A 52,240-nucleotide genomic window follows, 5' to 3' on the forward strand; every position below is an offset into this window, starting at 1 on the left:
AGATGTGTATAAGAGACAGGGTCAGCTGGATCAGCGCGGCGGCGACGAACGGCCCGATGAAGACGCCGAAGCGGAAGCTGCCGCCCAGCAGCGACAGCGCCCTGGCGCGGAACCGCGGTGGCACCCGGGTCGTCATGAAGGCGTGCCTGGCCAGACCGAAGGCGGCGGCGCAGAAGCCCAGCACGAACACCGATGCGGCGAACAGTGCGAGGTGCTCGGCGAGCAGCATCCCGACGCCCGCGGCGATCGACAGCACACCTGCGACGACCATCGTGACCCGCTCGCCGACCTTCGCGACCAGCGCGCCGGCGGGCAGGTTGCCGCACAGCTGGCCGATCACGAGCGCAGCGGCCACGAGCGCCGCCAGCGACACGTCGGCGCCGAGTCGCGTCGCGATCACGGGGATCAGGGGGATGACCGCGCCCTCGCCCAGCGAGAAGAGCACCGTCGGCGCGTAGACCATAGGCCCGAACCGTCTCAGGACACCCGCCGCACTCTCGCTCACACCGCTCACGCTAGCCCGGCCCGCTGCCGCCGAACGGCAGGACATACCGCGGTCAGGGAAGCGCGTCCGCGGCGCGATAAGGTGGACTGCCATGTTCGAACTCGATCTCTCCGCCGACATACAGGCCCTGCGACACACCTTCGGCGACATCCGCGAGGTCGTCGACGTCACCTCCCTGCGCGAGGACATCGCGCGACTCAGCGAGGAAGCGGGCGCCCCCGACCTCTGGGACGATCCCGAGAAGGCGCAGAAGGTGACCAGCGCGCTCAGCCACAAGCAGGCCGACCTCAAGCGCATCACCGAGGTCGAGCGCCGACTCGACGACCTCGACGTCCTCATCGAACTCGCCAACGAGATGCAGGATGACGACTCCGCCGCCGAGGCGCGCGCCGAGCTCGACTCGCTCACGCAGACCATCAACCAGCTCGAGGTGCAGACGCTTCTGGACGGCGAGTACGACGATCGCAACGCGATCATCACCATCCGCTCGGGTGCCGGCGGCGACGACGCCACCGACTTCGCCGAGATGCTCATGCGCATGTACCTGCGCTGGGCCGAGCAGCACGGCTACCCGGTGAAGGTGATGGACACCTCGTACGCCGAGGGCGCCGGCATCAAGTCGGCGACGTTCGAGATCACCGCCCCCTACGCGTTCGGCACGCTGTCGGTCGAGGCCGGCACGCACCGACTGGCGCGGATCAGCCCGTTCGGTTCGGCCGACAAGCGGCAGACCTCGTTCGCCGCGGTCGAGGTCATCCCCCTCATGGAGGAGGCCACCGAGGTCGAGATCCCCGAGAACGACCTGCGCGTCGACGTGTTCCGGTCCTCCGGTCCGGGCGGGCAGTCGGTGAACACGACCGACTCGGCCGTGCGCCTGACCCACCTTCCCACCGGCATCGTCATCTCGATGCAGAACGAGAAGTCGCAGATCCAGAACCGTGCGGCCGCCATGCGTCTGCTGCAGACCCGCCTGCTGCTGCTGCAGCGGGAGCAGGAGGCGGCGAAGAAGAAGGAGCTCGCGGGCAACATCACCGCCAGCTGGGGCGATCAGATGCGCTCGTACTTCCTCTACGGCCAGCAGCTGGTCAAGGACCTGCGCACCGGCCACGAGTCCGGCAACCCGGCCAGCGTCTTCGACGGAGACCTCGACGACTTCATCTCGGCGGGCATCCGCTGGCGCAAGCGCAAGGAAGAGGACTGATCCTCGCCTGACATGAAGACGGGCCCGGGAGCGCTGCTCCCGGGCCCGTCTTCGTCACTGCGGCGTCATTGGCTGCACGTGCCCGCCGCCTCGGCGAACGTCGACGCGAAGTCCAGTCCGTCCGCCGGATCGGTGAAGTCCGTGCTGCCGGCGGCGACCATCTGCAGGGCCTCATCGCTCATCTCCGACGCGTAGAACGCGTCACCCAGGCAGAGCAGGAGATCATCGGGGAAGCCGCCCGCACCGGACTCGTCGACGATCGTCTCCAGTCCCGTCGCCAGCTCCTGCGCCGACGGGCGCTCGCCGCCGGCATCGGGCGCGGTCGTCTCCTCGTCGTAGGGCTCGTCCGATGCGTACGGCTCGTCGGTGGCGTACGGGTCGTCGGAAGACTCCCATGAGTTATCGGCGAGGGTCGTGAAGAGGGTGACGCTGAGCACGATCGTGGCGACGATGCCCATCACGATCGACAGGACCAGACCGGCGATGCCCGGCCACTTCGCGGTGTTCTTGATGAACAGCGCGATGATCGACACGACGAACGCGCCGAAGAGCAGGAACGATCCGATGCCGAAGGTGATGAGACCAGGGACGCAGGCGATGATGCCGCCGATGACCGCGAGCCCGAGGCCGACGTATCCGAGCACGGGGGTCTTGCGCGGTCCGGCATCGGGTGCCGGGTAGGCGCCGCCGTACCCTGCCGCGCCGCCGTAGGGTGCGGGTGCGGCGTAGGCGTTCTGCGCATCGCCGCCGCCGGCGCCGGGATAGCCCTGCTGACCGTAGCCGCCCTGGCCGTACGCATTCTGGCCGTACGCGTCCTGGCCGTACGCCGGCGCGTCGCCGAACCCGCTCTGCGGATAGCCGTCCGGCGTGACCGCGGGGTAGGCCTCGGTCGGCTGGGTGGCCTCGGTCGCGCCCGGCGCGACCGGCGGGATGTATTCGCTGTGCGGCTCGCCGGATGCACCGGCATCCGGCGTCACGTCGTCACCCGCAGTCGACTCCGACGGCGCGGCTGCCGGGCTGCTCTCCGGGGCGTAGTGCTCGGTCCACTGCTCGCCGTCCCACCAGCGCTGGCGCCCCGATCCGTCGTCATACCATCCTGCGGGAACGCTCATGGCCTTCTCCTCGTCTTCGTCTGCGCCGTCGGCCGGAGCCGCGCGACCTGCTCTCGTGACGCATGCGCGCCCTTACGTGTATATCAGTCGCGGTCGACGGGAACGGCCCGGGGGAGTGTCGCTGGCAGCGCTGGCCCGGCCCGCGCCTAGGCTCGTATGGCCATGATCCGGTTCGAGAACGTCACAAAGCGCTATCGCGGCACGAAGCGCCCCGCACTGTCAGAAGTCGACTTCAACGTCGACGCGGGGGAGTTCGTCTTCCTCGTCGGAGCCTCCGGCTCCGGCAAGTCGACGTGCCTGCGGCTGATCCTCCGAGAGGACGTCCCCTCCGCCGGCCGCGTGGCCGTGCTCGGCCGCGACCTCCGCTCACTCGCCAACCGCAAGGTGCCGTATTTCCGGCGCCACATCGGATCGGTGTTCCAGGACTTCCGTCTGCTGCCGTCGAAGACGGTCGCGCAGAACGTGGCGTTCTCGCTTCAGGTGATCGGCTCGTCGCGCGGTTTCATCCAGCAGGCGGTGCCCGAGGCGCTCGCGCTGGTGGGTCTCGACGGCAAGGCGAAGCGGATGCCGCACGAGCTCTCCGGCGGCGAGCAGCAGCGCGTCGCGATCGCGCGGGCCATCGTCAACCGGCCGAAGGTTCTGCTCGCCGACGAGCCCACCGGAAACCTCGACCCGGCGACGTCGGTGGGCATCATGCAGCTGCTGACCCGCATCAACGCCGGCGGCACGACGGTGGTCATGGCGACGCACGAGGCGGCGTTCGTCGACCAGATGCAGCGACGTGTCATCGAGCTCAAGGGCGGGGAGATGGTCCGCGACGAGGTGGGCGGCGGCTACGGCGACACCTCCAGCATCCCGCGCCTCACGCCGGAGGCCGTGCCAGGGGCTGCGGCCGCCGCGGCGCTCACCGCGGTGCAGGAGATCCAGCGCGAGACGATCACCGGCGTCGTGCCGACGCCCCCGGTCGAGCAGCCGGCGACCGCCCGTCCGGCAGCCGCTCAGGATGCCGTGGAGCCGAGCGCGCAGGGTGCCCCGTGGCCGCCCGCCGTGGCCACCCCGCCCGAGGAGCGGGCGACGGCCGCGGTTCCGCGAACCACCCCGATAGTGATCCCGGAGGTGGAGGTCGCCGAACTCGGCATGGCCGACCGGCTCGGCCTCTCGCGTGACGACGACGAGGAAGTGGGCCCGACCTCATGAACTTCGGACTCATCGTCGGCGAGGCCCTGATCGGCCTCCGCCGCAACATCTCCATGGTCATCTCGGTGGTCCTGGTGACCTTCGTCTCGCTGACGTTCGTCGGCGCGGCCATCCTCATGCAGACGCAGATCCAGACGATGCGCGGCTACTGGGGTGAGAAGGCGGAGGTCACCATCTACATGTGCTCGCCGCTGTCGACGTCGCAGAACTGCACGTCGGATCAGGCGACCGAGGAGCAGATCGCCACGGTCAAGGACGATCTCGCGGGGCCCGCGCTGAAACCGCTGATCAGAGAGGTCGCCTTCGACGACAAGGAGACGACGTACCAGAACTGGGTCGAGCGCTTCGGCGAGGAGCAGGCGAACGCGTTCGGCGTCGAGAACATGGGCGTGGCGTTCCGCGTGACCATGAAGGATCCGCAGCAGTCGCGCGTGCTCACCGAGGCGTTCTCGGGAGTCGCCGGCGTCGACGAGGTGCAGGATCAGCGTCGACTGCTCGATCCGCTGTTCTCCGCGCTCACCGTCGCGACGTACATCGCGGTCGGTGTCGCGGCCCTCATGCTGATCGCCGCCGTGCTGCTCATCGCCACGACCATCCGGCTCTCGGCGTACGCGCGCCGGAAGGAGATCGGCATCATGCGCCTGGTCGGCGCGTCGAATCGATCGATCCAGACGCCGTTCGTGCTCGAGGGCGTCTTCGCCGCGTTCCTCGGATCGGTGTTCGCCAGCGCGGCTGTGCTGGCGGGAGTGAAGTTCGGCGTCGAGGGATACCTCGCCGAGCGGGTGCCGTTCATGCGCCCGCTGGTCGACATGCAGGACGCCGTCTTCGTCGTGCCCGTGCTCATCGGCATCGGCGTCGTGCTGGCGGCCCTGTCGGCCGGCTTCGCGATCCGGCGGTGGCTGCGCACCTGACCCGTCGAGGGGTGCGGTAACCGATAGGGTTGAGGGCTGTCTGTCGTCAGGAGAAGAACATGCCCAGGGAACGCGGGGAGAAGGTCGTCGCGACCAACCGACGCGCGCGTCACGATTACAACCTCGAGAAGTCATACGAGGCGGGTCTGGTGCTCACCGGCACCGAGGTCAAGTCCCTGCGCCAGGGGCGCGCGAACCTCAGCGACGGCTACGCGTACGTGAAGGGCGGTGAAGCTTTCCTCGACGCGGTGCACATCCCGGAGTACTCCCAGGGGCACTGGACGAACCACTCCGCCAAGCGCATCCGCAAGCTGCTGCTGCACAAGGACGAGATCCGCAAGCTCGAGCACGCCGTCTCCGCGGGCGGCTACACCCTCATCCCGCTGAAGCTGTACTTCTCGGACGGCCGCGCGAAGGTCGAGATCGCACTCGCGAAGGGCAAGAAGGAGTACGACAAGCGGCAGACCCTGCGCGAGCGCCAGGACACGCGCGAGGCCGAGCGCGCCATGCGCCTGCGCAACCGCGTGGGGGAGTAGCGGCTACCGCGCGGCGTCGAACCCGAACGTCCGACCCAGGAAGCCCAGTTCGGCCTCGAGCGACGCGATGATGGTCTCCGCCGCGCGGAAGCCGTGGCCCTCGCCCTCGAACAGCAGGTACTCGTGCGGCACGCCCCTGGCGGCGAGGGCGTCGCGGATCGCCTCCGACTGCGAGGGCGGCACCACCCGGTCGTCCGAACCCTGCTGCAGCAGCACCGGCACGTCGATCCGGTCGGCGTGCGAGAGCGGCGACCGCTCGATGTACACGCTCTCCGCCTCGGGCAGCGGCCCGACCAGACCGTCGATGTAGTGCGCCTCGAAATCGTGGGTCTCGGCTGCCAGCATCCGCAGATCCGCCACGCCGTATCTCGAGATGCCCGCGGTGAAGGTGCCGCCGCGCACCAGCGCGCAGAGCACCGTCCACCCTCCGGCGGAGCCGCCGCGGATGGCGATGCGGGCGGGGTCGGCCAGACCCGATTCGGCCATGCCGCGTGCTGCGGCGATGACGTCGTCGACGTCGACGATGCCCCACTGCCCGTCGAGGCGCTCGCGGTAGGCGCGGCCGTAGCCCGTCGAGCCGCCGTAGTTCACGTCGAGCACGCCGATGCCGCGGCTGGTCCAGTACGCGTACGCCGTGGATGCCGCGCCCGAGACGTGCGCGGTGGGGCCGCCGTGCACCATGACGATGTACGGCGGCAGATCGCCCTCGGGCGCTGAGACGTCGGGGTTCGTCGGCGGATAGTCGAAGGCGTGCACCGGGCCGTGCGGACCGCGGAAGGTCACCGGGCGCGCGCGGGGGATCCACCGGGCATCCGCCGCGTCGCCCCCCGTGACGGTGGTGATGGTGCCGTCGTCCAGGTCGACGCACCACAGCCCCGCCCCGACCGCCCGCCCCGCGCCCGAGATGAGCACGCGAGCGCCGCGCGCGTCGTCGATGCTCGCGCCGGCCGTGATCGGCAGCGTGAGCAGCTCGATGGCGTCGCCGTCAGGGGAGATCAGCACGATCTCGTCGGCCCCGTTCGTGCGCACCGCCACGACACGGCCGTCGTCGAGAGGCTGGTACCAGCGGTTGCCGAGCACCCAGAGGCCGCCGCCCGTGTCGGCGTCGGCGGGTGCCACCGGCTTTGCGGTGTCGCCGACGCGCAGCCGCTGCAGGTTCCACCGGCCTGATGGATCATCGAGGTAGAGCAGCTCGTCGTCGCTCACCCACTCCGGCTGCAGGGCGGCACGGGTCGGCGTCGACGCGAGCGCGTCGCCGTCGACCGACGCCACGTGCAGCAGCGCCTGCTCCCAGGGCATCCGGACGGTGCTCCACTGCACCCAGGCGAGACGCTGTCCATCGGGTGAGAGGGCGGGATGCGCGACGAAGCCACTCGTCGAGACGAGGGTGCGCACAGCCGACTCGTCATCGGCCGCGGCGCCGTCGAGGGGGACCTCCACGATCGCGCGCACGTGCTGCTCGGGGCGAAGATCCTCCTGCACCGCGAGCAGCCGTCCTCGCTGCAGCCGCAGTCCGCCGTATGAAGGTCCGGCCGCGGTCAGCGGCTCGGGAGCGCCGCCGGGCGACATCCGGTGGATCCGCTGGTCTGCGCCGTGCACGAAGTACAGGGTGCCCTCGGCATCGGCGGTCCACGACCCGCCGCCGTACTCGTGCACGCGGGAACGCGCGTTCCACGGCGCGGGGAGGATCTGGTCGCCGCTCGAGCTGCGCACCGTCACCCGGCCGCCCTCGGCGGGAACGGATTCGCCCCACCACACCTCGTCGCCGACGAAGCGTGCTCCGTCGATGCGGGGGGATGCCTGCGCGATCATCTGAGCGGTGAACGGGGAGGGCCACGAGCCGTGCGGTGCGGTCATGCATCGAGCCTAGCCAGACCCGCAGGTGACACACGGCGTCACAGAGTGTGCGCCGCGGCGAGGGGCTGTCCTACCGTCTGAGAACACCCCGCAGACCGAGCCTCGAAGGAGAACCGCCGTGAGCAGCATCCCGTTCTCCTTCGAGCTGTATCCGCCGCGCACCGCCGAGAGCACCAGGGCGCTGCATGACACGATCGACCGGCTCGCCGAGGCGGGACCTGACTTCATCTCGGTCACCTACGGCGCGGGCGGCGCGACCGGCGGTCGCTCGCTCGAGGTGCTGCGATACATCCGCGCGCACACCGACACCGAGCCGCTCGCGCACCTCACGTGTGTGGGCAACACCTATGCGGGTGCCGCCCGTCTGATCCGCGAGTTCCTGGATGCCGGCGTGCTCAGCTTCCTCGCGCTGCGCGGCGACCCGCCCGCGGGTCAGAGCGAGGACGACGTGTTCCTCGGCGACCTCGAGAGCTCGGCTCAACTCGTGCAGCTGATCGACCGCGTGCAGGCGGAGCGGGCCCCGTACGAGGAGTCCCCGGTGCGCGGCAACCCCGGCGCCGTGCGCGTCGCGCCGCGCCGTCGGGTGAACATCGCCGTCGCCGCCTTCCCCAACGGCCACCCGCGCTCGGCGTACAGCAGCCAGCACGTCGACGCGCTGCTCGCGAAGCAGGCGGCCGGGGCGACGGTCGCGATCACGCAGCTGTTCTTCCACCCCGATCACTATCTCGCGTTCGTCGAACGCGCCCGCCGCGCCGGGGTGGCGATCCCGATCCTCCCCGGCATCATGCCGATCACCTCGCCCGCGCGTCTGGCGCGGGTGCTCGAGCTGACCGGCGAGGAGCTTCCGAGCGAGCTCGCCATCGAGCTCGAGGTCGAGCCGACCACCGAGGGGCGCCGCCGGATCGGCATCCGCTGGGCCGCCGACCTGATCCGCGCCGTCGTCGACGGCGGCGCGCCCGGTGTGCACCTGTACGCGTTCAACCAGCACGAGACCGTGCTCGACGTCCTCCGCCTCGCCGGGATCATCCCGCAGCGCCAGCTCTCCGCAGCATCGAAAGGAACACCATGACCGCTTTCCCCGCAGGGACGATCCTCGGCTACCCGCGCATCGGCCGGCGCCGCGAGCTGAAGAAGGCCGTCGAGTCCTTCTGGGCGGGCCGCTCCGACCAGACGGCTCTCGAGCGCACGGCCGCCGAGCTGCGCGCCACGACGCGTGCGCGTCTCGCCGAACTCGGTCTCGGCCGTGATGACTCGTCGATCCCCGAGTCGTTCTCGTTCTACGACCAGGTGCTCGACGCCGCCGTCACCGTGGGTGCGATCCCGACGCGCTTCGACGACCTCCGTGACGCCGACGGCAGCATCGGACTCGGCGCCTACTTCACCGTCGCCCGAGGCGAGGGCGATCGCGCACCGCTCGAGATGACCAAGTGGTTCGACTCGAACTACCACTACCTCGTCCCCGAGATCGGCCCCGAGACGGTCTTCTCCCTCGCCAGCGAGCACCTCGTGCAGCAGGTCGCGGAGGCCGCGGCCGCCGGATACGTCACCCGCCCGGTGGTCGTCGGACCGGTCACCCTGCTCGCCCTGGCGAAGGCGTCGGATGACGCGCCCGAGGGCTTCGATCCGCTCAGCCGCCTCGAGGACGTGCTGCCGGTCTACGCCGAGCTGCTCGCCAAGCTGAAGGCAGCCGGCGCCGCGTGGGTGCAGCTCGACGAGCCGGCGCTGGTGAGCGAGTCGCTGCCGGTCGGCACCGCCGCGCTCGCCGACGCCGCCGCCCGCGCCCTCGCCGTGCTCGGCGGCGCCGGCGAGCGACCGCAGATCTTCGTGGCCGCGCCCTACGCCGCTCTCGGCACGACGCTCGACGTGCTGGCGACCGCACCCGTCGAGGCCATCGGCATCGACCTGGTCCGCGGCGAGGTGCCCGCAGCGCTCCCCGCGCTCGAGGGCAAGACCCTCGTCGGCGGCGTCATCGACGGACACAACATCTGGCGCGGCGACCTCGACGCGGCGTTCGCGAAGCTCGAGGCGCTGCGCGACCTCGGGGCGTCCCACATCTCGGCGTCCACCTCGACCTCGCTGCTGCACGTGCCGCACGACGTCGACGACGAGACGGCGCTGGACCCGCGTCTCGTCTCCTGGCTCGCCTTCGCCGACCAGAAGGTCGGCCAGGTCGTCACCCTCGCCGAAGGACTGGCCCAGGGGCGGGATGCCATCACCGACGCGCTGGATGCCGCGTCCGCGGCCCTCGCCGACCGGCATGACGCACCCGGCGTGCGCGACGGAGCCGTGCGCGGCCATGAGGTCTCCGAGACGGAGTTCTCGCGCGTCTCGTATGCCGAGCGCGAGAGCGCGCAGCAGGCGCTGAACCTGCCGGCGCTGCCGCTGACGACGATCGGCTCGTTCCCGCAGACCGGCGACATCCGCAGGGCTCGTGCGCAGTTCCTGCGCGGCGAGCTGCCCGCCGACGACTACGACGACTTCCTGCGCCGGGAGATCGACCAGGTCGTCGCCCTGCAGGAGGAGCTGGGCCTCGACGTGCTCGTGCACGGCGAGCCGGAGCGCAACGACATGGTGCAGTACTTCGCCGAGCACCTCGACGGGTTCGCCGTCACCCAGCACGGCTGGGTGCAGTCGTACGGCTCGCGCGCCACCCGGCCCTCGATCCTCTGGGGAGACGTGTCGCGCCCTGCGCCGATCACCGTCTCGTGGGCGTCGTACGCGCAGTCGCTGAGCGCGAAGCCGGTCAAGGGCATGCTCACCGGCCCCGTGACGATCCTGGCCTGGTCGTTCGTGCGCGACGACCAGCCGCTCGGCGAGACGGCCAACCAGGTCGCGCTCGCCCTGCGCGACGAGATCACCGACCTCGAGGCCGCCGGAATCGCGATCATCCAGGTCGACGAGCCGGCGCTGCGCGAGCTGCTGCCGCTGAAGGCGGCCGATCAGGCGGACTACCTCGACTGGTCGGTGCGCTCGTTCCGGCTCGCGACCGGCGGCGCCGCCGCCGGAACGCAGATCCACACGCACCTCTGCTACTCGGAGTTCGGTGTCGTGATCGACGCGATCCGCGCCCTCGACGCCGACGTCACCTCGATCGAGGCCGCGCGCAGCCGCATGGAGGTCGTCGCCGACATCGCGCGATTCGGCTTCGACCACGGTGTCGGCCCCGGCGTCTACGACATCCACTCGCCGCGTGTGCCCAGCGTCGAGGAGATCGAGGCGCTGCTGTGTCGCGCCGTCGACGAGCTGCCGCTGCGCCAGCTGTGGGTGAACCCCGACTGCGGCCTGAAGACCCGTGCGTACGAGGAGACGGTGGAGTCGCTGCGCAACATCGTCGAGGCGACCAGGCGCGTCCGCGAGGACGTCGCGGTCACCGTCTGAGCACCGCCCACGACGAAGAGGCGCCCCTTCCCGACCGGGAAGGGGCGCCTCTTCGTTCGCGAGGGCTCGCTCAGACCGAGCGCAGCACCGCCACGACCTTTCCGAGCACGACCGCCTCGTCGCCGAGGATGGGCTCGAAAGCCGAGTTGCGCGGCAGCAGCCAGGTGTGCCCGTCTCGGCGGCGGAAGGTCTTCACCGTCGCCTCCCCGTCGATCATGGCGGCGACGATCTCGCCGTTCTCGGCGTTGTTCTGCGTGCGCACGACCACCCAGTCGCCGTCGCAGATCGCCGCATCGATCATCGACTCTCCGTTGACCTTCAGCATGAACAGGTCGCCCTTGCCGACGAGCTGCCTCGGCAGCGGGAAGATCTCCTCCACCTGCTGGTCTGCCGTGATCGGCACGCCGGCGGCGATCTGACCGACGAGCGGCACCAGCGCGGCATCGCCGACCGACGGGGCGGTGTCTGCGGGGTTCTCGGCTCCGCTGCCGGGCAGATCGATCAGCACCTCCATGGCGCGGGTCTTGCCCGGGTCGCGGCGGAGGTAGCCGCTCAGCTCGAGCTGCCCGAGCTGGTGGGTGACGCTCGAGAGTGACTTCAGCCCCACCGCGTCGCCGATCTCGCGCATGCTCGGCGGGTAGCCGTGACGCGCGATCGAGCTCTGGATCACCTCGAGGATCGCCATCTGCTTGGGGCTCAGGCTCTTGCGGCGCCGCGTGCGGGGAGCCTCGGCTGCGGTCTCGGGGTTGTCGCTCATGGGTGCTCCTTCATGCCCTCACACGGTGCAGATCCGCGTCTTCGCGGGGATGCGGTTCGAATGTCGGTGGCCCATGGTGGGCTGACTTCATCGAAACCGTATCCGAGTTCGCTCGGAAAACGGAAGATCTGTTCGAGCGTGTCGCAGAACCGCGGGCGCTGTATTCGAAGAATTCTTGACAGATGTTCGATATCGAAGATAGATTCGGAACGTAGCTTCGCATCCGGCATCCCCGGCCGGATGCCGGATGCGAAAGCTGCACCACTTCCGCCCGATGGGCGGAGGAGAGCGAAGAGGAGCATCGCATGAGCACCATCAGCATCCAGGCCCCCCTGACCGCGTCGGTCACGGCCGCTGCCCGGCGTTCTGTCCCGACCCGGCTGCGCCTCACCGTGCGCGGTCGTCGTCTGCTCGCCACCCTCGCCGCCGCGCCGGTCATCGCCGGCATCGCGGTCTCTCTGCTGGCCGGCGGCTCCGCCATCGCGTCCGGCCAGAGCGCACCCGTCGCGTTCGAGACGGTGACGGTGCTGCCCGGTGACACCCTCTGGTCGATCGCCGCTGAGGCCGCTCCCGGCTCCGACCCGCGCGAGGTCATCGATGACATCAGGCGTCTCAACAACCTCCCCTCCGGCATGATCCAGGCGGGTGCGTCGATCGCGATCCCGACCGCCTACTCCGAGACCGCGCCCGCCGAGTGAGAGTGCGCCGTCATCCGAGGCGGTGGGTGCGATGCGCGGCCTACGATGGAGCATGTGACATCCCTCGATGAGCTGCCCCTCCGCGACGATCTGCGCGGGCTCACGCCGTACGGCGCCCCGCAGGCGCCGCTTCCCGTCGCTCTGAACGTCAACGAGAACACGCATCCGGTTCCCGACGAGGTCGCCAGCGACATCCTCGACGACGTCGCCCTCGCCCTGCGCGATGTCAACCGCTACCCGGACCGCGAGTTCACCGCGCTGCGGGAAGGGTTCGCCGAGTACCTCGGTCACGGTCTCACGGCCGAGCAGATCTGGGCTGGCAACGGCTCGAACGAGGTGCTGCAGCACATCATGCAGGCCTTCGCCGGCCCCGGCCGCACGGCGTTCGGGTTCGCACCCACCTACTCGATGTACCCGCTGATCACGCAGGGCACCGGCGCACGGTGGGTCGCCGGCACGCGCCACGACGACTTCACCATCGACCCCGACGATGCCGCCAGACAGGTCGCCGAGGCCGACCCGGACGTCATCCTGCTGTGCACCCCGAACAACCCGACCGGCACGCCGCTGGGACTCGACGTCATCGAGGCCGTCTATGAGGCGGCCCGCGGTGTCGTGGTCGTCGACGAGGCGTATCAGGAGTTCGCCCCGCATGACGCGCCCTCCGCGCTGAGCCTGCTGCACGGTCGCCCGCGTCTCGCGGTGTCGCGCACGATGAGCAAGGCCTTCGCCTTCGCCGGAGCTCGGGTCGGGTACCTGGCCGCCGATCCGGCGTTCATCGACGCGCTGCGGCTCGTGCGCCTGCCGTACCACCTCAGCGCCCTCACGCAGGCCGCCGCCGTCGCGGCGCTGCGCAACTCCGCCACCATGCTGCGCATGGTCGATGAGATCGTCGAGCAGCGCGAGCGCATCTCGGCCACGCTCGAGGCCCTCGGGTACCGGCCGCACGCTTCGTGGTCGAACTTCGTCCTGTTCGGCGGAGTGGACGACCCCCAGGCCCTGTGGCGCGCACTGTACGACCGCGGAGTGCTCATCCGCGATGTCGGCATCCCGCATCACCTCCGGGTCTCCGCAGGCACCGAGGCCGAGACCACCGCATTCCTGGAAGCCCTCGCGTCGATTGGACCGTCAGCATGACCGAACGCACCGCCCGCCGCACCCGCAGCACCTCCGAGTCGACCGTCGAGGTCGTCGTCGACCTCGACGGCACCGGTCGCAGCGACATCGACACGAGCGTGCCGTTCTTCGACCACATGCTGACGGCCTTCGCCAAGCACTCGCTCACCGACCTCACCGTGCGCGCCACGGGAGACACGCACATCGACGCGCATCACACCGTCGAGGACATCTCGATCGTGCTCGGCCAGGCGATCCGCGAGGCACTGGGCGACAAGGCGGGCATCTCGCGCTACGGCGACGCCATGGTGCCTCTCGATGAGGCTCTCGCCCAAGCCGTGGTCGACATCTCCGGCCGCCCGTTCCTCGTGCACGACGGAGAGCCGGCCGGCTTCGAGTTCCACCTCATCGGCGGGCACTTCACCGGATCGCTCGTGCGCCACGTGTTCGAGGCGATCACCTTCAACGCCGGGCTCACCGTGCACGTGCGCGTGATCGGCGGACGCGACCCGCACCACATCGCCGAGGCCGAGTTCAAGGCATTCGCCCGTGCGTTCCGTCAGGCCAAGGCGCTCGACCCGCTCGTCGAGGGCATCCCCTCGACCAAGGGTGCGCTGTGACCACGCGCCGCGTCGTCGTCTTCGACTACGAGTCGGGCAACGTGCACTCGGCCGTCAAGGCGCTGGCCGCCGCGGGCGCCGAGGTGGAGCTCACTCGCGATCGCGACAGAGCGCTGGAGGCAGACGGCCTGCTCGTGCCCGGCGTCGGGGCCTTCGCCGCCGTGCGCGAGGCGCTGGTCGCACACGGCGGTGACGAGATCATCGACCGTCGCCTGGCCGGTGGGCGCCCGGTGCTCGGCATCTGCGTCGGCATGCAGGTGATGTTCGAACGCGGTGTCGAGCGCGGGCACCCCGCCGAGGGCCTGGGGGAGTGGCCGGGCACGGTCGCCGAGCTGCACGCCCCGGTGCTGCCGCACATGGGCTGGAACACCGTGGAGCCGGGGGAGGGCAGTGTGCTCTTCCGCGGCATCGAGCACGAGCGCTTCTACTTCCTGCACTCGTACGCCGCCACGTCGTGGGAGCTCGACGTCATCCCGCCGTTCCCGCAGCCCGCCGTGACGTGGGCGACCCACGGGGAGCGCTTCATCGCCGCGGTCGAGAACGGCCCGCTCTCCGCAACGCAGTTCCACCCCGAGAAGTCGGGACAGGCCGGCATCCGGCTGCTGCGCAACTGGGTCGAGTCGCTCTAGCGTCCGACGCGACCCGGAGCCCCGCACGGAGACCCGTGCGGGTGGTCCCGGTACGGGTGGTCAGAGGCCCCGCGCGACGGCTGCTCCCGCCGCCAGCCATGCGGTCTGGGAGGCCGGGGCGAGGGCGCCGAGGCGCAGGTGGCCGTCGACCATCTCATGATCGAACGGAATCGCGACCACCTCCCGTGCCAGGTCGCGGTAGCCGGTGACGACCTGGTCGACATCGGCCGGGGTCGCCTTGGGGTCCGCCTGAGTGACGACGACCACCGACTGACGGGCGAGCCGGGCGGATCGCTCGTCGCGGTCCTCGAGAGCCTCGAGCAGCAGCGCACCCGCCTCGGCGTGGTCGTCGCGCGTCGTGGTCGCCACGACGATCTGGTCGGCGTGGTCGATCATGCGCAGCCACATCGGGTCGGATTCGTCGTTCCCGGAGTCGATGATGATCAGCCGGTAGTACTTCGCCGCCACGGCGTGGATCGCGTCGATGTCTGCGGAGCGCAGCCGGTTCTCCTGAGCGAGCCGCATCGGCTTCGAGCGCAGCACGTCGTACTTCTCCCGCGCCTGGTGGTGCACGAAATGCGCGAGATCCGCCGACTGCGCGCCCGCGCCCAGCAGCCGATCGGCCTCGGGGAGCAGCTCGAACAGCGTGCGGTCGTGCGGGCCGGTGTCGGTGCGCCAGCCCAGGGTGCCGCGGGTCTGGTTGTTGTCCCAGGCGAGCACACCCGCGCCTCCGAAGCGCGCGAAGACGGCAGAGAGCAGCACGGTGGTCGGGGTCTTGCCCGCGCCGCCCTTGCCGTTCACCACAGCGATCGTGCGCGGGCCCGGCCAGTGCTGACTGACGAGCAGCTCGTCTTCGCGCACCGCGCGCTCTGCGGCACCGGGGGCGAGCGAGAATCCGATCCGGTTCAGCATGCCGCGCGCGCCGGTCCTGGCGGGCTCCTCGCGTCGCTCCTGCTGCAGGAACGACGGTCGCTCACGCTGCTCGCGCCGCGAGACGGGGGATGCGGGCGCGGATTCCGGTGCCGGAGCGGGCGCGGACGCGGCGGCGGACCCGCGATGATAACGCGGTGCCTCGACCGGGCCGTCGGACGCGACCAGCGGGACCTCGGACACCATCGACTCGGGCTCGGGTGCGGAACGCCGCGCAGCGCTCGTCCGCCGGCGCAGCGGACCTGCGCCGCTGTCGTTGTGCGCGTCGGCCATGCCTCGCGTCCCTTCGTGTCGATGTGCGCACAGGCGGGGCTGCCCGGCCGGTGCGCCTCCGATCGTACCGCCGGGGCCTGCGAGAACCCCACTTCACCGAGGCGCCGGACGTCACGTCATTTGAGACGACCCCCCTGCCCGGCTACTCTGATCTCTCGTGCCCGCTCGGGCCGCACCCACCCCCTTCGAAGGACGACATGAACGACTTCGCACAGTCCCCCTCGCTGATCCTGCTGCCCGCGGTCGATGTGGCCGGCGGCAAGGCGGTGCGCCTGACGCAGGGCGAGGCCGGCACCGAGACGAGCTACGGCGACCCCGTCGACGCGGCCGGCGAGTTCGTCGACGCCGGTGCTCAGTGGATCCACCTCGTCGACCTCGATGCGGCGTTCGGCCGCGGCAGCAACACTGCGATCCTGCGCAAGGTCATCAAGCAGTACCGCGGCGTGAGCATCGAGCTCTCCGGCGGCATCCGCGACGACGCGAGCCTCGACGCCGCGCTCGAGGCCGGTGCGACCCGCATCAACCTCGGCACGGCCGCCCTGGAGAACCCGGAGTGGTCGGCCGACGTCATCAGCCGATACGGCGAGGCGATCGCGGTCGGGCTCGACGTGCGCGGCACGACACTCGCCGCGCGCGGCTGGACGAAGGAGGGCGGTGACATCTGGGATGTGCTCGAGCGCCTCGAAGAGGCCGGCTGCAGCCGCTACGTCGTCACCGATGTCACGAAGGACGGCACCCTGCGCGGTCCGAACCTCGACCTGCTCCGCGAGATCACCTCGCGCACCCCGAAGCCGGTGATCGCGTCCGGCGGTGTCGCGACGCTCGACGACATCGCGGCGCTGCGTCAGCTCGTGCCCCTGGGCGTCGAGGGCGCGATCGTGGGCAAGGCGCTCTACGCCGGGAAGTTCACCCTCGCCGAGGCGCTGGATGTCGCCGGCGACTGACGACGCCTGCGACCACGGGCGGAGGAACCCGGGCGACTCGGCCGGCGTCCCGTGGGAGGGGCGGAGCTTCCAGGCGAACCCGCACGCCGCCGACGACGGCTCCGCCGACCCCGCCCTGCTCGCCGCCCTGCTGCGCTTCCGCGGCGGCTCGGGCTCGCAGGTCGAGGTGGTCGACGCCTTCCGCGATGCGCGCGTGCTCGTGCCCCTCATCGCCGAGAAGGGCGATGAGGGCGTGGGGCCGACCGGACTGACGGTCGACAAGACGCAGGAGCTCTCGATCGTCACGGTCGCCGCCCCCGACGGGCGTCGTGTGCAGCCGGTGTTCTCGTCGGTCGACACGATGCGACGCTGGGATGCCGCAGCCCGGCCGATCCCCGTGGAGGCGATCCGCGTGGCGCTGTCGGCGTCGAGCGAGCAGACGGACCTCATCATTCTCGACCCGGCATCCGAGACCGAGTTCGTCATCCGTCGCCCGGCGGTCTGGGCGATCGCCCAGGCTCAGCGCTGGGAGCCGAGCCACCTGTCGCCGGAGGTGTTCACCGCTCTGCGGGAGAGCATCGCTCACGAGCTGGCGGTCATCGACGTGTCGGTCGCGGCGGGGGATCCGGATGCCCGGATGCGCGGCGCGGAGCTCGTCGTCACCCTCGAGCTCGTCGACGGCCTGGAGCGCGAGACGCTGGACGCCGTGCTCGCGCGGCTCGCGCAGCGCTGGGCGGCCGATGACCGGATGGCCGTGCTGGTCGACTCGCTCACGGTGAAGCTGACGCGCTCCGCGGGCTGAGCGAGAAGCTCAGTTGACGGGGCCGGTCCACTTCTCGCCGGGTCCCTTGCCGATCGGGTCGGGGATCACGGACGCCTCGCGGAAGGCCAGCTGAAGTGAGCGCAGTCCGTCGCGCAGCGACCGGGCGTGCATGTCGCTGATCTCGGGCGCTCCGGCGGTGATGAGGCCGGCGAGGGCGTTGATGAGCTTGCGCGCCTCGTCGAGGTCGGTCTGCTCCTCGGGGGAGTCCGCCAGGCCCACCTTCACGGCCGCGGCGCTCATCAGGTGCACGGCGGTCGTCGTGATCACCTCGACGGCGGGAACGTCCGCGATGTCGCGCGTCGCGGCGCTCGCGGCGTGCTCCTGCTGCTCCCAGCGATCGTGGCGGTCATCGGGGTGCTCAGCGGGAATCGTCACTTCGGGATGCTTTCTGGTAGACTTCTGCGGGCTTCGGAGTGTCATGCTCCGATACGAAAGAGGATTCTGATCCCACCCGCGCTTGCCGTTCCAGGCTACCGGGTTCAGCACCCCGCCGGTTCCGGTGGAAAGGGTGTCACAAGCCGGTGTGTCTGACTGCACCGGCGGGTGGGGAGAACTCCGATTTCGCCCGAGATGCGACCTGCATCCCGGTGGCCGAGAACCCACGTCTTAGGAGCTCCGCATCAGCGATCCCCGTACCAATGAGCGCATCCGCGTCCCCGAGGTCCGCCTCGTCGGTCCCGCGGGTGAGCAGATCGGCGTTGTCCGCATCGAGGCAGCACTGCGTCTGGCCCAGGAGGCGGACCTCGACCTCGTCGAGGTGGCCCCCAACTCCAAGCCGCCCGTGGTCAAGATCATGGACTACGGCAAGTTCAAGTACGAGGCCGCGCAGAAGGCCAAGGAAGCGCGCCGCAACCAGGCGAACACCATCCTCAAAGAGGTCCGCTTCCGCCTGAAGATCGAGGCTCACGACTACACGACCAAGCTCAAGCGCGCCGAGGGCTTCCTCAAGGCCGGTGACAAGGTCAAGGCGATGATCCTGTTCCGCGGCCGCGAGCAGTCGCGTCCCGAGCAGGGCGTGCGTCTGCTGCGCAAGTTCGCCGAGGACGTCGCCGAGCTGGGCACCGTCGAGTCGAACCCCACCATCGACGGGCGCAACATGGTCATGGTCGTCGCCCCGCTGAAGAACAAGTCCGAGGCGAAGGCAGAGCAGAACGCCGTCCGCACCGCGAACAAGCAGGCCGCGCGCGACGCGAAGAACGGCCCGGGCACGGACTCCGAGGCGACCGACGAGTCCGAGGCGTAGCCCGCCCCCACAGCTCCCGCTTCCGAGCGGGTACCCACCGTCGCCCGCCAGGGCGCCACACGAAGGAAGAGAAGATGCCGAAGCAGAAGACCCACTCGGGTGCGAAGAAGCGCTTCAAGATCACCGGCAGCGGAAAGCTGAAGAAGCAGCAGGCCGGCATGCGCCACAACCTCGAGGTCAAGTCGAGCCGGCGCACCCGTCGCCTGAACCAGGACCAGGTCCTGTCCAAGGCAGACACCAAGGTCGCGAAGAAGCTTCTCGGTCGCTGACCGCGACGCCCGTACGAATAGGAATACGAAAATGGCAAGAGTCAAGCGCGCAGTCAACGCGCAGAAGAAGCGTCGCGTCATCCTCGAGCGCGCGTCCGGTTACCGTGGCCAGCGTTCGCGCCTGTACCGCAAGGCGAAGGAGCAGGTCACCCACTCGCTCGTCTACGCGTACCGCGACCGCCGCAAGCGCAAGGGCGACTTCCGTCGTCTGTGGATCCAGCGCATCAACGCCGCTGCCCGTCAGAACGGCATCACCTACAACCGCTTCATCCAGGGCCTCGGCCTCGCGGGTGTGCAGGTCGACCGCCGCATGCTGGCCGACCTGGCCGTGACCGACGCCGGCACCTTCACGGCACTCGTCGAGGTCGCGAAGAACGCTCTGCCCTCGGACGTCAACGCGCCGAAGGCCGCTGCCTGATCCGAGTGGTCTGCACGGGCGTCTCCCTCCGGGGAGGCGCCCGTTTCGCGTCTCCGCACCCCGGTAGACTGGCCGGGTGCTCGAGAACCCTCGCTCTCCCCGCGTCCGTGCCGTCGCCAAGCTGACCAAGCGCAGCGCCAGGGTCGAGACGGGACTCTTCCTGCTCGAGGGCCCGCAGTCGGTGCGCGAAGCGCTGCAGTACCTGCCGGACGCGATCGTCGAGCTGTTCGCGACTCCCACCGCGTGGGAGAAGCATGCCGACGTGCGCGCTCTCGCCGATGAGCGCGACGTCGAGGTCGAGTACGTCACCGAGGCGGTGCTCGCCGCCATGGCCGACACGGTGACCCCGCAGGGTCTGATCGCGGTCACACGCCAGACCCCGACGTCCGTGAAGGACATCTTCGCCGCCGAGCCGAAACTCATCGCGATCTGCGAGGAGGTCCGCGACCCCGGCAACCTCGGCACCATCATCCGCGCGGCGGACGCGGCAGGCGCGGATGCCGTGGTGCTCACCGGGCGCACCGTCGACCCGTACAACCCGAAGGTGGTGCGCTCGACGACCGGTTCTCTCTTCCACCTCCCCGTCTCCGTGGGGGGAGACCTCGACGATGTGATCCGCCGCGCCCACGCCGCGGGCATGAACGTCGTGGCCGCGGACGTGAAGGGCGACGACCTGCTCGCCGCGCGCGCCGACGGCGTGCTCGCGCAGCCCACCGCCTGGCTGTTCGGCAACGAGGCGCGCGGGCTGGATGACGATGCCCTCGCTCAGGCGGATCGGGCGCTGCGTCTGCCGATCTTCGGCCGCGCGGAATCGCTGAACCTGGCCACGGCCGCGAGCGTCTGCCTCTACGAGTCGGCGTTCGCGCAGCGCGCGGCCGACTGAGCTCCCGCCGGGCGATCTGGCCCGTGCGGGTCAGCCGAGACCCATCACGAATCGGTAAACCCGCGTGGGGTCTCCGCGACGGACGCGGCCTCTGGCCTAGTCTGTAACCCATGGCAGAGCGCAATGACGCCCTCGTGGTGGTCGAGAACGTCCAGAAGCACTACGGCGATTTCCATGCCCTGAAGGACATCGATCTGAAGGTCGACCGGGGCGAGGTGGTCGTCGTCATCGGTCCGTCCGGCTCGGGCAAGTCGACGCTGTGCCGCACGATCAACCGACTCGAGACGATCACGAGCGGCGAGATCCGCATCGACGGCAAGACGCTTCCCGCCGAGGGCAAGGGCCTCGCGAAGCTGCGCGCCGAGGTCGGCATGGTCTTCCAGTCCTTCAACCTCTTCGCGCATCTCACCATCCTCGAGAACGTCACCCTCGGGCCTATCAAGGTGCTCGGCAAGAGCAAGGCCGAGGCCGAGAAGGAGGCCATGGCGCTGCTCGAGCGCGTGGGCGTCGCGCAGCAGGCATCCAAGCTCCCTGCCCAGCTCTCCGGCGGCCAGCAGCAGCGCGTCGCGATCGCGCGCGCTCTCGCGATGCACCCGAAGGTGATGCTCTTCGACGAGCCGACCAGCGCGCTCGATCCGGAGATGATCAACGAGGTGCTCGACGTGATGGTCGGGCTCGCGAAAGAGGGCATGACGATGATCGTCGTGACCCACGAGATGGGCTTCGCGCGCAAGGCGGCCAACCGCGTCGTCTTCATGGCCGACGGCCAGATCGTCGAAGAGGCGGCACCGGAGGAGTTCTTCACCAACCCGAAGAGCACGCGCGCGAAGGACTTCCTGTCCAAGCTCCTCACCCACTGACCCCGCACCGAAACGCACCACAGCACAGAAGGAGACGCACATGCGACGCACACGAGCTCTCGCAGGGATCGGAATCGCCACGGCGGCGCTGCTGGCCCTCACCGGCTGCAACAGCGGCAGCCCCAGCAACCCGGGCGGCGGCGACGCCGGCGACGGCGGCGACACGCCGCTGTTCGAGGTCGCGAAGGACGTCACGCTCGACGGCAGCCCCACCTTCGACAAGATCGAGAAAGCCGACAAGGTGACCATCGGCGTCAAGGAGGACCAGCCCGGCCTCGGCTACCTCGACGCGACGACCGGTGAGCGCACCGGCTTCGACGTCGACATCGCCCGGTGGATCGCCGCCTCGCTCGGCTACGGCGAGGACAAGATCGAGTTCAAGCCGATCGCCTCCGCGAACCGCGAGCAGGCCATCGTCAACGGCGACATCGACTACTACGTCGGCACCTACTCGATCAACGACAAGCGCAAGGAGCAGATCGACTTCGCCGGCCCGTACTTCATCACCGGACAGGGTCTGCTCGTCGCGAAGGACGCACCGGAGGCGGACAAGCTCGAGGACTTCAACGGCAAGACCGTCTGCTCGGCCACCGGATCCACGCCGATCCAGAACATCAAGGCTAACTTCCCCGAGATCAAGACGCAGGAGTACGACCTGTACTCCGCATGCGTGCAGGACCTGATCGACGGCAAGGTCGACGCGGTCACCACCGACCAGGCCATCCTGATCGGCTACGCCGCCCAGTACCCGGACGAGGTCAAGGTCACCGGCGGACTGTTCACCGAGGAGCGCTACGGCGTCGGCCTCACCAAGGGCGATGACGCGCTGCGTGCGCACATCAACGACCTGTTCACCGAGAACAACGACATCTGGCAGGCCATCTTCGACAAGAACCTCGGCGACTCGGGGATCAAGGTCGAGCAGCCTGAGGTCGACGCGTACTGATCACCCTTCGGGGCGGCCCGCAACCGGGCCGCCCCGAACACATCCTGAGAAGGGAAGACGGCGTGGACGTCATCTTCGGAAACCTCGACCTCTGGGGTGGGGCGATCGCCAACACGCTGCTGGTGTTCTTCGTCGGCGGGCTGATCGCCCTCGTGCTCGGCATCATCGTCGGTGCGATGCGCGTCTCGCCGGTGCCGATCGCCCGCGGTGTGGGCACCGCGTACGTGAACATCATCCGCAACACCCCGCTCACGCTGGTCTTCTTCTTCTTCGTGTTCGGCTACCCGCAGCTCGGGCTGCCGGACCTGTCGAACACCGTGCTCGGCATCCTCGCCATCGGCATCTACACCGCCACCTACGTGGCGGAGGTGCTGCGAGCCGGCATCAACACCGTGCCGGTCGGCCAGGCCGAGGCCGCCCGCGCGATCGGCCTGCCGTTCGGGCAGGTCATGACGCTGATCGTGCTGCCGCAGGCGTTCCGCTCCGTGGTCCCGCCCATGATGAGCGTCTTCATCGCCCTGCTCAAGAACACCACCGTCGCCGCCGGGTTCTCGATCGCCGAGCTCGCGGCCCTGCGCGCCACCATCAACGATGCGCCCGGACGCCCCGGCAACCCGATGGAGGTCCTGCTCTGGGTCGCCGTCGTGTTCGTCGTGCTCGTGCTCGCGATGAGCGCGGTGCAGCGGCATCTCGAGAACAAGTGGAGGATCGCACGATGACCTCAGTGCTCTACGACGTCCCCGGTCCCCGGGCGATCGCGCGCAACCGCATCCTCGCCGTGATCACCATCGTCGTCGTGCTGGCTGCGATCGGCTTCGTCCTGTACCGGATGTACGCGACCGGGCAGTTCGAGCCGCAGAAGTGGTACGTCTTCACCTTCGCCAATGTCTGGAACGGCATCCTGGGCGCCCTCGGGAAGACCCTCGGCGCCTTCGCGCTCGCCGCCGTGCTCAGCGTCGTCCTCGGGTTCGTGCTCGCCATCGGCCGCCTCTCCGACCACGCCTGGGTGCGCATCCCGGTCGGCGTGGTCATCGAGCTGTTCCGCGCCGTGCCGGTGCTGGTGTTCATGATGCTGCTGTACTACGGCCTTCCGGTCATCGGCGTCGACATGGACCCGTACTGGGCGGTCGTCATCGGTCTGATGGTGTACAACGGCTCGGTGCTCGCCGAGGCGCTGCGTGCCGGCATCGAGTCGCTGCCCAAGGGCCAGAAAGAGGCCGGTTACGCGATCGGTCTGCGCAAGAGCGGCGTGATGCGCCTCATCCTGCTGCCGCAGGCGGTTCGGGCCATGCTGCCGGTGATCGTCGCGCAGCTGGTGGTCACGCTCAAGGACACCGCTCTCGGCTTCATCATCACCTACCCCGAGCTGCTGTACTACGCGAAGCTGCTCAGCTCGCAGCAGGGCCGGCCCATCCTGCAGTCGGCGTTCGTCATCGGCGGCATCTACATCCTGCTCTGCCTGCTTCTCGCCGGCGTGGCGAAGTGGGTCGAGGTGCGCACCCGCCACTCGCCGAAGACGAAGGGCTACACCCCGGATGCCGGTGGCGACCCCCGCATCCACGGCGAGTCGACGGTGACCGAGGTCATCGCGATGCAGCGCGGGGCAGGCAAGTTCGACGCCGGAACGGGCGCGCCGCCCGCTCAGATCTGACCGGCGGCCCGCCCGATCCGGGCGGGCTCAGCCGGCGATGATCGCCGCGTACGCCTCATCGAATCGGCGTCGCAGGTCGTCGTAGTAGGCCCGCTGCCCGGCATCCGGTTCGGTGCGATCGGTCTGCGGGATGATCGCGAGCGGATGCTCCGGCTGCAGCACCGACAGGGCGATCGCCGCGGCGCCGCGCATCGTGACGCGCTTGACGTTCACCACCTGGACGGGAAATCCGAGCGCCTGCGCGATCACGGACATCATCGCGGGGAAGGCGCCGGCCACACCGCCCGATCCGATCACACGCTCGATCCCCGGACTCACCTCGCGCAGCTGCTCGAACACCCGCTGGTACGAGATGGCGATGCCCTCGGCCGCCCCGCGCCACAGCTCGCGCGGGCCCGAGGCCGATGAGACCCCGGTCAGGGCGGCCCGAGCGCTCCCCGCCCATCCGGTGGCGCGCTCTCCGGTGAGGAAGGGCAGCATGAGGGGCGTGCCCTCGGCGGGGGCGGCGCGCAGCAGCATGTCGACCTCGTCGTACGAGAGCGGAGCGAGGGTCGCCTGCAGCCACAGCGTCACGCGTCCGACGTCGTTCAGCGCCCCGCCGATGATCGACTGGGTGCGCGAGATGCGATACGCCCACAGGCCGGAGGGCAGCACGTCGGGGGTTCCGTCGACGATCACGCGGATCGCACCCGAGGTGGCCGCGGACATCGCGGCGACCTCCGGCGCAGATGCCCCCACCCCGACGTTCGACGCGTAGCCGTCGGGAACGGCAGGGAACCATGCGGCTCCCTCGAGCGCCGGCCAGCGGCGTGCGACATCAGGAGAGACGGCGGTGATCGGCTCGTCAGGGTCGACGATCGGCGCGAAGCGAGACCGATCGACGCCGACCGCCGCGAGCAGCTCGTCGTCGAGCTCGCAGGTGTGCCGGTTCAGGATGCCCGCCCACGCCATCGTCGAGGTCGCCGCGCCCTCGACCCCGGCCAGCTTCGCGTACACGTACTCGCCGAGCGAGAGGAACTTCGCGGTGCGTGCGAAGACGTCGGGCTGCTCGTCCTGCAGCCAGAGCAGGCGTGGCGGGTGATAGCTGGTGTGCAGACGCGCGCCGACGCGCTGGTGCACCTCGGTCTCGTCCAGGCGCGTGCGCAGCTCGGCCAGGTGTCGTGCCGACCGTGAATCCGCGTAGGTGTAGCACGGCGTGAGGGCGGCGCCGTCGGCATCCACGCACACCAGCGAGGAGGCGAACGTGTCCATCACCACGGCGCGGATGAGTCCGGGCTCGACGCCGTCGACCACCTGCCCGATCACGTCGGCGACCTCGGCGACGATCAGATCGGCGTCGATCTCGGCGGTGCCGTCCGCCTCCTCCACGAATCGGTGATCCGCTTTCGCGATGCGCTTCCTGATCGGACGGGCATAGGCGTCGTACAGGCTGCAGCGGGTGGAGCCGGAGCCGATGTCGATGGCCAGCACATACGGTGCGGGCGCGGACACCAGGGCGATGGCCTCGGTGGTGGGCAGGTCGTTCGCGGTCATCGTCATCCCGTCGCGCTCGTCGGTCCCGGTCGATGGCGATCCTATCGGCGAGCGCTCGGTCCGGCGGCGGGCGGTCCGGCGGCGGGCGGGTCGGCATGCGGGGCGCCGGTAGACTCTTCTCTCGTGTCAGACTCGCCCGAAACACCCCAGATCACCCCAGAGGCGGTGGAGGTCGCCGTCGACGCCGCGCTCGCCGCGATCGGCGCCGCAGCCGACACGGCGCAGCTGAAGGCGGCACGTGCTGCGCACGTCGCCGAGGGCTCCCCGCTGGCCGCGCTGAATGCGGCGATGCGTCAGGTCGCCCCGGAGCACAAGGCCGCGTTCGGCAAGCTGATCGGTCAGGGCAGGGGTCGCGTGACCCAGGCGCTCGCGGCCAAGGAGACCGAGCTCGCCGAGGCCGAGACGGCCGCGCGACTCGAGGCCGAGCGCGTCGACATCACCGCCGTCGCGTCGCGCTCCCGCGTCGGCGCTCGACACCCGCTGCCCCTCATGCAGGAGCAGATCAGCGACATCTTCGTCGGCATGGGGTGGGAGGTCGCGGAGGGGCCTGAGCTCGAGCACGAGTGGTTCAACTTCGACGCGCTCAACTTCGACGAGGATCACCCCGCCCGCCAGGAGCAGGACACCTTCTACGTCGATCCGACCTCGCGTCACCTCGTGATGCGCACGCACACCAGCCCCGTGCAGGTGCGCTCCATGCTCGACCGCGAGCTGCCGATCTACGTGCTCTGCCCGGGACGCGTGTACCGCACCGACGAGTTCGACGCCACCCACCTGCCGGTGTTCACCCAGGTCGAGGGTCTCGTCGTCGACAAGGGCATCACGATGGCGCACCTGAAGGGCACCCTCGATCACCTCGCCCAGCAGCTGTTCGGGGCTGAGGCGAAGACGCGTCTGCGCACCAACTACTTCCCGTTCACCGAGCCCTCAGCCGAGTTCGACCTGTGGCACCCGACCTTCGCCGGCGGCGCACGCTGGATCGAGTGGGGCGGCTGCGGCATGGTCAACCCGAACGTGCTGCGCGCGGCGGGCATCGACCCCGAGGTGTACAGCGGATTCGCCTTCGGCATCGGCGTCGAGCGCGCCCTGATGTTCCGCAGCGATGTGAAGGACATGCGCGACATGGCAGAGGGCGATGTGCGCTTCAGCGAGCAGTTCGGGATGGTGGTGTGATGCGCGTTCCGATCTCATGGCTGCGCGAGTACGTCGATGTGGCACCGGATGCCACGGCCGAGGACGTGCTGGCGTCGTTCGTGTCCGTCGGTTTCGAAGAGGAGGACGTCCACCGCTTCGAGATCTCCGGCCCCGTGGTCGTGGGCCGGGTGCTGTCGATCGAGCCCGAGCCGCAGAAGAACGGCAAGACGATCAACTGGTGCCAGGTCGATGTCGGCGTCGAGAACGGCGGCGTGCGCGGTATCGTGTGCGGCGCTCACAACTTCGTGGTCGGCGACAAGGTCGTGGTGAGCCTGCCGGGGGCCGTCCTGCCAGGGCCGTTCCCGATCTCGGCCCGCAAGACCTACGGCCACGTCTCCGACGGCATGATCGCCTCGGCGCGCGAGCTGGGTCTCGGTGACGAGCACGACGGCATCATCGTGCTCGCCACCCTCGGGCTCGACCCGGAGGTCGGCTCGGATGCCATCGCCCTGCTGCACCTCGACGACTTCGCCGTCGACGTGAACGTCACCCCCGACCGGGGATACGCGTTCTCGCTGCGGGGACTCGCGCGCGAGTACGCGCACGCCACCGGCGGAGAGTTCCGCGACCCCGCCGAGCGGGACTTCTCGGACCTGCAGCCAGGATCCGGCTTCGACATCCGCGTCGACGACTCCTCGCCCATCCGCGGTGCGGTGGGCGCGAGCGAGTTCGTCGTGCGCGTCGTGCGGGACGTCGATCCGTCGCGCCCCACCCCGCCCTGGATGATCGCTCGGCTGAGCCTGGCCGGAATGCGCTCGCTCGGCGTGCTGATCGACATCACCAACTACGTGATGCTCGAGCTCGGCAACCCGATCCACGGGTACGACCTCGACAGACTGCAGGGCGGCATCGTCGTGCGTCGCGCGGTCGAGGGCGAGCGGATGACCACGCTCGACAGCCAGGACCGCGCCCTGCACGTCGAGGATCTGCTGATCACGGACGGCTCCGGACCCATCGGTCTCGCCGGTGTCATGGGCGGCGGCACGACCGAGATGAGCGATGAGACCCGCAACGTGCTCATCGAGGCGGCGACCTTCGACCCCGTCACGATCGCCCGCACCGCCCGGCGCCACAAGCTCCCCAGCGAGGCATCCAAGCGCTTCGAGCGCGGAGTGGACCCGCTGATCCCGTTCGTCGCCGCTCGCCGCGTGGCCGATCTGATGGTCGAGCTCGCCGGCGGAACGCTGACCGATGAGGGCGGCGCCCTCTACGCCGAGGTCGAGATCGCGGGCATCGACCTGCCCCGCGGCTTCACGCAGGGTGTCGTGGGGGTCGACTACACGGATGAGGAGATCGTCAGCGCGCTCGAGATGATCGGCGCCGAGGTGACCCCTGCGACAGGCTCGGGAGCCCCGGCACAGGGGTGGTTCGTCATCCCGCCGAGCTGGCGACGCGACCTGACCGACAAGTGGACCCTGGTCGAGGAGGTCGCGCGGATCCACGGGCTCGACCGCATCCCCTCGATCCTGCCGACCCCGCCGTCCGGGCGCGGATACACCGCGCTGCAGATCGGGCGCACGCGCGTGGCGGATGCGCTCGCCGCGGCGGGCTTCGTCGAGACTCCGTCGTTCCCGTTCACCACCGAGCAGCACAACGATCTGCACGGCTCGGCGAGCGGCGCGCACCTGCCCAGCATCCGTCTGGCCAACGCTCTCGACGGTCAGGCGCCGTTCCTGCGCCGCTCGCTCGTGCCCGGCCTCCTGCAGACCGCGCACCGCAACATCTCGCGCGGGCTGGTCGACCTGGCGCTGTTCGAGGTCGGCTCGGTGTTCGCGCCGGAAGACGGCGTCGCGTACGGCACCGACGTCGTCCCGCCGCTGGGCCAGCGTCCGTCCGACGAGACGCTCGCCGAGCTCAACGCGTCGATCCCGCCGCAGCCGCGCCTCGTCTCGGCGCTGCTGACGGGCAACATCACCCCTCGGCAGCCGGGGCGTGCGGCCGAGCACGTCGATCTCTCCGATGCGCTCGATGCGGTCCGCGTCATCGCGGTGGCCGCGGGTGTGGAGATCGACGTCGAGCAGACACAGCGCGCGGCACTGCATCCGGGTCGCGCGGGGGCATTGAGCGTGTCGGGCGAGCAGGTCGGGTACGTCGGCGAGCTGCACCCGCAGGTCTCGGCGGATGCCGATCTCCCCGGTCGCGCGTACGTGCTCGAGCTCGACCTCGATCGCGTGCTGACGCTCGCCGGGCACCGGGTCGTGGCCGAGTCGCTGTCGACGTTCCCCGCCGCGACGCAGGACGTCTCGCTGGTCGTCGGCGTCGAGGTGCCGGCGTCAGAGGTGCGCACGGCGCTCGTGGAGGGCGCAGGCGATCTGCTGGAGTCGGCGCGGCTCGTCGACGACTACCGCGGCGAGGGCCTCGGGGAGGGGCAGAAGAGCCTGAGCTTCGCCCTGCGCTTCCGGGCATCCGATCGCACCCTGACCGCGGCCGAGGCGACCGAGGCGAAGCTCGCCGGCGTGGCCGTCGCCGCGGAGCGCTTCGGGGCGACCATCCGCGACTGACCGCACGACGCCCCCGGAGCCGACCGGCTCCGGGGGCGTCGTCGTCTGCTCTGAGCGGAATCCCTTCCCCTCTTCGTGCACCGGTGCTGTCATGGCCGGATGGATCAGGTGCTCGTGCTCGGCGGAACAGGATGGCTCTCGGGGCGGATCGCACAGCGGTGGCGGGATGCCGGTGCGGAGGTGACCTGTCTGGCGCGGGGCGAGCGCCCCGCGCCGGACGGCACCGTGCTGTGCCGCGGCGATCGGGACGACCCCGGTGTCTACGACCCGCTCGCCGAGCAGCACTGGATCGAGGTGGTCGACGTCTCCTCGCGCGCCGATCACGTCACCGCGGCGCTCGCCGCGCTCGGCGACCGCGCCGATCACTGGACGTACGTGTCGTCCCTGTCGGTGTACGCGGACGACGTGACGGACGTGCTCGACGAGTCGGGTCTGCGTCACGCGCCGGCCCAGCGCGGCGACGCGTACGACTACGGTGCGCAGAAGGTCGCTGCGGAAGACGCCGTGACGGCGCTGGTCGAGAACGCGCTGATCGTGCGCCCTGGACTCATCGTCGGCGCGGGCGACCCGAGCGACCGCTTCGGGTACTGGCCGGCGGCTTTCGCCCGGGCGGGGAGCGAGCCCGTGCTGGTGCCCGAATCGGCCGACCGCTCCGTGCAGGTGGTCGACGTCGACGACCTGGCTGACGTCGTCGTCGGTGAGCTCGGGCAAGGGGTCATGAACGCCATCGGAGACGTGCATCCGCTCGCCGAGCTGCTCAGCCGCATCCGTGCCGGGGCGGGACACACCGGGGAGCTGCGGGAGGCGAGCGACGAGTGGCTGGAGGGGCACGGCGTGCAGTACTGGATGGGGGAGAGGTCGCTTCCTCTCTGGCTGCCCGCCGACATGCCCGGCTTCATGCGCCGTGACAGTTCCGCCTACCGGGCGGCCGGAGGGGTGCACCGCCCGCTCGACGAGACGATCCGCGCGGTTCTCGACGACGAGCGCACCAGGGGTCTGGACCGTGCGCGCCGCGCGGGCCTGAGTCGCGCGGACGAGCTCGCTCTCCTCGCCCAGCTGACGTCGCCCAGCTGAGTCGCCCTGACATGTCGCCCTGACACGGAGCGTCATTCCGGCCGCCCCGGTCGGTGTCCTCGCTAGACTCGCGGGCAGTGACACGGGGTGCCGCATCCGCGGCTGAGATCACACCCGTCGAACCTGATCTAGTTCGTACTAGCGAAGGGATGTCGCCCATGTGCGATCCGCTGCGTCCATCCGTCCGTATCCCGGCGGTCTCCGCCGAGCTTCTCACCCGTGTGCGGCAGATACCGCCGCTCACGCACTGCATCACGAACACCGTCGTCACGGGCTTCACCGCGAACGTGCTCCTCGCCGCGGGCGCGTCGCCCGCGATGGTGGACATCGTCGGAGAGGCCGGCATGTTCGCCCGGCTGGCCTCGGGTCTGCTGATCAACCTCGGCACCCCGACGCCGGAGCAGCGGGCGGCCAGTCGTGAAGCCGTCGCCGGAGCGAACGACGCGGGCACGCCGTGGGTCCTCGACCCGGTCGCGGTCGGCGCCCTCCCCGTGCGCACCGCCCTCGCCGGCGAGCTGGTGCGGCTGCGGCCGACGGCCGTGCGCGGCAACGCCAGTGAGATCCTCGCGCTGGCCGGCAGCGGCTCGGGCGGGCGAGGGGTGGACGCGCTGGATGACCCGGACGCCGCGCTGGATGCGGCTCGTTCCCTCGCCACCCGCTTCGGCGCCGTGGTCGCCGTCTCCGGGCCGGTCGATCTCCTCACCGACGGCACGCGCGTCATCCGGGTCGCGAACGGGGATGCACTGCTCACCCGCGTGACCGGCGGCGGCTGCGCCCTCGGGGCGCTCATGGCCGCCTTCCTCGGCGCTGCGCGTGACACCGACGCGGACGCCCTGGAGGCGGTCGCGGCGGCCACGCTCGTCTACACCCTGGCAGCCGAGCACGCGGCTCGCGTCGCCGACGGGCCCGGCAGCTTCGCGGTCGGCCTGCTCGATGCCCTCGCCGGAATCGACCCGACCGACATCGCCGCCGAGGCGCGGGTCGAGCAGCACGATGCGCCCGTCGAGGAGGTCGCGAGATGACCCGTGACCTGTCTATCCATCTGGTGACCGACTCCGCCCTGTGCGGCGAACGCGGTGTCGTCGACACGGTCCGCGAGGCCGTCGCCGGGGGCGTGAGCGTGGTGCAGCTGCGAGACAAGAGCGCCTCGGACGCGTCGGTGATCGAGCAGCTCATCGCCCTCAGCGACGTGATCGACGGCCGCGCGGCGCTCGTCGTCGACGACCGGATCGACGCGGCTCTCGAGGCGCGACGGCGGGGAGCGCGAGTCGACGGAGCGCATGTCGGGCAATCGGACATGCCGGTCGCCGAGGCGCGGCGTCTGCTCGGACCCGACGCGCTGATCGGACTCACCGCGAACACGTCCGCTCACCTCGCCGCCGTGCGCGCGCTGCCCGCCGCGACCGTCGACTATGTCGGCATCGGAGTGATCCGACCCACCAGCACCAAGCCGGACCACCCGCCTGCTCTCGGCCTCGACGGATTTGCCGCGCTCGCCGCCGAGAGCCCGGTGCCGGTCGTGGCGATCGGCGGCATCCGGACCGACGACGTCGCCGCGCTGCGCCAGGCGGGGGCGGCAGGGGTCGCCGTCGTCTCCGCCGTCTGCGCCGCGCCCGACGCCCGTCGCGCGGCGCGCGAACTCCGGCGTCGGTGGACAGGGCGCACCGTCCCGCGCGTGCTCAGCATCGCCGGCAGCGATCCCTCCGGCGGCGCGGGGATCCAGGCCGACCTCAAGTCGATCGCCGCGCACGGCGGATACGGGATGGCCGCCGTGACCGCCCTGACCGCCCAGAACACCCGCGGCGTGCACGGCGTGCACGTGCCACCGGCGGAGTTCCTGCGGGCGCAGCTGGACGCCCTCGCCGACGACATCGTGATCGACGCGGTGAAGATCGGGATGCTGGCAGACGCCGAGATCATCCGCACGGTCGCCGACTGGCTGCGGGCGCACCGCCCGCCGACGGTGGTGCTCGACCCCGTGATGGTCGCCACCAGCGGGGACCGCCTGCTCGACGCGCCGGCGGAGGCTGCGCTGCGCGAGCTCACCGGGCTCGCAGACGTGATCACCCCGAATCTGGACGAGCTCGCGGTGCTGGTGGGACGGGGCATCAGCGACTGGGACGACGCGCTGGGCGCCGCGCAGCGGCTGTCGGCCCAGACGGGAGCACTCGTGCTCGCGAAAGGCGGTCACCTCGACGGTCCGACCGTCCCGGACGCCCTCGTCGATGCGGACGGAGTCGTGGCCGCATTCGACGGCCCGCGCATCGACACGACCAGCACGCACGGCACCGGCTGCTCGCTCTCGTCGGCGATCGCCACGCTCCGGGCTGGCGGGCGGGAGTGGCCGGATGCCGTGCGCGCGTCCCGCGCCTGGCTGCGGGAATCCCTGCGCGCGGCCCACGCCCTGGACGTCGGGCGCGGACACGGGCCGGTCAGTCACTTCGCCGGGCTGTGGCACCGTGGCGGTCTGGCCACACGTCCATCCGCCGAGGAGATCCGGGATGAGTGGTGGCGCAGCGTCGCCGGAATCCGACGCGACATCGACGGGCTGCCGTTCATCCGCGCGCTGGCCGACGGATCGCTCGATCGCGAGCGGTTCCTGGCCTACCTCGCGCAGGACGCCCTGTACCTGCGGGAGTACGCACGCGTGCTCGCGGAGGCCGCGCGTCTGGCGCCGACGCCGGTCGAGCAGGCGTTCTGGGCGGAATCCGCCCGGGGCTGCATCGTGGGCGAGCTCGAGCTGCACGCCTCATGGCTGACGCCGGCGACGGGCGTCAGTGCGGAGACGTTCGACGCCGAACCGAGCGCGGTCACGACGGCCTACCTCGATCACCTGCGCGCGACGGCGTTCGCGGGTGCGTACGAGACGCTGGTCGCCGCCGTGCTGCCCTGCTTCTGGCTGTACACCGACCTCGGCATGCGGCTGCGCGCGGGGGAGTTCGGAGCGCAGACGCGGGATCCGCAGCATCCCTATGCGTCGTGGCTCGAGACGTACGCCGACCCGGATTTCGCCGCGGCGAACGAGCGCGCCATCGGCTTCGCGACCGCGGCGGCGGCGAGAGCAGACGATCGGCTCAGACGGGACATGCACCGCGCCTTCGTCGTCGCGTCCGAGCACGAACGGGCCTTCTTCGACCTTCGCTGAGACAGCAGCGCCGAGCGTGTGGATTTGCGGATCCCGCGCCCTCGGCGCTACTGTCGCCGCATGCCCTCGGTGCCACAGCCCTCGCAGACGCTCGTATTCAGCGTCGCTGCCGTGCGCCGACGTCGCAGCGGCCGCCGACTCTAGGCGACCCCGCGCCCCCGCCCTCCGCCACGCGCAGGGACCAGATCGGAGGACGCCGGTGTCGCCGCCCGGCCCGCCCATCGCTCGCATCCCGCGTCATCCTCGGGGTCGACCGAGCACCGACCGTTAAGGTAGAAGCATGACGTACTCCGTCGCCGTCTCCGGCGCATCCGGCTATGCGGGAGGCGAGATCCTGCGGCTCCTCGCCGCCCACCCCGACATCGAGATCCGCACCGTCACCGCGCACTCGAACGCCGGTCAGCCGCTCATCGAGCACCAGCCGCATCTGCGCTCCCTCGCGCACCTGACCCTGCAGGACACCACCCCCGAGATCCTCGCGGGGCACGACGTGGTCTTCCTGGCGCTTCCGCACGGCCAGTCGGGGCAGTACACCGACGCGCTGGCCGACGCGCCGCTCATCATCGATGCCGGGGCGGACCACCGCCTCACCTCGCGGGACGCGTGGGACGCCTTCTACGGCGGGGCATTCCACGAGCCGTGGGTCTACGGCGTACCGGAACTGCTCACCACCGCCGGCAAGCAGCGCGAGAACCTGCAGGGGGCGACCCGGATCGCCGCCCCCGGCTGCAACGCCTCCACCGTGGGCCTGAGCCTCGTGCCCGGCGTCGCGGCCGGCGTGATCGACCCGTCCGACATCGTCAGCGTGCTCGCCGTCGGCCCCTCCGGCGCCGGCAAGAGCCTGAAGACCACCCTTCTCGGCAGCGAGATCCTCGGCACCGCGAACCCGTACGCGGTGGGCGGCACGCACCGGCACATCCCCGAGATCCGCCAGGCTCTGGCCGCGGCATCATCCCACGCGCCCGACGACATCCGCATCTCGTTCACCCCCGTCATCGTCCCGATGGCCAGGGGCATCCTCGCCACCTCGACCGCTCCGATCGCCGCCGGCGCGACCGACGCCCAGATCCGCGACGCGTGGCAGAGCGCGTACGCAGACGAGACGTTCGTGCAGCTGCTTCCTGAAGGTCATTTCCCCCGCACGGCCGACGTGCTCGGCGCGAACACCGCGCTGATGGGTCTCGCTGTCGACCGCGCCGCGAACCGGGTGACCGTCGTCACCGCGGTCGACAATCTCGTCAAGGGTACGGCGGGCGCCGCCGTGCAGTCCATGAACATCGCGCTCGGCCTGCCCGAAGGTCGCGCCCTCACCGTGAACGGAGTCGCGCCGTGAGTGTCACCGCACCCCAGGGTTTCGAAGCATCCGGAGTCGCCGCAGGCCTGAAGAGCACAGGCAAGCCCGACGTCGCCGTCGTCGTCAACCGCGGCCCGCGCAAGATCGGAGCGGCTGTCTTCACCACCAACCGCGCCAAGGCCAACCCGATCATCTGGTCGCAGCAGGTCATCGCCGATCGCGTGGTCGAGGCGGTCGTGCTCAACTCCGGCGGCGCCAACTGCTTCACCGGTGCCTTCGGCTTCCAGACCACCCACCTCACCGCGGAGAAGGCGGCCGAGCTGCTCGACGTCAGCGCGGGTGATGTCCTGGTGTGCTCGACCGGGCTCATCGGCACCGGCGACGAGGTGTTCCGCGGCAAGGTGCTCGACGGCGTCGAACGCGGCATCGCCTCCCTTCGTGTCGACGGCGGCGACGATGCGGCGGCGGCCATCATGACGACCGACAGCGTGCCGAAGACCGCAACGGTCACCCGCGACGGCTGGACGATCGGCGGCATGGCCAAGGGCGCGGGCATGCTCGCCCCGGGGCTGGCGACCATGCTCGTCGTGATCACCACCGACGCCGACCTCGAGGCATCCCAGGCCGACGCGGCGCTGCGCAGGGCGACCGCCGTCAGCTTCGACCGGCTCGACTCCGACGGATGCATGTCGACCAACGACCAGGTCACCCTGCTCGCCAACGCCGCCAGCGGCATCCGCCCCGACCTGGACGACTTCGCCGCCGCGCTCACCGAGCTGTGCCGCGACCTCGCCGAGCAGTTGCAGGCCGACGCCGAAGGCGCGAGCCACAGCATCGCCATCGAGGTGAAGAACGCCGTCACCGAGACCGAGGCCGTCGAGGTCGGCCGATCGGTCGCACGCAACAACCTCTTCAAGGCCGCGATCTTCGGCAACGACCCGAACTGGGGCCGCGTGCTCGCCGCGATCGGCACCACCTCCGCCCAGTTCGACCCGTACGACGTCGACGTCTCGATGAACGGGGTGCGCGTGTGCACCGCGGGAGGCCCCGACCGCCCGCGCGAGGAGGTCGACCTGACGCCGCGCGAGGTGCGCATCGAGATCGACCTGAAGATGGGCGACGCGACCGCGACCATCCTCACCAACGACCTGACCCACGACTACGTGCACGAGAACAGCGCCTACGCCTCATGACAGACATCCAGGACACCCCGCCGGAAGAGGCCGCCGTCAAGGCAGCGACACTCATCGAATCCCTGCCGTGGCTGAGGAAGTTCCGCGATCAGATCGTCGTCGTCAAGTACGGCGGCAATGCGATGGTCTCCGACGAGCTGCAGGAGGCGTTCGCGCAGGACATCGCATACCTGCGCTACGTCGGCGTGCAGCCGGTCGTCGTGCACGGCGGCGGCCCGCAGATCTCGAACATGCTCGATCGACTCGCCATCCCGAGCGAGTTCAAGGGCGGTTACCGGGTGACCAACACCGAGGCGATCAGCGTGGTGCGCATGGTGCTCACGGGGCAGGTCAACCCGCAGCTCGTCGCGAAGATCAACTCGCACGGGCCCATCGCGACCGGTCTCAGCGGTGAGGACGCCGGCCTGTTCGGCGGCCGTCGACGTGGCGTCGTGATCGACGGCGAAGAGGTCGACCTCGGCCGGGTCGGCGACGTCGTCGAGGTCGACCCGACGCCCGTGCTGGATCACCTCGCCGCCGGGCGCATCCCGGTGGTCTCCTCGATCGCCCCCGACCTCGACCACCCCGGCCAGTCGCTGAACGTGAACGCGGATGCCGCGGCAGCCGCGCTCGCCGTCGCGCTCGGCGCCCGCAAGCTCGTGATCCTCACCGACGTGCCCGGCCTGTACGCCGACTGGCCGAACCGCGACTCCCTCGTCTCGCACCTCACATCCAGCTCGCTGGTCGAGCTGCTCCCCACGCTCGAGTCGGGGATGATCCCGAAGATGCGGGCATGCCTCGACGCCGTCGAGGGCGGCGTCGATGCCGCGGCCATCATCGACGGACGGGTGCCGCACTCGGTGCTGGTCGAGCTGTTCACGAGCAAGGGAATCGGCACGGAGGTGGTCAAGGATGTCTGACTGGAGCGACGACGCCGCGCGCGATCTGATGAGCCTGGGCGGGCGGCTGGCCCTGCTGACCCGGGGTGAGGGCTCGTGGGTGTGGGATGCCGACGAGAACCGCTACCTCGACTTCCTCGGCGGCATCGCGGTGAACTGCCTCGGGCACGCGCACCCGGTCTTCGTCGACGCCGTCTCACGTCAGGCCGCCACGCTGTCGCATGTGTCGAACTACTTCGCATCCCCCGCCCAGCTCGAGATCGCCGCGCGACTGAAGCGCCTGGCCGGCACCGGTGAGCAGGGCCGCGTGTACCTGGCCAACTCCGGCGCCGAGGCGAACGAGACCGCCATCAAGCTGTCCCGCCTGCACGGTGCGCGTTTCGCCGAGACCGAGGCCAGCGCCCGCACGACGATCCTCGTCGTCGAGGGGGCCTTCCACGGCCGCACGATGGGCACGCTGTCGCTGACGCCGAAGGCCGCATACCGCGACCCCTTCCAGCCCGCGGTCCCCGACGTGGTGACCGTCGAGCGCTCCGTCGAGAGCCTCGAGGCGGCATTCGCGTCGCACGCGGTGGCCGCGATGATCGTCGAGCCCATCCAGGGCGAGGCGGGGGTCGTCGAGCTGCCGGCCGGGTTCCTCGCCCGTGCCAGGGAACTCGCCACCGAGAACGACGCGCTGCTGATCCTCGACGAGGTGCAGACCGGGTCCGGACGCACGGGGGAGTGGTTCGCATTCCAGCGGGAGGGCATCACCCCGGATGCCGTGACCGTGGCCAAGAGCATCGGAGCCGGCTTCCCGCTCGGCGCCCTCATCACCTTCGGAGCGGCGAGCGACCTGTTCTACCCCGGAACCCACAACTCGACCTTCGGCGGCAACCCGCTCGCGAGCGCCGTAGCCAACGCCGTGCTCGGGCACATCGAGAGCGCGCATCTGCTCGAGAACGTCACCGCGCGCGGAGCACAGCTGCGCGATGCCGTGACCTCGCTGCCGCTCGTCGACGCGACGTCGGGCGCGGGACTGCTCATCGGCATCCACCTCACCGCACCGGCCGCCGCCGACGTCCGCGCGGCCGCGCACGAGCGCGGACTCATCGTCAACGCGCCCACGGCGGATGTCATCCGCATCGCCCCGGCGTACACGATCGGCGACGAGGAGGTCGACGAGTTCGTCTCGCGGTTCAGCGCCGCGCTCGCCGCCGTCGCCGAGACGCTCCAGGCACAGAACGCAACGACCCTCACGGAGGCTTCCGCATGACCCGTCACCTGCTGCGCGACGACGACCTCACCCCCGCCGAGCAGGCGGAGATCCTCGATCTCGCGCTCGAGCTCAAGAAGGACCGCTGGGCGAACAAGGCGCTCGCAGGTCCCCAGACCGTCGCGGTGATCTTCGACAAGTCCTCCACGCGCACCCGTGTCTCGTTCGCGGTCGGGATAGCCGATCTCGGCGGATCACCGCTGATCATCTCGACGGCGAACAGCCAGCTCGGCGGCAAGGAGACACCCTCCGACACGGCACGCGTGCTCGAGCGTCAGGTTGCGGCCATCGTGTGGCGCACCTACGCGCAGTCTGGCCTGGAGGAGATGGCGCGCGGCACCCGGGTTCCCGTCGTCAACGCGCTGTCCGACGACTTCCACCCCTGCCAGCTGCTGGCCGACCTGCTCACGATCCGCGAGCACAAGGGCGACCTGAAGGGGCTCACCCTGTCGTTCTTCGGCGACGGCCGCAGCAACATGGCGCATTCGTACGCGCTGGCCGGAGTGACCGCCGGGATGCACGTGCGCATCGCCTCTCCCGAGGCCTACGCGCCACGCCCTGATGTGGTCGCCGCCGCGCAGTCGCGTGCGGCGCAGACCGGCGGCTCGATCACGCTGATCTCCGACCCGCGCGAGGCCGCCGTCGGCGCCGACGTGGTCGTCACCGACACCTGGGTGTCGATGGGCAAGGAGGAGGAGAAGATCGAGCGGCTGCGCGATCTCGGCGGGTACAAGGTCACCACCGGTGTCATGTCGCAGGCGGCATCGGATGCCATCTTCATCCACTGCCTGCCCGCCGACCGCGGCTACGAGGTCGACTCCGAGGTCATCGACGGCCCGCAGAGCGTCGTCTGGGATGAGGCGGAGAACCGTCTGCACGCGCAGAAGGCGCTGCTGGTGTGGCTGCTCGGCAAGCAGGAGGCGGCAGCGTGAGCGGCCACGGCACGAACGAGGGCGCACTCTGGGGTGCGCGCTTCGCCGGGGGGCCCTCGCCGGAGCTGGCCGAGCTGAGCCGGTCGACGCATTTCGACTGGATCCTCGCCCCGTACGACATCGCGGGATCGCACGCGCACGCCACGGCGCTGGAGGCGGCGGGGTACCTCGAAGCCGATGAGGCCCGCATCATGCACGAGGGGCTCGACGCCCTCGCCGCACGCATCGCAGACGGCACGCTGCTGCCCGACCCGGGTGACGAGGACGTGCACGGTGCGCTCGAGAAGGCGCTCATCGCCGAGGTCGGTGCCGATGTGGGCGGCCGGCTGCGCGCCGGTCGCAGCCGCAACGACCAGATCGCGACGCTCGTGCGGATGTACCTCATCGACCACGCGCGGATCATCGCGAAGCACCTGCTGCGCGTGATCGACGCGCTGGTCGCCCAGGCCGAAGCCCACCCCGGCGCCATCCTGCCGGGGCGCACGCACCTGCAGCACGCGCAGCCGGTGCTGCTCGCCCACCATCTCCAGGCGCACGCCTGGCCGCTCGTGCGCGAGCTCGAGCGCCTCGTCGACTGGCGGCGTCGCGCCGGCGCCTCGCCGTACGGCGGGGGAGCGCTCGCCGGCTCCACCCTGGGGCTCGACCCCGCGCTCGTGGCGCGCGAGCTCCGGTTGGACCGCCCGGCCGAGAATTCGCTCGACGGCACCTCGGCTCGCGATGTGGTGGCGGAGTTCGCGTTCATCGCGGCGATGACCGGCATCGACCTGTCGCGTCTGAGTGAGGAGATCATCCTCTGGAACACACGGGAGTTCGGCTTCGTCACGCTCGACGATGCCTACTCGACCGGGTCGAGCATCATGCCGCAGAAGAAGAATCCCGACATCGCCGAGCTCGCCCGCGGCAAGTCGGGCAGGCTGATCGGCAACCTGTCCGGGCTGCTCGCCACGCTCAAGGGCCTGCCTCTGGCATACAACCGCGACCTGCAGGAGGACAAGGAGCCCGTCTTCGACTCGGTGCAGACGCTCGAAGTGGTGCTGCCCGCGTTCGCCGGCATGATCGCCACGCTGCGCTTCGACACCGAGCGGATGGCGCAGCTCGCGCCACAGGGCTTCTCGCTCGCGACGGACGTCGCGGAGTGGCTGGTCAAGCGCCGGGTGCCGTTCCGCGACGCCCACGAGATCTCGGGTGCGCTGGTGCGTGCCTGCGAGGAGCGGAGCATCGGTCTCGAGGATGCGGATGACGAGCTGCTGCGCTCGGTGTCGGAGCACCTGACCGCCGAGGTGCGCGACGTGCTCTCGATCGAGGGTTCCGTGGCATCGCGGTCGGGTGTCGGCGGCACGGCCCCGGAGCGCGTCGCCGAGCAGCGGGCCGAGCTTGTGGCCCGTGCGCAGGCCGCGGCGCACGCCCTCGGTCTCTGATACTCGGGGGCTTCGCCTGATATCCACCAGACATGAGTGATTCGCTTATTATCGCGAGACATCAGTGATAACCTTATGGCATGGTGATCGCAGTCACGGCCGACATCATCGGCTCCCGGCAGCTCGACGACCGCGCCGTCGCGCAGCAGCACTTCGACGCGGCGATCGCTCGCGTGCAGCGCGATCTCCCTGTGGCTGCGCAGCCGCTTCGGCCCACGGTCGGCGACGAGCAGCAGGGGGTGTATCCCACGCTGGACGGCGCACTGGCCTCTCTGCTGCTGATCCGTCTCGCGCTGCCGGACGGTGTGGAGTTCCGCTTCGGGATCGGCGTCGGCGATGTGGGGCGCATCCCCTCCGCCGCGTCCAGGGACGGCATTCCGGAGGGGCCGGGATGGTGGGCCGCCCGCAGCGCCATCGAGCACGTGCAGACGCTGCAGAAGCGTGCCGCCCCCGAGGCCCGCAGCTGGATCGTCGTGCACGAGAGCGCGCAGATGCCGCGTGAGCAGGTGCGGTGGGCCAACGCCTACCTGCTCGCACGCGACGAACTCGTCGGCGGGATGCGAGAGCGCCTGCGTCGCCTCACCTACGGTCGATGCCTCGGTCTCACCCAGCGTGAGCTCGCCGAGCAGGAGGGCATCACGCAGTCAGCCGTGTCGCAGGCGCTGACGGCCGCGGGGGCCGCGGCTGTGGTCGAGGGGTTCCGGCTGCTCGACGTCGACTGACGGGGCAGCCCTGATCACACCAGGCTGAGGCGCAGGATCAGCCCAGGCTGAGGCGCACGATCAGCCCGATCGCTCCCGCCCAGAGCAGGCTGGCGAGCGTGCCGATGATGAAGCGCTCCCGCGCCTCGGCCTCGGCCAGCTCGGGGAATCGACCGATGCCCTTCACGGCGATGATCGCCGCGATCGCCTCGGGGAACCCGACGGCGATGGCAAGCACCGTGCAGATCCGCTCGAGGTAGCCGATCACCGTGCCCCCGCGCATGAGCGTGCGCACGTGCGCGGGATCGGCGTGCTGGGCGGCGACGATGAGGATGCCGCCGTCCTCCGTCTCCCGCACGCGCTTGCCCGTGGCGATGTCCAGCGCACGACGGGTGAACGGATTGCCTCCGAGCGTCGCGGCGCCGATGCCGATCACCGTCATCGGCACGCCGATGGCGGGCATCGCGATCGGGCGGACGACGATGGCGATCGTCACCGCAGTCACGAGCAGAACCGCGCACAGCACCATCGGCGGCGTCGACGGCCTGCGCACGCCGAGCAGGGAGAGCACCAGCACGACGAGCAGCACGATCCCGATGATCGCGGAGAGCACGGCGGAGGTGAGCGGATCGACCGGCGACATCCCGACAGCATCGCACGGGCATCCGACAGCCCGACGGGTCGGGAGCGCGTGTCCCGCGCTGATAATCTGGAACGCGTGTCGAATCCCGCTCTGACGACCGCCTCCGTGGCGCTCGATCCCACGTTCGAGAACGTGTGGGACGAGCTGCTGTGGCGCGGCCTCGTCCACGTGTCCACCGATCAGGAGGCGCTGCGCGCCCTTCTCGCCGGGGACCCGATCACCTATTACTGCGGATTCGACCCGACCGCGCCCAGCCTGCATCTCGGCAACCTCGTGCAGCTGCTCACCCTGCGCCGCATCCAGCTCGCCGGTCACAGGCCGCTCGGCCTCGTCGGCGGATCGACCGGCCTGATCGGGGATCCTCGCCCGACCGCGGAGCGCACGCTGAACACGCCCGAGACGGTCCAGGAGTGGGTGCAGCGCCTGCGTACGCAGGTCGAGCGCTTCCTCAGCTTCGAGGGCGAGAACGCCGCCCGCATCGTGAACAACCTCGACTGGACGGCGCCGATGAGCGCCATCGACTTCCTGCGCGAGATCGGCAAGCACTACCGTGTCGGCACGATGCTGAAGAAGGACGCGGTGGCAGCCCGTCTGAACTCGGATGCCGGCATCAGCTACACCGAGTTCAGCTACCAGATCCTGCAGGGCATGGACTTCCTGGAGCTGTTCCGCTCGTACGACTGCGTGCTGCAGACGGGCGGCAGCGACCAGTGGGGCAACCTCACCAGCGGCACCGATCTCATCCACCGTGTCGAGGGGGCCTCGGCGCATGCGATCGGCACTCCGCTCATCACCAACAGCGACGGCACCAAGTTCGGCAAGAGCGAGGGCAACGCGGTCTGGCTCGACGCCGACATGTGCAGCCCGTACCGGATGTACCAGTTCTGGCTCAGCACCGCCGACGCGGACGTGATCGAGCGGCTCAAGGTGTTCACATTCCTGACCCGAGCCGAGATCGAGGAGTACGCGGCTCTCGTCGAGAGCGAGCCGTTCCGCCGCGCGGCGCAGAAGCGTCTCGCGCTCGAGGTGTGCGCCACCGTGCACGGCATCGAGGCGACGGCCGCGGTGATCGCGGCGTCGGAGGCGCTGTTCGGTCAGGGCGACCTGAGTGGACTCGATCCGGCGACCCTGCGCACGGCGCTGGACGAGCTGCCGAATGCGACGATGCCCGCCGGCACGCCGGTGGTCGAGGCGCTCGTCGCGACGGGTCTGGTGACCAGCGCATCCGAAGCTCGGCGCGCCATCGCCCAGGGTGGTGTCTCGCTCGACGGTGCGAAGGTCGCCGACGACGAGACCACCGTCCAGGGCACACTGCCCGGCGGTGTCTCGGTGCTGCGCCGCGGCAAGAAGACCCTGGCGGGCGTCTTCGTGGAGTGAGGCCGCTCTGCGCGGCGGCCCAGCTTCGCGGCCCGGGGGTGCAGTAGCATCGGACAGCTGACGCTGTCCGCAAGCACTCGAGGAGCTGGTCCCCTTGCCCAAGGAAGCACATGTCCGCCGTACCGTCCCGCGCCGCGCCACGCGCCGGCTGCAGGTCGATGACGTCCTGGTCGTCCGCAAGAGCCGTCTGAGAACGGCGATCTCGGGCACCGTCGTCGGCAACTTCATGGAGTGGTTCGACTTCGGGGTCTACGGCTATCTGGCCGTCACGCTCGCCGTCGTCTTCACCGGCGATCTGCCGGGCTCGTGGGGGCTGCTGATCACGCTGCTCGGCTTCGCCATCTCGTTCCTCGTGCGCCCGCTGGGTGGGATCGTGCTGGGTCCGCTGGGCGATCGCATCGGTCGTCAGCGCGTCCTGTTCCTCACGATGGCGATGATGGCGGTCGCGACCGGCCTCATCGGCGTGCTGCCCACCTCAGCGCAGATCGGCCTGTGGGCGATCATCCCGCTCTACCTGCTGAAGATGGTGCAGGGCTTCTCCACGGGTGGCGAGTACGCCGGTGCGACCACCTACGTCTCGGAGTTCTCGCCCGACCGCAGCCGCGGTTACTGGTCGTCGTTCCTCGACGTCGGCTCGTACGTCGGCTTCGCGGCCGGTGCCAGCGCGGTGGCGGTGACCACGTGGATCACCGAGAGCCTGTCCGGCCCGGACGCCATGACCGAGTACGGCTGGCGCATTCCGTTCCTCATCGCCATCCCGCTCGGTGCGGTCGCGATCTGGTTCCGGCTGCGCATTCCCGAGACCCCTGCCTACGAAGCGGAGGAGAGCGCCGGGCTCACCCGCACCGACGCCGACGACCCGTTGGCGCGCCAGGGGATCGCGGGCATCTTCCGCCACTACTGGCGTCAGATCCTCATCGGCGTCGCCCTCGTGTCGGCGACGAACACCGCCGGGTACGCCCTCACCAGCTACATGCCGACGTACCTCGAGAAGGAAGTGGGCGTGTCGAACCTCATGGCCGCGCTCGCCACCGTGCCGGTGCTCGTCGTGATGAGCGCGTGCCTGCCGTTGATCGGGCGACTGTCCGACCGCATCGGCCGACGGCCGGTGTACGGCATCGCCGTCGGGTCGACGATCCTGCTCATGGTGCCGGCGTTCGCGGTCATGCAGATCGGCGAGGAGTGGGCCGTCATGATCGCGCTCGCCATGGTCGCCATCCCGGTGGCGTTCTATGTGGCGATCTCGGCTTCTGCGCTGCCGGCGCTCTTCCCGACGGCGTCGCGATTCGGCGCGATGGCCATCGCGTACAACCTCGCCGTGTCGCTGTTCGGCGGCACGACGCCGCTGTTCAGTCAGGCGCTGATCGAGCTGACCGGGAACGTGTACATGCCCGCGTTCTACATCATGTTCTTCGCGGCGCTGGGCGGCATCGCGCTGCTGAGCATGCGCGAGACCGCGCAGCGGCCGCTGCTGGGTTCGGTGCCGACGGTCGAGAGCGTGGCGGAGGCGGAGGAGCTCGTGGCGGGGCAGGACGAGAACCCGTTCATCGACACCCGCACGATGCCCCTCGCCGTGGTCGGCGCCGAGACCGACGGCGCGGACGCGCGCGAGCAGTCGCCTGACGTCTGAGCCACGCCCCACCCGGAGACCGCATGCCGTTCACGCCCAGTCACGCCGTCGTGGCGCTGCCGCTGCTGCGCACACGGCTGGTGCCGGCCGCCCTCGCGATCGGGGCGATGACACCTGACCTGCCGCTGTTCACGCGCGGCCTTGGCCCGGGGTACCTGTTCACGCACTCGGCGGCGAACGTCGTGTACACGGCGCTCATCGCGCTCGCGCTGCTGCTGATCTGGCGGGTGGTGCTGCGGCCGGGGCTCGTCGCCCTCGCGCCGGCCGCCCTCGCGCGACGCCTGCCGGCGGACTGGGCGCTCTCCGGCGCAGCGACAGCGCGGGATGCCCTCCGCGGGCGCGGGGGACGAAGCGGGCCGTGGCTGCTCGCGGTGTCACTCGTGCTCGGAGTGCTCTCGCACATCGGCTGGGACCTGTTCACCCACGACGGGCGCTGGGGTGTCGAGGTACTCCCCGCGCTGCAGCAGATGTGGGGACCGCTGCCGGGATACAAGTGGCTGCAGCACGGCTCGAGCGTCATCGGGCTGCTGGTGATCGCCGGGTTCGCGTTGCGGTGGCTGCGGCACCGCCCGGCGCGACCGCTGACGCACCGCACCCCCGGCTGGCTGAGATGGCTGTGGATGCTGGCGCTGCCCGCCCTGCTGGGCGTCGCGTGGGTGCTCGGGTCGGCGGCATCCGGACCCGACGTCACGATGCAGCAGCTGGCCTACCGCACCCTGCCTGCAGCATCCGGCCTGTGGGGAGCGCTGACACTCGGGCTGTGCGCCCTGATCGTCACCATTCGGCGGGGTCCCCGCCCCACGGACGAGGTGGCGCGAACCACTCCGGCGACCCTGGCCAGCGCACCGCAGGAGCGACGGTGGTGACGACGCGGCCTGCCACATCGAACTCCTGAGTGAGCACCGCGCGGGGCGCCGGTACCACCGGATGCTCGCCGCGCGGCATCCCGAGCAGCTCCGCCGCCACTCTCCGCAGAGAGGTGCGCACGTACCAGCCGCCGCCGCTGCGTGCGCGCCCATGCAGGGCATCGACGATCGCGGCGGCGAGCAGATAGCCGGCGGAATGGTCCAGCACCTGCGCGGGCAGGGCGCCGGGTGCGGATCCGTCGGCCGATTCGAGCCACGAGATGCCGGATTCGGCCTGCACCAGGCTGTCGAAGCCGCGCGGTGAGTCCGCTCCCGGCCACGCGCTCAGCTGGGCGATGACGAGGTGCGGATGCCGTTCGGCGAGCAGCTCGGGTGACAGCCCGAGCCGCCGCATAGCCGTCGGCCGGTAGCCGAGCACGACCACGTCGGCCTCGGCGAGCAGCCGGTGGAGGCGGGATGCCTCCAGCGCCACGTCGAGCAGCGCGGAGCGCTTGCCGTGTCCGGTGTCGAAGTGCTGCCACTCGGGTTCGGGGAGGTGCGGCGGATCGAGACGCAGCACGTCCGCTCCCGCGAAGGCGAGCATGCGGGTGGCCACGGGACCGGCGATCACGCGGGTGAGGTCGAGCACGCGCACGCCCGCCAGTGGAGCGGTCGTCGAGTCCGACGGCAGTGGACGCACGGGGGAGTCCGCCAGCCGACGCGTCTGCACGAGCGGATGCTCTCGAAGCATCGCGTCACGCTGCGGATCCTCGCGGTGCACGACCACGCACAGTCCGCCCGCCCCGGTGATGTCTTCGCGGGCCTCGCCGGCCGACATGGCCGCCAGCCTGGTGGAGACGTCGCCGGACGAGGCGTCCAGCGGCAGCCCGAGGCCTGCGCGGAGCGCGGATGCGTGATGCGGATAGTTGCCGTGGGTGCGAACCCAGCCATCGCCCGTGCGCCAGAACCGCGACAGAGACGACCAGACGTCGGGCGCCTCGCCGTCGACGAGCAGGTGCCGGTCGCTGCGATAGGCGCCCGCGATCCGGTCGGGGTCGGGCGGCGCGATGTCATCGGGGGAGAGCGCCGCGCCCACGGCGCAGACGCTCCGCTACGCGAGCTCGCCCGCCGCCAGGCGGGAGGACAACGGCACGGGATGCCGGGGTGCCATGTGCTGCATAGGCCGACACTACGCCCGGAGAGCCGCACGAACACGGGCGATCCGGTGGCCGGTTCTCGGTGCGACACGCCCGGGGGTGGGTGGTGATTTGCCGGTTGAGTGGGATCGGCGTAAATTATTACTTGTTCGCCCCAAGCGGTTGAGCGGAAGGCCTGAAGGGCCTGGCTCCCCTCCAAGTAGCGAACCACCCACCTTCACTCCGGTCCATTTGCTGGTTCGGAGGGGCTGTTAGGCCCGGGGAGTGTGGTTCCCGGTTCGGGTGTTGTCGATTTGACATGCTCGTCGGATGGGATAGGCTGGAGCGGCTGCCTCGTGAGGGGCGGTGGATGTCTTCACCTTGATCGTTACGGCGTGTCGGATTTGACGGCCTGGTCGGGGAGATATACGATTGTGAAGTTGCCCTGCGCTTCTTGCCCTGATGGGGTGGGTGTGCGGGTGCGTCCGATCCTTGAGAACTCAACAGCGTGCACTTGTCAAATGCCAAATTATCCTCGTCCAACCCTTGTGGGGGTTGGTTGAGAATTCCTTTGGATCAATTTATATGAATGTCAGCAATGATGTTCGTCTCTTTTGGTCAGTTTCAAACTCGCTGCGTGACCGTTTTCCCGGTTGTGTATGCATTTCTTTTTTACGGAGAGTTTGATCCTGGCTCAGGATGAACGCTGGCGGCGTGCTTAACACATGCAAGTCGAACGATGAAGCCCAGCTTGCTGGGTGGATTAGTGGCGAACGGGTGAGTAACACGTGAGCAACCTGCCCCTGACTCTGGGATAAGCGCTGGAAACGGCGTCTAATACTGGATATGTCCCGTCACCGCATGGTGTGCGGGTGGAAAGATTTTTCGGTTGGGGATGGGCTCGCGGCCTATCAGCTTGTTGGTGAGGTAATGGCTCACCAAGGCGTCGACGGGTAGCCGGCCTGAGAGGGTGACCGGCCACACTGGGACTGAGACACGGCCCAGACTCCTACGGGAGGCAGCAGTGGGGAATATTGCACAATGGGCGGAAGCCTGATGCAGCAACGCCGCGTGAGGGATGACGGCCTTCGGGTTGTAAACCTCTTTTAGCAGGGAAGAAGCGAAAGTGACGGTACCTGCAGAAAAAGCACCGGCTAACTACGTGCCAGCAGCCGCGGTAATACGTAGGGTGCAAGCGTTATCCGGAATTATTGGGCGTAAAGAGCTCGTAGGCGGTCTGTCGCGTCTGCTGTGAAATTCCGAGGCTCAACCTCGGGCTTGCAGTGGGTACGGGCAGACTAGAGTGCGGTAGGGGAGATTGGAATTCCTGGTGTAGCGGTGGAATGCGCAGATATCAGGAGGAACACCGATGGCGAAGGCAGATCTCTGGGCCGTAACTGACGCTGAGGAGCGAAAGGGTGGGGAGCAAACAGGCTTAGATACCCTGGTAGTCCACCCCGTAAACGTTGGGAACTAGTTGTGGGGTCCTTTCCACGGATTCCGTGACGCAGCTAACGCATTAAGTTCCCCGCCTGGGGAGTACGGCCGCAAGGCTAAAACTCAAAGGAATTGACGGGGACCCGCACAAGCGGCGGAGCATGCGGATTAATTCGATGCAACGCGAAGAACCTTACCAAGGCTTGACATACACGAGAACGGGCCAGAAATGGTCAACTCTTTGGACACTCGTGAACAGGTGGTGCATGGTTGTCGTCAGCTCGTGTCGTGAGATGTTGGGTTAAGTCCCGCAACGAGCGCAACCCTCGTTCTATGTTGCCAGCACGTAATGGTGGGAACTCATGGGATACTGCCGGGGTCAACTCGGAGGAAGGTGGGGATGACGTCAAATCATCATGCCCCTTATGTCTTGGGCTTCACGCATGCTACAATGGCCGGTACAATGGGCTGCGATACCGTAAGGTGGAGCGAATCCCAAAAAGCCGGTCCCAGTTCGGATTGAGGTCTGCAACTCGACCTCATGAAGTCGGAGTCGCTAGTAATCGCAGATCAGCAACGCTGCGGTGAATACGTTCCCGGGTCTTGTACACACCGCCCGTCAAGTCATGAAAGTCGGTAACACCTGAAGCCGGTGGCCTAACCCCTTGTGGGAGGGAGCTGTCGAAGGTGGGATCGGTAATTAGGACTAAGTCGTAACAAGGTAGCCGTACCGGAAGGTGCGGCTGGATCACCTCCTTTCTAAGGAGCACTGCAGGACTTCGGTTCTGACAGAGCCGGATTCACGCCGAATGTGTGTGACCGGAGCTCATGGGTGGAACATTTGACATGGCATTCGATCTGAGGATTTGAGTTAGTACGCAGCTTGCTGTGGGAACGCTTGGTCTGAGGGTGGGGTGCCTGCACGCTGTTGGGTCCTGAGGGACCGGGCCGGCCTCTTCTTTCGGGGAGTGGGTCGTTCTGTTTCCTTGTGGCCCTTACTTCTGTTGCCGTATGGCAGTGGGGGTGGGGGACCGCCCGTACTTTGAGAACTACACAGTGGACGCGAGCATCTTAAAGAAAACCGAACCGGATCTTTTCCTGGATCTGGTTCATCTCATGTGATTTCAAGTCTTTAAGAGCAAACGGTGGATGCCTTGGCATCTGGAGCCGAAGAAGGACGTAGCAATCTGCGATAAGCCTCGGGGAACTGATAAGCGAGTTTTGATCCGAGGGTGTCCGAATGGGGAAACCCCGCCAGGCGTTTGTGCGACCTGGTGACTCCCGCCTGAATATATAGGGCGGGTAGAGGGAACGTGGGGAAGTGAAACATCTCAGTACCCACAGGAAGAGAAAACAACAGTGATTCCGTGAGTAGTGGCGAGCGAAAGCGGATGAGGCTAAACCGGGTGTGTGTTATAGCCGGCAGGCGTTGCATGCCCGGGGTTGCGGGACTTTTCGTATCATTCTGCCGAGTGGTGAACGTGATGTGACGATATAGACGAACCGTCTTGAAAGGCGGGCCATAGTGGGTGCCAGCCCCGTAGTCGAAATGTTGTGTGCAGCGTGAAGAGTATCCCAAGTAGCACGGGGCCCGAGAAATCCCGTGTGAATCTGTCAGGACCACCTGATAAGCCTAAATACTCCCAGATGACCGATAGCGGACAAGTACCGTGAGGGAAAGGTGAAAAGTACCCCGGGAGGGGAGTGAAATAGTACCTGAAACCGTTTGCTTACAAACCGTTGGAGCCTCCTTAGTAGGGGTGACAGCGTGCCTTTTGAAGAATGAGCCTGCGAGTTAGTGATATGTGGCGAGGTTAACCCGTGTGGGGTAGCCGTAGCGAAAGCGAGTCTGAATAGGGCGTTTTTAGTCGCATGTTCTAGACCCGAAGCGAAGTGATCTATCCATGGCCAGGTTGAAGCACGTGTAAGAGCGTGTGGAGGACCGAACCCACTTAGGTTGAAAACTGAGGGGATGAGCTGTGGATAGGGGTGAAAGGCCAATCAAACTTCGTGATAGCTGGTTCTCTCCGAAATGCATTTAGGTGCAGCGTTGCGTGTTTCTTGCCGGAGGTAGAGCTACTGGATGGCCGATGGGCCTCACCAGGTTACTGACGTCAGCCAAACTCCGAATGCCGGTAAGTGAGAGCGCAGCAGTGAGACTGTGGGGGATAAGCTTCATAGTCGAGAGGGAAACAACCCAGACCACCATCTAAGGTCCCAAAGCGCGTGCTAAGTGGAAAAGGATGTGGAGTTGCTTAGACAACCAGGAGGTTGGCTTAGAAGCAGCCACCCTTGAAAGAGTGCGTAATAGCTCACTGGTCAAGTGATTCCGCGCCGACAATGTAACGGGGCTCAAGCACGCCACCGAAGTTGTGGCATTAACATTTTTGGTAGGCCTTCGTGGTCCAGCCGTGTTGATGGGTAGGAGAGCGTCGTGTGGCGAGTGAAGCGGCGGTGTGAACCAGCCGTGGACGCCACACGAGTGAGAATGCAGGCATGAGTAGCGAAAGACGTGTGAGAAACACGTCCTCCGGAAGACCAAGGGTTCCAGGGTCAAGCTAATCTTCCCTGGGTAAGTCGGGACCTAAGGCGAGGCCGACAGGCGTAGTCGATGGACAACGGGTTGATATTCCCGTACCGGCGAAGAACCGCCCCAGTCAATCCAGTAATGCTAAGTGTCCAAAGCCATCCATCGGACCCTTCGGGGTTCACCGGGTGGTGGAGCACACGACCCTATGCTGGTGCGGCTAGCGTATTAACAGGTGTGACGCAGGAAGGTAGCCCAGCCAGGCGATGGTTGTCCTGGTGCAAGTGCGTAGGCCGAGTCATAGGCAAATCCGTGACTCATACAGGCTGAGACACGATGCGAATGAAAAGTGGGTGATCCTATGCTGCCAAGAAAAGCATCGACGCGAGGTTCAAGCCGCCCGTACCCCAAACCGACTCAGGTGGTCAGGTAGAGAATACCAAGGAGATCGAGAGAATCGTGGTTAAGGAACTCGGCAAAATGCCCCCGTAACTTCGGGAGAAGGGGGGCCACCCGCTTATACGGATTTACTCCGAAAAGGGTGTGGTGGCCGCAGAGACTAGTGGGTAGCGACTGTTTACTAAAAACACAGGTCCGTGCGAAGACGCAAGTCGATGTATACGGACTGACGCCTGCCCGGTGCTGGAAGGTTAAGAGGACCGGTTAGCCGCAAGGCGAAGCTGAGAATTTAAGCCCCAGTAAACGGCGGTGGTAACTATAACCATCCTAAGGTAGCGAAATTCCTTGTCGGGTAAGTTCCGACCTGCACGAATGGCGTAACGACTTCCCAACTGTCTCAACCGCGAACTCGGCGAAATTGCATTACGAGTAAAGATGCTCGTTACGCGCAGCAGGACGGAAAGACCCCGTGACCTTTACTACAGCTTGGTATTGGTGTTCGGTGTGGCTTGTGTAGGATAGGTGGGAGACTGTGAAACCGTGACGCCAGTTACGGTGGAGTCATTGTTGAAATACCACTCTGGTCATATTGGATATCTAACTTCGAACCGTGATCCGGTTCAGGGACAGTGCCTGGTGGGTAGTTTAACTGGGGCGGTTGCCTCCCAAAAAGTAACGGAGGCGCCCAAAGGTTCCCTCAACCTGGTTGGCAATCAGGTGGCGAGTGTAAGTGCACAAGGGAGCTTGACTGTGAGACTGACAGGTCGAGCAGGGACGAAAGTCGGGACTAGTGATCCGGCAGTGGCTTGTGGAAGCGCTGTCGCTCAACGGATAAAAGGTACCTCGGGGATAACAGGCTGATCTTGCCCAAGAGTCCATATCGACGGCATGGTTTGGCACCTCGATGTCGGCTCGTCGCATCCTGGGGCTGGAGTAGGTCCCAAGGGTTGGGCTGTTCGCCCATTAAAGCGGTACGCGAGCTGGGTTTAGAACGTCGTGAGACAGTTCGGTCCCTATCCGCTGCGCGCGTAGGAAGTTTGAGAGGATCTGACCCTAGTACGAGAGGACCGGGTTGGACGAACCTCTGGTGTGCCAGTTGTTCCGCCAGGAGCACCGCTGGTTAGCTACGTTCGGGATGGATAACCGCTGAAAGCATCTAAGCGGGAAGCCGGCCTCAAGATGAGACTTCCATACCCTTCGGGGTGAGAGGCTCCCAGCCAGACGACTGGGTTGATAGGCCAGATGTGGAAGCGTGGCAACACGTGCAGCTGACTGGTACTAATAAGCCGATGACTTGATAACACTCCTTCTTGCGGAGCTTGCGTCCACTTTGTGGTTCTCGACGTACGGTCGGAACCAAACAACACACTCCACGCGAGTGATGTTGCCGAT

At 68.8% G+C, this 52,240-nt stretch carries 44 protein-coding genes, 2 rRNA genes and 1 riboswitch; of the genes, 37 read left to right on the forward strand and 9 right to left on the reverse strand.

All coding sequences use genetic code 11. The annotated features are described in order from the left end of the window. Positions 1-463, reverse strand: a 463-nt coding sequence (locus BFN01_RS08795; protein ID WP_143187206.1) for an MFS transporter, incomplete at its 3' end; no start/stop codon positions are given. A gap of 133 nt (positions 464-596) precedes the next feature. Between BFN01_RS08795 and prfB the strand changes: the two genes are divergently transcribed. After that, positions 597-1,706 (forward strand): peptide chain release factor 2, encoded by a 1,110-nt coding sequence (gene prfB / locus BFN01_RS08800; RefSeq protein ID WP_071643603.1) that lies wholly within the window; start codon positions 597-599, stop codon positions 1,704-1,706. A 65-nt stretch (positions 1,707-1,771) separates the two neighbouring features. On the opposite strand, the gene BFN01_RS15205 is transcribed toward prfB, so the two are convergent. Continuing rightward, positions 1,772-2,818: a DUF2510 domain-containing protein gene (locus tag BFN01_RS15205; RefSeq protein WP_071643604.1), complete on the reverse strand. Its 1,047-nt coding sequence runs from the start codon at positions 2,816-2,818 to the stop codon at positions 1,772-1,774. A gap of 162 nt (positions 2,819-2,980) precedes the next feature. Between BFN01_RS15205 and ftsE the strand changes: the two genes are divergently transcribed. From ftsE to smpB, 3 genes are read left to right on the forward strand one after another with little or no spacing between them, the layout of a single operon-like run. Further along, positions 2,981-4,015, forward strand: a complete 1,035-nt coding sequence (gene ftsE / locus BFN01_RS08810) for a cell division ATP-binding protein FtsE (protein WP_071643640.1) — start codon at positions 2,981-2,983, stop codon at positions 4,013-4,015. After that, positions 4,012-4,926, forward strand: coding sequence for a permease-like cell division protein FtsX (ftsX, locus tag BFN01_RS08815; RefSeq protein WP_071643605.1), 915 nt, complete (start codon positions 4,012-4,014; stop codon positions 4,924-4,926). The genes ftsE and ftsX overlap by 4 nt, the downstream gene beginning before the upstream one ends. 59 nt (positions 4,927-4,985) lie before the next feature. Next, complete coding sequence (gene smpB, locus BFN01_RS08820; RefSeq protein ID WP_071643606.1) at positions 4,986-5,462, forward strand: SsrA-binding protein SmpB; 477 nt, start codon at positions 4,986-4,988, stop codon at positions 5,460-5,462. A gap of 3 nt (positions 5,463-5,465) precedes the next feature. On the opposite strand, the gene BFN01_RS08825 is transcribed toward smpB, so the two are convergent. Next, positions 5,466-7,319 carry a prolyl oligopeptidase family serine peptidase gene (locus BFN01_RS08825; RefSeq protein ID WP_071643607.1) on the reverse strand — a complete coding sequence of 618 codons (1,854 nt, stop codon included), beginning with the start codon at positions 7,317-7,319 and terminating at the stop codon, positions 5,466-5,468. A gap of 118 nt (positions 7,320-7,437) precedes the next feature. Between BFN01_RS08825 and BFN01_RS08830 the strand changes: the two genes are divergently transcribed. Together BFN01_RS08830 and metE are read left to right on the forward strand one after the other, a co-directional pair. Then, positions 7,438-8,388 carry a methylenetetrahydrofolate reductase gene (locus BFN01_RS08830; RefSeq protein ID WP_071643608.1) on the forward strand — a complete coding sequence of 317 codons (951 nt, stop codon included), beginning with the start codon at positions 7,438-7,440 and terminating at the stop codon, positions 8,386-8,388. Continuing rightward, entirely contained in the window at positions 8,385-10,697 is a 2,313-nt protein-coding gene (gene metE / locus BFN01_RS08835) for a 5-methyltetrahydropteroyltriglutamate--homocysteine S-methyltransferase (protein WP_071643609.1), read from the forward strand. Before BFN01_RS08830 ends, metE begins: the two co-directional genes overlap by 4 nt. Before the next feature lie 70 nt (positions 10,698-10,767). On the opposite strand, the gene lexA is transcribed toward metE, so the two are convergent. After that, complete coding sequence (lexA, locus tag BFN01_RS08840; protein ID WP_071643610.1) at positions 10,768-11,454, reverse strand: transcriptional repressor LexA; 687 nt, start codon at positions 11,452-11,454, stop codon at positions 10,768-10,770. 305 nt (positions 11,455-11,759) lie between these two features. Between lexA and BFN01_RS08845 the strand changes: the two genes are divergently transcribed. The 4 genes from BFN01_RS08845 to hisH are packed head-to-tail and all read left to right on the forward strand — an operon-like array spanning position 11,760 to position 14,517. Continuing rightward, the gene (locus BFN01_RS08845) at positions 11,760-12,152 is read left to right on the forward strand and encodes a LysM peptidoglycan-binding domain-containing protein (RefSeq protein ID WP_071643611.1); all 393 of its coding nucleotides are present in this window, start codon (positions 11,760-11,762) and stop codon (positions 12,150-12,152) included. 45 nt (positions 12,153-12,197) lie between these two features. Further along, complete coding sequence (locus BFN01_RS08850; RefSeq protein WP_071643612.1) at positions 12,198-13,289, forward strand: histidinol-phosphate transaminase; 1,092 nt, start codon at positions 12,198-12,200, stop codon at positions 13,287-13,289. Next, a complete protein-coding gene (hisB, locus tag BFN01_RS08855) occupies positions 13,286-13,888 on the forward strand; it encodes an imidazoleglycerol-phosphate dehydratase HisB (protein WP_071643613.1) in 603 nt (200 codons plus the stop codon). The genes BFN01_RS08850 and hisB overlap by 4 nt, the downstream gene beginning before the upstream one ends. After that, on the forward strand, positions 13,885-14,517 hold the full coding sequence (hisH, locus tag BFN01_RS08860; RefSeq protein WP_071643614.1) for an imidazole glycerol phosphate synthase subunit HisH: 633 nt from the start codon (positions 13,885-13,887) through the stop codon (positions 14,515-14,517). Before hisB ends, hisH begins: the two co-directional genes overlap by 4 nt. 60 nt (positions 14,518-14,577) lie before the next feature. On the opposite strand, the gene BFN01_RS08865 is transcribed toward hisH, so the two are convergent. After that, positions 14,578-15,720, reverse strand: a complete 1,143-nt coding sequence (locus tag BFN01_RS08865) for an AAA family ATPase (RefSeq protein ID WP_083428739.1) — start codon at positions 15,718-15,720, stop codon at positions 14,578-14,580. A 197-nt stretch (positions 15,721-15,917) separates the two neighbouring features. Here BFN01_RS08865 and priA point away from each other — a divergent pair, with 197 nt between their 5' ends. Together priA and BFN01_RS08875 are read left to right on the forward strand one after the other, a co-directional pair. After that, complete coding sequence (priA, locus tag BFN01_RS08870) at positions 15,918-16,664, forward strand: bifunctional 1-(5-phosphoribosyl)-5-((5-phosphoribosylamino)methylideneamino)imidazole-4-carboxamide isomerase/phosphoribosylanthranilate isomerase PriA (RefSeq protein ID WP_071643615.1); 747 nt, start codon at positions 15,918-15,920, stop codon at positions 16,662-16,664. Next, positions 16,648-17,445 (forward strand): SseB family protein, encoded by a 798-nt coding sequence (locus tag BFN01_RS08875; RefSeq protein WP_071643616.1) that lies wholly within the window; start codon positions 16,648-16,650, stop codon positions 17,443-17,445. Before priA ends, BFN01_RS08875 begins: the two co-directional genes overlap by 17 nt. Before the next feature lie 9 nt (positions 17,446-17,454). On the opposite strand, the gene BFN01_RS08880 is transcribed toward BFN01_RS08875, so the two are convergent. After that, positions 17,455-17,835 (reverse strand): DUF1844 domain-containing protein, encoded by a 381-nt coding sequence (locus tag BFN01_RS08880; protein ID WP_371261013.1) that lies wholly within the window; start codon positions 17,833-17,835, stop codon positions 17,455-17,457. Between the two features lie 250 nt (positions 17,836-18,085). Here BFN01_RS08880 and infC point away from each other — a divergent pair, with 250 nt between their 5' ends. The 8 genes from infC to BFN01_RS08920 all read left to right on the forward strand — a co-directional run bounded on the left by infC (position 18,086) and on the right by BFN01_RS08920 (position 23,736). Continuing rightward, the gene (gene infC / locus BFN01_RS08885; protein WP_071643618.1) at positions 18,086-18,709 is read left to right on the forward strand and encodes a translation initiation factor IF-3; all 624 of its coding nucleotides are present in this window, start codon (positions 18,086-18,088) and stop codon (positions 18,707-18,709) included. A gap of 74 nt (positions 18,710-18,783) precedes the next feature. Next, positions 18,784-18,978, forward strand: a complete 195-nt coding sequence (gene rpmI / locus BFN01_RS08890) for a 50S ribosomal protein L35 (protein WP_071643619.1) — start codon at positions 18,784-18,786, stop codon at positions 18,976-18,978. Positions 18,979-19,009: 31 nt separating this feature from the next. Further along, positions 19,010-19,396 (forward strand): 50S ribosomal protein L20, encoded by a 387-nt coding sequence (gene rplT, locus BFN01_RS08895; protein WP_071643620.1) that lies wholly within the window; start codon positions 19,010-19,012, stop codon positions 19,394-19,396. A 76-nt stretch (positions 19,397-19,472) separates the two neighbouring features. Beyond that, a complete protein-coding gene (locus BFN01_RS08900; RefSeq protein ID WP_071643621.1) occupies positions 19,473-20,279 on the forward strand; it encodes an RNA methyltransferase in 807 nt (268 codons plus the stop codon). A 110-nt stretch (positions 20,280-20,389) separates the two neighbouring features. Then, positions 20,390-21,139 (forward strand): amino acid ABC transporter ATP-binding protein, encoded by a 750-nt coding sequence (locus BFN01_RS08905; protein WP_071643622.1) that lies wholly within the window; start codon positions 20,390-20,392, stop codon positions 21,137-21,139. A gap of 40 nt (positions 21,140-21,179) precedes the next feature. Beyond that, on the forward strand, positions 21,180-22,085 hold the full coding sequence (locus BFN01_RS08910) for a glutamate ABC transporter substrate-binding protein (RefSeq protein ID WP_071643623.1): 906 nt from the start codon (positions 21,180-21,182) through the stop codon (positions 22,083-22,085). A 62-nt stretch (positions 22,086-22,147) separates the two neighbouring features. Next, positions 22,148-22,804 carry an amino acid ABC transporter permease gene (locus BFN01_RS08915; protein WP_071643624.1) on the forward strand — a complete coding sequence of 219 codons (657 nt, stop codon included), beginning with the start codon at positions 22,148-22,150 and terminating at the stop codon, positions 22,802-22,804. Next, positions 22,801-23,736: an amino acid ABC transporter permease gene (locus tag BFN01_RS08920; RefSeq protein ID WP_071643625.1), complete on the forward strand. Its 936-nt coding sequence runs from the start codon at positions 22,801-22,803 to the stop codon at positions 23,734-23,736. Before BFN01_RS08915 ends, BFN01_RS08920 begins: the two co-directional genes overlap by 4 nt. A gap of 27 nt (positions 23,737-23,763) precedes the next feature. Here BFN01_RS08920 and BFN01_RS08925 read toward each other — a convergent pair whose 3' ends face one another. Then, complete coding sequence (locus tag BFN01_RS08925; RefSeq protein WP_177243839.1) at positions 23,764-25,269, reverse strand: gluconokinase; 1,506 nt, start codon at positions 25,267-25,269, stop codon at positions 23,764-23,766. A gap of 123 nt (positions 25,270-25,392) precedes the next feature. Between BFN01_RS08925 and pheS the strand changes: the two genes are divergently transcribed. The 12 genes from pheS (at position 25,393) to BFN01_RS08985 (ending at position 40,875) form a co-directional block, all read left to right on the forward strand. Beyond that, positions 25,393-26,442, forward strand: coding sequence for a phenylalanine--tRNA ligase subunit alpha (pheS, locus tag BFN01_RS08930; RefSeq protein WP_071643627.1), 1,050 nt, complete (start codon positions 25,393-25,395; stop codon positions 26,440-26,442). Further along, the gene (pheT, locus tag BFN01_RS08935; protein WP_071643641.1) at positions 26,442-28,964 is read left to right on the forward strand and encodes a phenylalanine--tRNA ligase subunit beta; all 2,523 of its coding nucleotides are present in this window, start codon (positions 26,442-26,444) and stop codon (positions 28,962-28,964) included. The genes pheS and pheT overlap by 1 nt, the downstream gene beginning before the upstream one ends. A 99-nt stretch (positions 28,965-29,063) precedes the next feature. Continuing rightward, positions 29,064-30,038: an NAD-dependent epimerase/dehydratase family protein gene (locus tag BFN01_RS08940; RefSeq protein WP_071643628.1), complete on the forward strand. Its 975-nt coding sequence runs from the start codon at positions 29,064-29,066 to the stop codon at positions 30,036-30,038. Between the two features lie 73 nt (positions 30,039-30,111). Beyond that, positions 30,112-30,205: riboswitch (TPP riboswitch) on the forward strand. Beyond that, entirely contained in the window at positions 30,197-31,060 is an 864-nt protein-coding gene (thiM, locus tag BFN01_RS08945; RefSeq protein ID WP_071643629.1) for a hydroxyethylthiazole kinase, read from the forward strand. It overlaps the preceding riboswitch by 9 nt. Next, the gene (locus tag BFN01_RS08950; RefSeq protein ID WP_071643630.1) at positions 31,057-33,183 is read left to right on the forward strand and encodes a bifunctional hydroxymethylpyrimidine kinase/phosphomethylpyrimidine kinase; all 2,127 of its coding nucleotides are present in this window, start codon (positions 31,057-31,059) and stop codon (positions 33,181-33,183) included. Before thiM ends, BFN01_RS08950 begins: the two co-directional genes overlap by 4 nt. Before the next feature lie 280 nt (positions 33,184-33,463). Continuing rightward, on the forward strand, positions 33,464-34,516 hold the full coding sequence (gene argC / locus BFN01_RS08955; RefSeq protein WP_071643631.1) for an N-acetyl-gamma-glutamyl-phosphate reductase: 1,053 nt from the start codon (positions 33,464-33,466) through the stop codon (positions 34,514-34,516). Further along, positions 34,513-35,670, forward strand: coding sequence for a bifunctional glutamate N-acetyltransferase/amino-acid acetyltransferase ArgJ (argJ, locus tag BFN01_RS08960; RefSeq protein ID WP_071643632.1), 1,158 nt, complete (start codon positions 34,513-34,515; stop codon positions 35,668-35,670). Before argC ends, argJ begins: the two co-directional genes overlap by 4 nt. Then, entirely contained in the window at positions 35,667-36,569 is a 903-nt protein-coding gene (gene argB / locus BFN01_RS08965; protein WP_071643633.1) for an acetylglutamate kinase, read from the forward strand. Before argJ ends, argB begins: the two co-directional genes overlap by 4 nt. Next, positions 36,562-37,803 (forward strand): acetylornithine transaminase, encoded by a 1,242-nt coding sequence (locus BFN01_RS08970; RefSeq protein ID WP_071643634.1) that lies wholly within the window; start codon positions 36,562-36,564, stop codon positions 37,801-37,803. Before argB ends, BFN01_RS08970 begins: the two co-directional genes overlap by 8 nt. Continuing rightward, positions 37,800-38,735 (forward strand): ornithine carbamoyltransferase, encoded by a 936-nt coding sequence (gene argF, locus BFN01_RS08975; protein ID WP_071643635.1) that lies wholly within the window; start codon positions 37,800-37,802, stop codon positions 38,733-38,735. Before BFN01_RS08970 ends, argF begins: the two co-directional genes overlap by 4 nt. After that, entirely contained in the window at positions 38,732-40,153 is a 1,422-nt protein-coding gene (argH, locus tag BFN01_RS08980; protein ID WP_071643636.1) for an argininosuccinate lyase, read from the forward strand. Before argF ends, argH begins: the two co-directional genes overlap by 4 nt. A gap of 80 nt (positions 40,154-40,233) precedes the next feature. Next, positions 40,234-40,875: a SatD family protein gene (locus BFN01_RS08985; RefSeq protein ID WP_071643637.1), complete on the forward strand. Its 642-nt coding sequence runs from the start codon at positions 40,234-40,236 to the stop codon at positions 40,873-40,875. A 37-nt stretch (positions 40,876-40,912) separates the two neighbouring features. On the opposite strand, the gene BFN01_RS08990 is transcribed toward BFN01_RS08985, so the two are convergent. Continuing rightward, complete coding sequence (locus BFN01_RS08990) at positions 40,913-41,497, reverse strand: hypothetical protein (protein WP_071643638.1); 585 nt, start codon at positions 41,495-41,497, stop codon at positions 40,913-40,915. Between the two features lie 75 nt (positions 41,498-41,572). Here BFN01_RS08990 and tyrS point away from each other — a divergent pair, with 75 nt between their 5' ends. The 3 genes from tyrS to BFN01_RS09005 all read left to right on the forward strand — a co-directional run bounded on the left by tyrS (position 41,573) and on the right by BFN01_RS09005 (position 45,370). Further along, positions 41,573-42,874 carry a tyrosine--tRNA ligase gene (tyrS, locus tag BFN01_RS08995; RefSeq protein ID WP_177243840.1) on the forward strand — a complete coding sequence of 434 codons (1,302 nt, stop codon included), beginning with the start codon at positions 41,573-41,575 and terminating at the stop codon, positions 42,872-42,874. Between the two features lie 94 nt (positions 42,875-42,968). Further along, positions 42,969-44,504, forward strand: coding sequence for an MFS transporter (locus BFN01_RS09000; protein ID WP_256221095.1), 1,536 nt, complete (start codon positions 42,969-42,971; stop codon positions 44,502-44,504). A gap of 23 nt (positions 44,505-44,527) precedes the next feature. After that, on the forward strand, positions 44,528-45,370 hold the full coding sequence (locus BFN01_RS09005; RefSeq protein ID WP_071643639.1) for a DUF4184 family protein: 843 nt from the start codon (positions 44,528-44,530) through the stop codon (positions 45,368-45,370). Here the strand turns inward: BFN01_RS09005 and BFN01_RS09010 are convergent. After that, positions 45,279-46,445 carry a CoA transferase gene (locus BFN01_RS09010; protein ID WP_256221096.1) on the reverse strand — a complete coding sequence of 389 codons (1,167 nt, stop codon included), beginning with the start codon at positions 46,443-46,445 and terminating at the stop codon, positions 45,279-45,281. The two genes, BFN01_RS09005 and BFN01_RS09010, sit on opposite strands and share 92 nt — an antisense overlap. A gap of 711 nt (positions 46,446-47,156) precedes the next feature. Between BFN01_RS09010 and BFN01_RS09015 the strand changes: the two genes are divergently transcribed. Both BFN01_RS09015 and BFN01_RS09020 read left to right on the forward strand, forming a co-directional pair. After that, positions 47,157-48,681, forward strand: a 16S ribosomal RNA gene (locus tag BFN01_RS09015). 363 nt (positions 48,682-49,044) lie between these two features. Continuing rightward, positions 49,045-52,150 (forward strand): 23S ribosomal RNA (locus BFN01_RS09020). Together the 16S and 23S rRNA genes form the textbook arrangement of a ribosomal RNA operon. Positions 52,151-52,240: the final 90 nt, after the last annotated feature.

The sequence above is a fragment of the Microbacterium sp. AR7-10 genome (genome assembly GCF_001878835.1).
Lineage (GTDB): Bacteria > Actinomycetota > Actinomycetes > Actinomycetales > Microbacteriaceae > Microbacterium > Microbacterium commune.

Coding starts and splice junctions, on each gene's coding strand:
- prfB (WP_071643603.1), top strand. CDS start 597: ATGTTCGAACTCGATCTCTCCGCCGACATACAGGCCCTGCGACACACC.
- BFN01_RS15205 (WP_071643604.1), bottom strand. CDS start 2,818: ATGAGCGTTCCCGCAGGATGGTATGACGACGGATCGGGGCGCCAGCGC.
- ftsE (WP_071643640.1), top strand. CDS start 2,981: ATGATCCGGTTCGAGAACGTCACAAAGCGCTATCGCGGCACGAAGCGC.
- ftsX (WP_071643605.1), top strand. CDS start 4,012: ATGAACTTCGGACTCATCGTCGGCGAGGCCCTGATCGGCCTCCGCCGC.
- smpB (WP_071643606.1), top strand. CDS start 4,986: ATGCCCAGGGAACGCGGGGAGAAGGTCGTCGCGACCAACCGACGCGCG.
- BFN01_RS08825 (WP_071643607.1), bottom strand. CDS start 7,319: ATGACCGCACCGCACGGCTCGTGGCCCTCCCCGTTCACCGCTCAGATG.
- metE (WP_071643609.1), top strand. CDS start 8,385: ATGACCGCTTTCCCCGCAGGGACGATCCTCGGCTACCCGCGCATCGGC.
- lexA (WP_071643610.1), bottom strand. CDS start 11,454: ATGAGCGACAACCCCGAGACCGCAGCCGAGGCTCCCCGCACGCGGCGC.
- BFN01_RS08845 (WP_071643611.1), top strand. CDS start 11,760: ATGAGCACCATCAGCATCCAGGCCCCCCTGACCGCGTCGGTCACGGCC.
- BFN01_RS08850 (WP_071643612.1), top strand. CDS start 12,198: ATGGAGCATGTGACATCCCTCGATGAGCTGCCCCTCCGCGACGATCTG.
- hisB (WP_071643613.1), top strand. CDS start 13,286: ATGACCGAACGCACCGCCCGCCGCACCCGCAGCACCTCCGAGTCGACC.
- BFN01_RS08865 (WP_083428739.1), bottom strand. CDS start 15,720: ATGGCCGACGCGCACAACGACAGCGGCGCAGGTCCGCTGCGCCGGCGG.
- priA (WP_071643615.1), top strand. CDS start 15,918: ATGAACGACTTCGCACAGTCCCCCTCGCTGATCCTGCTGCCCGCGGTC.
- BFN01_RS08875 (WP_071643616.1), top strand. CDS start 16,648: ATGTCGCCGGCGACTGACGACGCCTGCGACCACGGGCGGAGGAACCCG.
- rpmI (WP_071643619.1), top strand. CDS start 18,784: ATGCCGAAGCAGAAGACCCACTCGGGTGCGAAGAAGCGCTTCAAGATC.
- rplT (WP_071643620.1), top strand. CDS start 19,010: ATGGCAAGAGTCAAGCGCGCAGTCAACGCGCAGAAGAAGCGTCGCGTC.
- BFN01_RS08905 (WP_071643622.1), top strand. CDS start 20,390: ATGGCAGAGCGCAATGACGCCCTCGTGGTGGTCGAGAACGTCCAGAAG.
- BFN01_RS08910 (WP_071643623.1), top strand. CDS start 21,180: ATGCGACGCACACGAGCTCTCGCAGGGATCGGAATCGCCACGGCGGCG.
- BFN01_RS08920 (WP_071643625.1), top strand. CDS start 22,801: ATGACCTCAGTGCTCTACGACGTCCCCGGTCCCCGGGCGATCGCGCGC.
- BFN01_RS08925 (WP_177243839.1), bottom strand. CDS start 25,269: ATGACCGCGAACGACCTGCCCACCACCGAGGCCATCGCCCTGGTGTCC.
- pheT (WP_071643641.1), top strand. CDS start 26,442: ATGCGCGTTCCGATCTCATGGCTGCGCGAGTACGTCGATGTGGCACCG.
- BFN01_RS08940 (WP_071643628.1), top strand. CDS start 29,064: ATGGATCAGGTGCTCGTGCTCGGCGGAACAGGATGGCTCTCGGGGCGG.
- thiM (WP_071643629.1), top strand. CDS start 30,197: ATGTGCGATCCGCTGCGTCCATCCGTCCGTATCCCGGCGGTCTCCGCC.
- BFN01_RS08950 (WP_071643630.1), top strand. CDS start 31,057: ATGACCCGTGACCTGTCTATCCATCTGGTGACCGACTCCGCCCTGTGC.
- argC (WP_071643631.1), top strand. CDS start 33,464: ATGACGTACTCCGTCGCCGTCTCCGGCGCATCCGGCTATGCGGGAGGC.
- argB (WP_071643633.1), top strand. CDS start 35,667: ATGACAGACATCCAGGACACCCCGCCGGAAGAGGCCGCCGTCAAGGCA.
- BFN01_RS08970 (WP_071643634.1), top strand. CDS start 36,562: ATGTCTGACTGGAGCGACGACGCCGCGCGCGATCTGATGAGCCTGGGC.
- argF (WP_071643635.1), top strand. CDS start 37,800: ATGACCCGTCACCTGCTGCGCGACGACGACCTCACCCCCGCCGAGCAG.
- BFN01_RS08985 (WP_071643637.1), top strand. CDS start 40,234: ATGGTGATCGCAGTCACGGCCGACATCATCGGCTCCCGGCAGCTCGAC.
- BFN01_RS08990 (WP_071643638.1), bottom strand. CDS start 41,497: ATGTCGCCGGTCGATCCGCTCACCTCCGCCGTGCTCTCCGCGATCATC.
- BFN01_RS09005 (WP_071643639.1), top strand. CDS start 44,528: ATGCCGTTCACGCCCAGTCACGCCGTCGTGGCGCTGCCGCTGCTGCGC.